The following is a 57,671-nucleotide window of genomic DNA, read 5'->3' as shown; positions in this document are numbered from 1 at the left end:
GGAGCATTGTTTCGCAGCATCTCCCCCCAGGCATCGTCGCCGACGATGTCGTCGTTCACGGCCTCGAACCGTACGTAGTCCTGCTCCGTGAAGTTCGTGCCGTGGCGCGCGTTGAAGCTGTCGATGATCTCGGAGAGCGCACGGGCCTCCTCTTCCGTGAACGGGTTGGCGCCGAACCGATCGATCGGGCTCAAGGGGGCGGCGTCGCCTGCACCGAGGCTTGCATCCTGACTCTCGCCATGCGCTTCGATCCGGTAGGCCTCGAGATCGAGCATGTCGTCGGTAATGTCGTCACCCTGCGGCGCCTCCCGCGTTGGCAAGAGGCGCTTCAGCCACGATCCGTAAATGGAGAGCTTTTCCAGCTCTGCGTCTCCGAGCCGGACGACCTGCGCGATGAACGCATAGAACCGCAGGAACGAGGTAAGGATCTGCCGGAACTCCTCCTGCCGGTCCTCATCCAGCCCTTCGCGGAACCGCTCGACGGCCTGCCGTACGATACCCTCGAGCACCGGCCGCTCCTCGACGCGCCGCCCGGCCGCGAGGAAACGCGTGACGAACCGGTCGATCTCATCCTCGTGCAGGATTCCGAACTCGAGGAGCCGGGCATGCAGGTTGTAGACTTGGTTCGGATCCGAGACGTCCTCGAGCGTCGTCGTGTTGTAGTACGGCCGGAACGCATCCTGGATCTCCTCCACGGTATTGCGAAAGTCGAGGATGTAGGTCCGCGTCTTGCCGGGATAGGTTCGGTTCAGGCGTGCGAGCGTCTGGACGGCCTGCAGGCCGGCGAGCTTCCGGTCGACATACATCGCGACGAGCTTCGGCTGGTCGAATCCGGTCTGGTATTTTTCGGCGACGACGAGGACGTTCCAGGGACCCTCGTCGAACCGCCGCGGAAGTTCGGTCTCGCCAAAGCCGTTCAGTCCGGGCTCGGTCACGGGCTGGCCGTCGATCGTGATCTCGCCCGAGAAGGCAACGAGGGCATGCACGTCGTCGTAGCCTTCGGCCTCGACATAGCGGCGGATGGCATCGCGCGTTCGGACGGCGTGCTCGCGGCTCGACGTGACCACCATCGCCTTTGCCTGGCCGTTCAACTCAGGCAGCGCGTGCCGCCGGAAATGCTCGACTATGATCTCGGCCTTCTGGGCCATCGCGACTTCATGGAAGTCGATGAAGCGCGCGACCTTGCGGGACGTACGCCGCTCGGACAAGCGTGGATCGTCCTCGATCGCCTTCTCGAGCTTCGCGTAGGAACTGTAGGTCTGGTAGTTGCCGAGGACGTCGAGGATGAAGCCCTCCTCGATCGCCTGCCGCATCGAATAGAGGTGGAAAGGCTGCGGTCCGTTCGGCCCGGGCTGCCCGAACCGCTCTATAGTCACGTTCTTCGGCGTTGCCGTGAAGGCGAGATAGGAAAGGTTCGCCTGTGGGCTGCGGAGGTTCTGCAGCGCGAGAAGCGCGGCCTCGGTGGCATCCAGCTCGGCCTCCGGGTCGGCGTCGCCCTCTGCCAGCACTCGCGCCATGCTGTCAGCGTGCTTTCCGGATTGCGACGAATGCGCTTCGTCGATGATGATGGCGAAGCGTCGGCTCTCCTCGTTCCGCAGAACCGAAAGCTGATCGGTCGAGAACTTATGGATCGTCGAGATGATGATCTTCGCGCCTTTCTCGAGCGCCTCCCGGAGCTGACGAGACGTTCCGTCGATCGGTTTGACGTAGTTCTTGGTCTGCGCGAACGAACTGACCGTCGACTGAAGCTGACGGTCGAGCACGACACGATCCGTGACGATGATGATCGTGTCAAATACGGGCCGGTCATTTTCGTCGTGCAGAGTGGCGAGGTGATGCGCGGCCCAGGCAATCGTATTCGACTTGCCGGAACCGGCAGAGTGCTGGAACAGGTAATTCTGCCCGGCGCCTGCACGCCTGGCATCATCGACCAAAGAAAGGACTGCATCGAGCTGCTGGTAGCGCGGCCAGATCGTCGTACGCTTCACCCGGCCGTTCGGCTGCTCGACCTCATCGACGAGAACGAAACGATGTAGGATGCCGAGGAGAACGGCTCGAGAGAAGACAGCGCGCCGAGCACCGATGTCCCGGTAGAGATAGGCGATCCGGAACTCGTCCTCGACGTCCGGATTGCCGGCACCTCCGTCCCTGCCCCGATTGAACGGCAAAAATCGGGTCCGGCCGTTGTCGAGATGCGTCGTCATCGACACGTTATCCTGGTCGAGCGCGAAGTGGACGAGCGCCCCGCGCTTGAACGTCAGGAGCGGCTCGCCCGCGGCCGGACGGTCGGTCCGGTACTGGCGTTCCGCCGTCTGGTAGGTCGAGCCCGTCAGGGTGTTCTTGAACTCCATCGTCGCCACAGGCAGGCCGTTGACGAAGAGGACGACGTCGATCGCGTTCTCGTTCCCCCGCGAGTAGCGGACCTGTCGCATGACTGTCAGAATGTTGCCCTCGTAGAGCCGGACCAGATCGGCGTTCAGCGCGGAGGGCGGCGGAAAGGCGCAGAGCGTGATCTTGATCCCCGGGACGACCGTGATGCCCTTCCGAAGGACTTCGAGCGTGCCGATGGCGCGAAGCCGGGCGTCCGTCTGACGGGCGAGCGTTTCGATCTCGGCGCCGGGGTAGTGGTCGCAGAGCCTCTGCCAGACGTTGGGCTGGGTCGTCCGGACGAACTCGGCAAGGATCTCGGTATCAAGTGCGCGAGCGCGGTCGTAGGTCTCGGGCCTGAAAGTCCGTTCACGCCATCCCTGGAGGCGGAAGAGTTGATCGACGAAGTAGGTTTCTACCGCGGCCTCGGTGTGGAGGCGGTCGCGGGAGATGGCGGAAACGTTCATCGGTTCAGATGCTCCAGGATATACCGGGCATCGTCTTTCCGCGTGATGCCAAGGCGCGTTATCTTCTTTGTCCGGAAGGTCTCGTAGGCACTCAGATTGCTGTTGGCGCCTTTGCCAGCGGCATCGGTCCATCCGCGGCCCTTTGGCAGCTTGTCCGTTCGATTGATCGAACCAGGGAGGTCAGGAGGGACATTCAGAGATACGAGCCAGAGGTTCACGGTTTCCTCGTGACCCATTTCCAGCCCAACAGTACGTCGCGCTCGGGATTCCCACACCTCGAGATGAACCTTCCCGCTGTCGGCACGCGCCGAGGGTACGGCGTGGAATCCATCGCGTAACATGGTTCGGATAGTCGCCTTAACTTCAGAGATCGCGTCTCTCATGCATCTGCCTCCGCCTCGATCTTGTCGAGTGCGCGGTCGGTAATGCCATGGCGGTCGTAAATGGTGACGTCGATCTGACCCGTGACAGCGGCGGTAATGAGTGCGGCGCGGTATTCGCGTAAGCGGCTGACGGATTGCGCGTTCTTCTTCCGTAGTTCGCGCTCCAATTTGATTGTCTTTCCGATCTGTTCCTGTAGTGTAGTTGGAGGAATAGGCAGTTTTTCTTTCCCGAGGCGCCAAGTATTAAGAGGACGATTTCGACCAGCAGAGCCTCTGGAAGCGTCATTTAGGACGAAATCGCCATGCTTACTGCGGAAGAGCGCTAGAAGATACTCCGTCTGGACCAGTCTACCTCGGTAGACCGGATATCTGTGGGATACAACGCAATCATCCTCATCCTCGGATGCCATAGCAACGGCGCCCTCCCAAGCAAATTGACCACTCAGGATCAGATCTCCGTTACGAACAAAAAAGAAATCGGAATCCCCCATTCCCTCTTCATCGGCCGCCGGCTTTTTGAAGATACCTCGACCCCGATTAAAGAGACCAAGACGGACAAGCTCTTGATGCTCAGATAATAACACCGGTCGCAAAACCCGCTCTGCGAGACGTTCGAACCTAACCCAATTTAGTGTGTCACACTTCAAGGCTTCGGCGACGAGCGCCTCAAGTCTTTCCGAAATGGTGAAAAGGAAGCCCTGCTTTCTCTCGATGAGCTGATCTATGCGGGCGGTCTCTTGATAGAGAAAATCCGCGATTACCTTCTGGGCTTCAAACTCCGGAAATGGAATTGAGATCTGACGCATTCCGGATTGCGTTAATCCATAGCGGGTAACTCCGTTTGCAGCCAGACTAAAGGCTTCACGGGCCGGTTTTGACAATAATGCATAGAATAGAAAGGGCCCATAAGTTAGCCCTGTTCGCGGTCGGAGGATCGTAAGGTGGTAACCGCATACGAGATCCGCAGCAGTTGAGCGAACCATGGCTGGAACGCCAATGTCCGTGCGATCTTCGGAATCTTTTGTGATTACGACATCGCCGACCTTTAAACCAAAAGTAGTGATTTCGGCTGCGTTTGCCGAACCTAAATCGAACTCCATGTCGGCGGTAATGTCGTAGTTTTTGTACACATGGACGTAGTTGCAGAGCCGAACAGCGTCCTCGTTCGCGTCAACCACTTTGTCGACATTGCTATTCCGGATTGTTGCAGCGTAACGAAGCTTCATTGGCATCACGCTACGACCTCCTTTAGAAGCCCTGCGATCTCAGACTCCAGCGTCTTCAACTCGGTGTCGATTTCGTTCAGCGGTCGGGGCGGTACATAGCGGTAGAAGTAGCGGTTGAAGTTGATTTCATAGCCCACGCGACCCACTTCGCCATCGGCAGCGTCCCGATGGCTTTCGTCCACCCAGGCGTCGGGCACGAACGGCATAACCTCGCGGGCGACGTAGTCCTTCCAATCCTGATCTAGCGGGACCAACTCATGGTCGCGCAGGCCTGTATCCGGTTCGGGATCGCCATCCTTGCCCCGACAAACCTCGGCTTCCTCGTCACGTTCGCCGATGCTTTCGACTACCGCCTTCACGACAAGCGCCGAAGGCGTGCCGCCCAGGATCGTCCGCATCTCGGCAACCAAGTCAGAAACGAACGCATCGCGTGACGTCCATGTCTGTCCTGTCATCCGGGACAGGGCTTGATCGACGCAGTCGCGAGGCTGACCGGCCTTCAAGCTCTTCAGGACCTTCGCCTGTACTTTGTCATCCTCGAAGAATGCGTCCGCCTTTGCCTTCGTGACCTCGAACCGCAGCCGAAGCGGCCGTTCTACCCGCACTTCTCGATACCCGAACTCCGTCGTCCGGAAGACCTTCGAGACATCCCCGTACCCAGCCTCACCGTTCAGGACGTCATGGTAGATGCGCACGATCTCCGCGCGAGCCTCGTCTCCGATTTCCCGGCGCTTGCTGCCCAGCGACTTCCGCATGCCCTTCCAGAACCGCTCGCCGCTCGCGTCGATGAGCTGCACCTTGCCGTGCCGCTCGGTGGCCTTCCGGTTCGTCAGGATCCAGACATAGGTTTGGATGCCGGTGTTGTAGAAAAGATCCGTCGGCAGGGCGATGATCGCCTCGACGAGGTCGTCTTCCATGAGCCAGCGCCGGATCTCGCTCTCGCCAGAGCCGGCGCCGCCAGTGAAAAGGGGCGAGCCGTTCATGACGATGCCGATCCGGGACCCCTTCTCGTCGTGCCGCATCTTCGAGAGCATATGCTGCAAGAAAAGGAACTGGCCGTCGGACACTCGCGGCAGACCGGCCGCGAAACGGCCCTCATCGCCGAACTCGTCGCGCTCCGCCTTGATCTCGGCCGCGTACTTCTTCCAGTCGACTCCGTAGGGCGGGTTCGACAGCATGTAGTGGAATGTCTCGGCTTCGTGCTGGTCCTGCGTCAGCGTGTTGCCGAATGCGATCCGCGACGCATCCTGGCCTTTGACGAGCATGTCAGACTTGCAGATTGCGAAGGATTCCCCGTTCAACTCCTGCCCGAAGAGGTCGACGTTCAGATCCGGGTTCAGCGTCCGCATCGCCTCTTCGGCGATCGAAAGCATGCCGCCCGTGCCGCAGGCCGGGTCGTAGACCCGTCGGATGATCCCGCGCCCCTGCAGGGCCTCCTCGTCGGGAGCGAGGAGCAAATCAACGAGAAGACGGACGACCTCGCGCGGCGTGAAGTGCTCCCCCGCCGTCTCGTTCGAGATCTCCGAGAACCGCCTGATCAGCTCCTCGAAGAGATAGCCCATCTCCAGGTTGGAAACCCGGTCGGGATGCAGGTCGATCGCCGCGAAGCGCTCGAAGACCGACCAGAGCGTGTCCGCGGCGTCGAGACGCTTCAGGACGTCGGTCATCTCGAACTTCTCGAGAAAGATGTCGCGCACCTCCGGATTGAAGCCCGCGATGTAGCTCACGAGGTTCGCGCGAAGTTGCCCGGCATCCTGGTTACGCAGTGTCTCGAAGGTGAACGGGCCCGCGTTGAAGACCTGGCCACCCGCCTGCGCGGCGTCGCCCAGGATCATGATCCGGGATTGCTCGTCGATGTCGTCGGGCAGGCTTTCAGCGACGGACAGGACCTCGGCCTTCGTCGGTTCGAGGAGACAGTCGAGGCGCCGCAGGATCGTGAACGGCAGGACCATCCGGCCGTATTCGGACTGCTTGAAGTCGCCGCGCAGGAGTTCCGCAATAGACCAGATGAAGGCCGCATGCGTCGCAATCGTGTCCTTGCTCATCGAACTATCACCATCATCCTTGTGTCCCTTCGTCTTCGAGTTGCGCTCGAAGCAGCCGTACAGCCCGACGGAAGCCCTCGACCTGGCTCATCCGGTGCTTGACGCAGAGTTCTTTGAACGCCCATCGTTCGTCCTCGGTGATCTTGATGTTCAGGTTGACCACCGGTCCCCCATCCGTCGCCATGGCATCGCTCCGCGTAACCTGCCGCCTTTCTTCCATTCATCCTAGCAAGAATGGAAGTAAAACTCGCGAATTCTGGGGATATGAAGTTTCAGCTCCGCAAAGCTTTGTTTGAATGACATCCGCAACGAGCGAAGAAACTTGCAAGGACACGGCAGCCGAACACATCTTGTTCTTCTTCGTCCGTCTGCGCGGTCGACGCGCTGCATCTCGTGATCGTCCAATGCTGCTGGCAGGGTCACCGGAAGTCGCGTCAGTCCGGTTTTTTAGACGACGCACGTCGGAGGTCCACTCCGAGCCTATTCTTCCGAACGTTTCGGGACATCCGTCTGGGCTTAGGGTTCGTCTCTTTTCCTGCGCCATATGATAAAAAGACCCGACAAGATAATGAAGGCCGAGCCGACAATCATGGGGGCACTCAGTCGTTCGCCGAAGAGAGCGATCCCGAGCACGATGCCAAAGATGAGCCGCGTGTAGCGGAGGGGCGTGACGGCGGATACATCACCGGTCCGCATCGCCCGCATGAGGAGGGCATAGGCACAGACGCCTACAGGTACGGCAGCTGCGAGGAAGAGCGCGGCGTCGCGACCGGGGGCGACGAACGGTACGCGCTGCCAGAGGCAGAAGAGCGCGCCCGCGACGAAAACGGCGAGAAACCCGTAGAGCCCGAGGATCGACGTGGCGAGCGACCGGGGCGCCGCACGGCTCGCAAGATCCCGTCCGGCGAACCCAATCATACCCAGAATTGCCAAGAGGGATAGGAGGGAGAACGCCTCCGTTCCCGGCTGCACGATCACCAGAACCCCGATCATGCCGAGCAGAACGGCCCCCCACCTGCGCCAGCCAACCCTTTCGCCGAAGACGACCGCCGCCCCGGCCACAACGACGAGCGGTGTGGCCTGCAGGATGACGGTCGCAGTCGAAAGGGGGATCAGCGCCAGGGCGAGCACGTAGAACAGCCGGCCCGCGATTTCGAACACGACACGGACCAGCATCGGGCTTGAAACCACGGCGGAACTGAACAGCGGCTGCCCATCGATCCTGGCGAGCACGGCGAAAAGAAGCGTACCGCCAAGGCCGAACCAGATCAGGATCTGGCCGGCCGGCAGTGTCTGAGAAGCTGCCTTGAGCAGCGCGTCTTCGGCGGCGAAGGCGGCCATGGCTCCGATCATGAAACTTCCACCAAGCAGGTTCTCGCGATGTTCGGCGGCAATCGAATTCAAGGCGGCGTCCTTCGGGTTGAGCAGATGGCACGTCGTTCTTGCCGGCAAGCGATGCCGCACGGAACGTCGACATGCAGCGAACGTGCTCGCGCACTGTCGCTCTCACCGAAGGTGCCGACTGGTACTTGGCAGCACCGGCGGCCATGCTCGCTATCCCCCGACGGTGCAAGCTGAACATCAAGACCTCCGAGCATGACTGTTCCAGCATTGCAGAGAGATGTCAGCTTCGTCCTGCAGACCGTGTGTTCGCGTCTTCCCGACTGAGCAGCTGCAGCGAGTGTCCGGTTCGGCGATGTGGCACTGCGGCTTGTAGACGAAGCTAAAGGGTCGCCGAGGGCCGGGATTGACGACCAGCCTTGGCGAGATCAGCTGGGGCACGCCGCGCCGCCGTATGTCTGCTCCGAGCCCTCTCCGCTCATTCAGAGGGCCTCACCGATCACCATTCATGACGCGTTAGATCGTCGTTCAGTTCAATCCCATGATAGAAGCCGGCGGTTGGCCCCAATGGCCCCAGCGTGGCGAGGGTGACGGCAACGCGCGCGGCCTCTTCCGGGGTGCGGTCTCCCATGCCGCCTGTCAGATCGGTTGCCGTCAGGCCGGGATCGGCGACGTTCACCTTGATCCCGTCCGGGGCGAGGTCCTTGGCGAACTTGGCCGCGTACATGTTGAGCGCCGCCTTCGAGGCGCAATAGCCCGCCATCGGCACCGTCCAGTTCTCACTGGTCATATCGAGCGTGGCGGAGATTGATCCGAGCCCGCTCGATATCATCACGATCCGGGCGGTCTCCGCCCGGCGCAGAAGAGGCAGACAGGCTTGGGTCACGCGGACCGCGCCCAGGGCATTGACCTCGAACATGGTGGCCATCTGGTCCAGCGGCTCCTCGGCCGTTGGTGGCGTGAAGCCGAAGTGCATCCCGGCATTGTTCACGAGTACGTCGAGCGCCCCGATGCGTGCGGAGAGCACCTCCGCGGCCACGTCCACGCTTTCATCGCTGGTGACATCGAGCACGATCGGCTGTGCCGTGATGCCGTTCGCCGTCAATTGCTCCGCTGCCTGGCGCCCCCGAGGCTCGTCGCGGCATCCGAGCCAGATTCTGTAGCCCCGCGCGCCGAGTTGCCGGGCAATGGCGAAACCGATCCCCTTGTTCGCCCCCGTGACGAGGGCATTCATCGTATCTGCCATGTTCCTTCTCCTTTGTATCTTGTGAGCGTGTCCGCGCGACGACGTCAGACACATGAGGCGACGACATCCCTCATCGATTTCGGGTCACGGCCGAGCAGTTCTCTGAGTGCCGGATCGGTGGCGGCGAAGTCGCCCTGCCGTGCGGCGCGAAAGACGCCGAGCAGCATTTTCGCATAGATCGCTGGCACGCCCGCCTCTATCGTCACCGTCACCCAGTCTTCGTCCGGCACGATCGTGTGACGCACCTCGCGGCCTAGAACGTCGGACGCCATCGCGGCGATGTCGGCCATCGTCACCGCCTCGGTCGCGGTCAGCGGTGGCGTAACGCCGTCCCACTCTCCCTCAGACGCGAGGATCGCCGCATCCGCCTCGGCCAGATCGGCGCGCGCGGTCCAACTCACCGGGCCGTCCTGCGGCACGCGCAACTCGCCGGTCTTCAATTGATCGCCGACCATCCGCAGGCAGCTTTCGGCGTAGAAGCCGTGGCGCAGAGCCGTGAAGGGAACGCTGCAGGTGTCCAGATCCTGTTCGGTATGCCAGTGTTGAGCGGCCGGAGCGAACGGGGAGTCTTCCCGGGCACCCATATGGCTCGTGTAGAGGATGCGCCTGGCGCCCGCCTTCCGGGCCGCGGCAATGGCGGCACGGTGGAGGGTCCGGGCTTCCTCGCCGAGCTTGTCGGCCGAGACGATCAGCACTTGCTCCGCGCCAGAAAACGCTTTCACGAGGCTTTCTGGCTCGGCGAAATCGCCGTGGCGGACCTGCACGCCGAGATCGGTCAATTCCGCGGCCTTGCCTGGATCACGTATGCTGCCACAGATGCGCGCCGTTGGAACACGGGTCGACAGGTGACGGACGATGCCGCGGCCAAGGTGTCCGGTGGCTCCGGTAACGATAAGCATTGGTGCCTCCTTTGGATGGGCCGGGCCCGTACGGCCGCGGTTGGCAGACACCTACTGTTCCCAAGGAGATTGATAAGCCGCTCTTTTGCGAATACCCCGTTCTCCGTGAAGAACAGTATCTCCCACGACGATCTGGCTGTCTTTCTCACGGTGGTTCGCGAGTGCGGGTTCCGCGCGGCATCCCGGCGCCTCGGCTTGGCGCCATCGAAAGTCAGCACCACGATCACCCGGATCGAAGCAAGTCTCGGCGTGCCACTCCTGATCCGGACCACACGCAGCGTGCGCACCACCGAGGCGGGTCAGGAGCTGGCGGAACGTATCGCGCCCCATCTCGCCAGGCTCGAGGAGGCCTGTTCCGAGACAGCCGATGCGGCGGGCCGCGTGCGAGGCCGACTGAAGCTGAACGTTCCGGGGGCGGTGATGCCCGACATCCTGCCGAAGCTCCTCGCCGCGCTCCACGCAAGACATCCCGAGGTCGAGACCGAGATCGTGGTGGAGAACCGCCTCGTCGATATCGTAGCGGCAGGATGCGATGCCGGCATCCGCTACGGCGATTTCGTCGAAAAGGACATGGTGTCGATTCCGATCGGCCCGCGGCGGCAGCAGGTGGCTCTTGCGGCGGCACCGGACTACTTGCGCGCCCGCGGGAGCCCGAACGGTCCCGCTGACCTCACGGAGCACGACGCCATTCGCTACCGTCTGCCGGACGGACCGCTCCTGCCCTGGACCCTGTGCGACGAACAGCGAACCATCACCGTGGAGCCGATCACGCGGCTGGTCCTGAGCGTGGATGCCCTCGACACGGGGCGCGCCTATGCTCGGGCCGGGATCGGCATCATTGGCGCTTTCCGCAACTGGTTGGAGCCGGACTTCGCCGCCGGAGCGCTCGTCCCCGTTCTGCCCGATCTCTGGTCCGGCATGGACGGCCCGCGGCTGTACTATCCTGGCCGCTTCAGTTCCGCTGCGCTAAGAGCGTTCATCGAGGTCTGCCGGGATTGCTAATTCCTAGCCAGTACGCTGGGGCGAACCGCGATGCGCCGGCCTGCAGCTTCCAGCCGGTTCCGAAGATCCGCCAGATCGTGCCGAGGCAAAGGGCTATAAATCTCAGGATCATCGCTACGCTGAGCCCGACCGCCACGTCCGCCTCCCCGAAGAAGGACCAACGGAAGCCGGACACCAGGTAGACGACCGGATTGAACAGAGTCACCGCGCCGACGATGATCTTCCTGATCGCCAACTACGTCTTCGGCGAACCGTTCGGAACAGCGCGAATGATCGCCTTTCCGACGATCTGGGTGACACTTGTGCTCTATACCGTTCCGTTGATCCGCCAGTCCCTCTGCAAACGCCCGCCCGAGATAGTCGCGCCCGATCCCGTATGACAGCACAGGCAATTCGAGTGCGCTCGATCCCGCATGCAAGTTCCGCGAAGGGTACGGCGGGGACAGCCGCGTCGTAGCGAAGGTCACGGTGACACATGGTCGAACCCGAACGGATACGTTGCGTGGCGAAGATATAGAAACGTCATACCCGTTGCTCACGGGAGGCCGTTTAGACCCCTCCCCGCAAGCCAAGCTCTGTCTGACGTCGAAGCGAAGCTCCCTTCGATCTTCGCAGATGCGCGCGCGTAGAGGGCCGCGGAGTCGTCTGATCTCATTTGCGCTCTCGAACGAATCTAGTGAGGTATCGTTCCTGAAACCATCAGGGAGCAACGTTGCGGTCACGGAGAAGGAATCCTCGAGGGGAGCGCGGACCCATTCGGCTCGGCTCAGCGTTGCTATACCGGAGGAGACGCCGCATGACCGATCGTGACAATTTCCGCCGGGCGCAGGCGGCGGAGCTGGGCTGGTTGGGTCGGGCGGACCTCGCAGTTGCGGAAGCGGCGTCCGACTACGAGGACTACCCCGCGGTCCGGACGATCGGTGCCTTTGCCGAACTCGCGGACCAGCCCCCGCTCGTGACGATCTGTATCGCGACGCTCGGCGCCGGTCTGTTGCGAAACGATCCGCGTCAGGCACGCGCAGGACTGCGGATGATCCTCGCGCATGCGCTCGCGACGGGCGTGAAGACGATCCTCAAGAACTCGGTGGACCGGAGCCGTCCGTTCAAGGTCGCCGAAGACGGCCGGCACGAGTTCGCGCCGGGGGAGAGCGATGACGGAGAGGACCGGTCGTTCCCGTCCGGTCACACGGCCGGCGCCCTCGCGGTGGCCCGGGCCGTCGCACGGCAATACCCCGCCGCCAGCCTTCCCCTGACCGTCGGCGTCCTGCTCGTGGGTGGCATCCAGATCCCCCGGCAATCGCATCACCCGAGCGACGTGCTGACCGGTGCGGTGATCGGCTACGTCTCGGAGCTTGTCGCCGATCGGCTGCTCCGGCGTGTCGGCAGCGAGCTTCGTCGTCATCAACAAACAGGGTCGTGACCAGGAAGTTGATACGTTCGGAAGGTCAGGCAGAGCGAGATCAGGCCGTGCCACAGTCTCCACATATCTGATGTTATTCCATCCTGAGGACAGAATTACGGGTCAGGGGTTCGGGAGGTCTCTGCGACGGTAAGTTTGATCCCGGCCTGCTCGAACCGGTCACGCTCGTCTGCAGAGAGGTTGTCGTCGGTGATGACCTGCGAAACCTGATCGATGGAGGCGATCCGGTAGAGCGCGCGTGCAGAAAGGCGACTACTATCCGCCAAGCATATGGTTTCGCGCGCGGCGGACATCATCTTGGCCCGCAACTGGGCGACTTCGAGCGTGGTGTCCGATATTACGGACAGATCGATCGCGTGGGGCGCCATGAAGTACCGATCGCAGTAAAGGCCTGATAGAAAGGCGGAACCCGGTTCGCCCGTCAATGTGTAGGAACCGAACCGCACCGATCCGCCAGGAACGATCAGCCGGATGCCCGGCTTGTAGGAAAGCGTCGAAGCAACGAACAGATCGTTGGTCACGACCGTCAGCGACAGGTCGGACTGAGCAATCTCGGTCGCCATCGCATGGGGCGTGGCACCGGTGTCGATCAGGATGCTGTCCTCGTTTGAGATGAGTGCCATCGCCGCTGAAACGATGGCAGCCCGCTCCTCGACCGCAGTACGCCGGGCAACGTCGGTACTCATCTCGTCGGTGGCGCGATTGCGCACGCGAACCGCGCCACCATGGGTACGCCGCACGATCCCTTCGGCGGCCAGCCGGTCGAGATCGCGCCGGATCGTCGAGATGGAGGTATTGAACCGCCGGGCCAGTTCCTGGCTGGAGGCGGCCGCGTTCTCCCGAAACCAGGCGATGAGATGATCGCGCCGTTCCGCCGGCAGCAGGTCGCTTTCGCGCTCGTCCGACAAAGACTTCCCCCTTCCGCGAGTGATCACAACAGACTGGGTAAGAACAACGCGATCGAGGGGAAGATTGCCAGTAGCACGGTGCCGATAAGAAGGAGGCCAAAGAACGGTGCGGCCTGCCGAACCGTCGTGCCCATACTCGCGCCGGTCAGCCCTTGCAGAATGTAGAGATTTAATCCGACGGGTGGGGTCAGGGCGCTCATCTCGATCATCACGACGAGGTAGACGCCGAACCAGAGAGGATCGTAGCCCGCCTGCACGATCAAGGGCACCGCGATCGGCACCGTCATTACCGTCATCGAGGTGCCATCGAGGAACATGCCGAGTACGATGTAGAGCACCGCGAGGATCACCAAAACGCCCCAAGGCGGCAGCGACAGCGCAGAGATACCGTCCGTAATCTGCGCCGGGATCTGCATGTAGGCGATGGCCGAAGACAGGAAGGCTGAAGCCGCGATCAGGATCAGGATCATTGCCGATACGCGGATCGAGGACATCAAGCTCTCCTGCATCATCGCCAGCGAGAATTGCCCGGTAATGACGGTGATGACGACCGCGCCGAGAACGCCGACCGCAGCCGCTTCGGACGGGGTCGCGAGACCGGAATAGATCGAGCCAAGCACGACGAACATCAGCGCGAAGATCGGGAACAGGTCGCGTAGCCCTTTCAGGATTTCCCGAAAACCGCTCTTCTCGGCTTGGCGCGGGGCTCGGGTCGGATCGATTGTCGCGCGCAGGGCAATATACCCTGAATAGAGCAAACCCATCATCAAGCCCGGCAAAATGCCTGCAGCGAACAGGTCTGCGATCGAGACGTTGGCGAGTACCCCGTAGACAATCATCGCGATCGAAGGCGGAATCAAAAGACCGAAGCTGCCCGCCCCGGCAAGCGAACCGGCGGCGAGGCCCATGTCGTAGCCGCGGGACTGGAGCTGGGGGATGGTGATGCGTCCGACCGTGGCGGTGGTCGCAGTGCTCGACCCGCTGATCGCCGCGAAGACAGTGCAGCCCAGGATATTGGTATGCAGCAGCCCTCCCGGCACGCGCGAGACAAGCGGCGACAGGCCGCGAAAAAGCCTCTGGCTGATATCGGTGCGGAAGATGATGTCGCCCATCCATATGAAGACGGGGATGGCGGCCAGCTCCCACGAGACCGCTGAGGACGAGATGACCCGCGTCGCGATGGAACCGATGCGAACCCATGGAAAATCCAGCGCGAACCAGAGCGAACTTGCGCCGACAAGTATGAGGCCGGCGAAGATCCAGGTGCCGAGGCCGAGGAACAGGACCATGAGCCCAAAAAGGACGAGGGAGGGAACGATCGCGGCCATAGGCGTTCTATCCTTACAAGCGGAGCGAGGAATCGTCGGGGCCGCCTTGACCTGACAGGCGCTTAAGGATGCGCGCGACGAGTTGCAGTGCGAGGAGCACCAGACCGGCGAGGAAGATAGCTTCGGGGATCCAGAGTGGTATCGGCAGGTAGTGCTGGCTTGTCGATCCGCGGGCCCAGAGCTTGGCGACGGATTGCCATTGATGACTGGCGAGGAACAACGTCAGCGTAAGGGTAGCGAGCGATGCAAAATGATCGGCTGCGAGGGCCGCTTGGGGCGGCAAGGTTTGCGTCAGGACACTGACGCGTATCATCGAACCCTCTTCCAGCGCCCAGGCGAGGGCGAGGAACGTGATTGCTGCGACTCCGTAGCCGACCAAGGCATCGGCCATGAAGGTCGAGCGGTCAAAGAAGCGCATCCCGATCTCGAGCAGGATGTGCAGGGTCATAAGTACCAGCAGGCAGGCCGCGATCCCGGCGGCGAGCCGGTTCAGCAGGGTCGAGGTCCGGGCGATCGTGTCGATCACCCGGACGGCTGCTCCCCGACGATCGGTCATCTGGGTGACCTCGCTCATCAATCGCTGCTTTCCGATCGCAGGTCTTCATAGCGCGAGAGAACCTGCTCCCCGGTTTCGCCGGTCGCAGCCAACCACTCTTCGCGCACAGGAGCGCCCGCTTCCTGAAGCATGTCGAAGACCTCTTGGGGAACGGCATCGTCGAGCGTGACGATCATGCCGTTCTCTTCCATGATGTCGTAGGATTCCTGGATCGATGCTTCCATAAGCTCCCAATTTGCTTCGTCGATTTCGGGAATCATTTCCGTGAGTGTGGTCTGCGCTTCATCCGACAGCTGATCCCAGGAATCCTGGTTCACATGCATGACAAACAGGCCCATCGCGTAGTTCAGTTCAGTGAAATCGGAGACGTAGTCCCACAGACTGAGTTGCCGGGCGCCGTCGGCCGAAGTCAAAACGGCGTCGATGCCGCCTGTCGAGAGTTGCGGGATCAGGTCCGACCATGCAACCTGCAGCGGCGCTGCGCCCGCGTTGATCATTGTCTGGGTGCCGTTGACATCGTAAGTTCGGATGCGCAGGCCGGCCAGAGCCTCGTCCGATGTGATCGGCTGGGGCGCGTTGATGCCCGAGGGCGGGTTCGGCATAGCCCAGAGCAGCTTCATGCCGTTCTGCTCAAACGCTTCCTCATATGCAGGGCGCGCGGCTTTCCAGAGCAGATAAGCGTCGTCCGGCGTCTGCGCGATGAATGGCAACGATGAGAGGTTGAAGATCGGGTCGATTCCGCCGAGCTGCGTCAGCAGTGTCACGGCCGATGGAACCGCGCCGTCCTGCACCGCATCGAAGTGGTCTGCCGAGTTGTAGCCGAGTGCGCCGCCGGCTTGGTAGGAGATCTCCAGCTCGTCTCCGAGACGCTCCTCGACAAGTGACACGAAATTCGTGACAGCTTTGCCCGTCAGGGCGTCTGCGCCGTACTCGTCGGCAAGATCCCAACGGACCTGCGCATTGGCTGCGCCTCCCATGATGGCGAAGATCGCTCCAATCGCGGTGATGCGGGTGAGAGATTGGCCAGAATGCATTTGCAACTCCCTGCTGCTTTTTGGTGTGTTGCCGCGATATGCAGTAACATGATGCGTCAATTGAGCCATCCTATGAGCGCCTCTGTCAAAGGATTTTTAATAAACTATCGTATTACGGCCATCCCACAACGAAAAAGGCGGTAGTTTGCATGTTTGTGCTCAATACTTAAGCATGATAGTTGTATAGGGACGAAATTCGGACAGAACCTCTTCCAATTTCTATCATTACACTTCAGTCTTGCTTACAGTGCAGCGATGGAGACCGACATGGGCAAGACGGAAGGACGGGTCGCAATGATCTCGGGGGCGAACCGTGGAATCGGCGCAGCGATCGCCCGGGAGATGTTGACGAACGGCTGGCGCGTCAGTCTGGGCGTGCGCGATCCCGGCGGGCTTGCCGATGCCGTCGCGCCAGAGAGCGACACCTGCCTGCATGCAACTTTCGACGCCGTTGTGCCGGAGACAGCTTCGACCTGGGTGCAGGCCACGGCAAGCCGGTTCGGGCGCATCGACGCCTTGGTAAACAACGCCGGGTCGGGCGAGTTCGTGCACCTTATGGATGACAACGACGAGGCGCTCGACCGGCTCTGGGCGATCAATTGCAAGGCCCCCCTGCGGCTGACGCGCTTGGCCGTCCCGCATCTCGAACAGGCCGGGGAGGGCCGCATCGTCAACATCGCGTCTTTATCGGGCAAGCGCGTGCGCAACGGGTTTGTCGGCTACAACATGACTAAGTTTGCGGTGATGGGCCTGACGCACACGACGCGGCATGAAACCTGGGACAAGGGAATCCGCTGTACCGCCGTCTGCCCTTCCTTCGTGCGCACCGAGATGTCGAGCTACACGTCCAAGGTCGCCCCCGAAGACATGATTCAGGCTGAAACCCTCGCGCGCATGATCCGCAACAACATCGAGCTTCCAAACAACGCCGCCGTCGCCGAGATCCTGGTAAATTGCCGGCTGGAGGACATGCTGTGACGTTGCCTCCAGGCTGCTCCCGGGGCATTCCTTATCTCGACAGCGTTCCGTCGGGCACGATCCTGCCAGCGACGGTCGACGTGGTCGTCATCGGCGGCGGGATCGTCGGATCTTGTGCTGCGCTCGACCTCGCGGCGTCGGGGCTGCGCGTGTTGCTCTGCGAGAAGGGGCGCATCGGCGGCGAGCAGTCGAGCCGCAACTGGGGCTGGGTGCGACAGATGGGGCGGGATGCGGCCGAGATGCCGCTTACCATGGCTGCACTCGATATCTGGCGCAGTTTCCAGGCGCGGGGAATCCAGACTGGATTCACGCAAACGGGCATCACCTATGTGGCCCGGACAAAACGTGATCGGGCCTCCTTCGATCGATGGGAGAACGAGGGGCGAACTCATGACGTTCTGATGCGCCGACTTTCGGGCGCGGCGCTGCAAGAATTGCTGCCAGGGCTCGATCCGAAGCAAGACGAAGCCCTGCATACCCCCGAGGACGGCCGCGCCGAGCCGGGCAGCGCCGCGCCGGCCATCGCTCGGGGCGCCGTAGAGGCTGGCGCGATGATTGCACAGGACTGCGCTGTGCGTGGCATCGAGACACAGGCCGGTCTGGTCAGTGGCGTCGTGACGGAACGCGGCACAGTACGTTGTCCGGTGGTTCTCGTCGCCGGCGGCGCCTGGAGCCGCCTGTTCCTACGTCGGCACGGCATCCGGTTTCCGCAGCTGCGTGTCGTCGGTACCGCCACCCGGATCGAAGGAGAGGGCCTGCCGGACATGCCCGTCGGCGGTGGCGACTTCGCCGTGCGGCGCAGGCAGGACGGCGGTTTTACTGTAGCGCGCCGCAACGCGAACGTCGCGCCGATCACGCCCGACAGCTTTGCGTTCTTCACTGATTTCTTTCCGACCTATCTGCAGACTTGGCGTGAGTTGAAACTGCGGGTCACATCGATGTCGGTGGACGAGCTACGACAGCCCTCCGACTGGGCGTTCGACGCGCCGTCTCCCTTCGAGCGGGCACGCATGCTCGATCCTGACCCGGATCCCGCCTACGTAAAGGGCGCACTGCGCGCGGTCGCACGGGCTTTTCCGGGCGCGAGCGGCTTGCGGGCGACGCATGCTTGGGGTGGCGTTATCGACGCGACTCCCGACGCAGTCCCCGCGATTGGACCAGTGCCGGGTCGGCCAGGCCTGTTCGTCGCCTCGGGCTTCTCGGGGCACGGCTTCGGCATTGGCCCGGGCGCGGGTCGCCTCGCGGCCGATCTAGTGCGCGGATCGAGCCCGGTGGTCGATCCGGCGCCATTCTCGCCGGCGCGGTTCATCCAGCCCCCGCGATCCGAACGCTCGACAGAAAGCAAACAGCAGCAGGAGGTACTCTGACCATGGGTTGGAGGATCGGCGTGGATTCGGGTGGCACCTTTACGGATGTCTGCCTGTTCAGCGAGGACACAGGCGAGATGCGGATCTGGAAGGTGCCATCGACCCCTGACGACCCATCTCGCGGTATTGCCGAAGGTGTCGAGCAAGGCTTGGCCCAGGTCGGTGCGATAGCGGCCGATCTGTCGTTCTTCGGGCACGGCACCACTGTTGCGACCAATGCGCTGATCGAGCTGCGAGGGGCACGCACCGGCTTGATCGTCACCGATGGTTTCCGCGACCTGTTGGAGATCGGGCGCCAGAAGCGTCCGAGTCTCTACGACATGATGGCCGACAAGCCCGAGCCATTAGTCTCGCGCGATCTGCGCCGTGAAGTGCCCGAGCGGTTGCGCTCGGACGGCTCGGTCGAGTTGCCTTTCGACGAGAGTGCTTTCCGCGAGGCGATCCGCAAGCTTAAGGACGACGGGGTACAGAGCCTCGCTATCAGCTTCCTCTACGGGTTCCTCAACACAACCCACGAAACTCGGGCCCGGGCCATTGCCAGCGAGGAAATGCCCGATGCCTTCATCTGCGCAAGCTATGAGGTCGCACCCGAGTTCCGCGAGTTCGAGCGGCTTTCGACCACGGTCGTCAACGCCTACCTGGGTCCCGTCATGCAGCGCTACATTCGGCGCCTTTCGGATCGGCTGACGGAGCTGGGTCTTACTGTGACACCGCAGCTCACGCAGTCGAATGGGGGTGTGATCGGCTTCGCTGCCGCCGCCGCCCTGCCGGTCCGCACGGTTCTCTCAGGTCCTTCTACCGGCGTGGTCGCGGCGCAGGCTATCGGCATGTCGGTCGGGATACCCGATGTCATCACCTTCGACGTCGGCGGCACCTCGTCCGACGTGGCGCTTCTGAAGGACGGTGTCTGCAGCCTGACCGGTGAGGCCGATGTACAAGGCTACCCGATCAAGGCGCCGATGCTCGACATCCATACCGTAGGGGCCGGCGGCGGCTCGATCGCAGCGGTAGATTCTGGGGGTCTGCTGAAGGTCGGTCCGCGCTCGGCCGGCGCCGACCCCGGTCCGGTCTGCTACGGTCTTGGCAACGAGGAGCCGACCGTGACCGACGCCAATGTCGTCCTCGGTACGTTGAACCCCGGGGAGATCCTGGGTGGACGCATGAAGCTGCGCCGTGACCTAGCCGAGGCCGCCATCGCTAGGCTGGCCGATCGGCTGGGACTGTCTACGATGGAGACGGCACAGGGCATCGTCAGCGTCCTGACTGCGAACATGGCCAAGGCGATCCGCGTGATCTCGGTACAACGAGGACACGATCCGCGCGATTACGCGCTGATGGCCTTCGGCGGGGCGGGGCCGCTCCATGCCGCACGCCTGGCACGCGAACTGGACATGGACAAGGTCATCGTGCCGCTTACTCCCGGCACGCTTTGCGCAACCGGGCTGCTGCTCACCGACCTGCGCGCCGACTTCGCCGTCAGCCGCCTACTGCGACTGGACGAGTCCGCACTACCTCTTCTCGCCGAAGGCTACGACGAACTTGCCCGGCAGGCTGCTGACTGGTCTGCCACGGAGAAGATCGCAACGGAGGCGCGAGCGCTGACCCGTACGGTCGACATGCGCTACCAAGGCCAGAACTACGAATTGCCCGTCACCCTGCCCGAGGGTCCGATGACCGTCGGCACGCTTGAGACCATGATATCTCGATTCGAGGACGAGCATGCGCAAAGGTTCGGCTTTACTGCACCCGAGGCGGCAATCCAGATCGTAACCCTACGAGTAGAAGCCTCCGGACACGTTCCCAAGGCGACCTTCGAGACCCAGGACGACGCCGGGCCCGACGCGTCGGTCGCCGTCACTGGCACGCGCGAGGTCTGGATGCCGGAAGCGAGCGGTTTCGTGACTGCCGAGACCTACGATCGGGGCATGCTGAAGCCCGGCAACGTCATCGAGGGTCCCGCCATCATTGATCAGATGGACACCACGACTGTCCTGCTGCCGGAGATGCGCGCGATCGTCCATCCCTCGCTCACTCTGATCCTGGAGGTGCGGACATGACCCCCATCGACCCCATCACCGTCGAGGTCATCGGCTCGGCGCTTAATTCCATTGTCGAGGAAATGGGCGAGGCGCTGGTCCGGGCCAGCCACTCGACCAACATCAAGGAGCGCCGCGACTGCTCGACGGCACTCTTCGATCACCGGGGCAATACGCTCTGTCAAGCCGAGCACATTCCCATGCACCTCGGCAGCTTCATCGGCATCATCCCGCATATCATGGCCCGCTTCTCGGCCGAGACGATTTGCCCCGGCGACGTCTTCATCGGTAACGACGCCTACGAGGGCGGCGCGACGCACTTGCCCGACATCGTTCTCGCCGAGCCGGTCTTTGTCGATGGTCGAATGGTCGCCTGGGCCGTGAATACCGCGCACCACTCGGATTTCGCCGATCGCGGTCACGCCCATATTTATCAGGAGGGTCTGCGCATCCCGCCCGTGCGCCTCTATCGGGCCGGCGAGTTGGCGGAGGACATCCAGTCCCTGATCCTGCTCAACTGCCAGGTGCCAGCCGAGCGCCTGTCGGATCTGCGTGCGCAGATGGCGGCCAACCGGCTCTGCGTGCGGCGGATGCAGGATCTCTGCGCGAAATACGGGACTGAGACGGTCCTGGGTGCCAGCGACGCCTTGCAGGATTACGCCGAGCGCAAGATGCGCGCGGGGATCGCGGCGATCCCGGACGGGGTCTACGCTTTTTCGGACACGTTCTGCTCGAACGAGTGGACCGGCGAGATGACCTTCGTGGTCGAGATCGCCGTTCGCGGGGACGAGATGGTGCTGGCCTTCGACGGGCCCCCGCAGGTTCGAGCGGGGCTGAACATGGTTTACACCTCTCTGCTCGCCGCGACCTACTACGCGGTGAAGGCGGTGGTCGATCCGTCCATATTGCCCAATGCAGGGCTGGCACGACCCCTGACTATTACCGCGCCCGAGGGCTCGATCTTGAATTGCACCCACCCGGCTGCTGTCGACGGCCGCATCGCGGCTTCGCAGCGTGTCTGCGACGTGATCATGGGCGCGCTCGCCCGCGCCGTTCCAGATCGCGTTGCCGCAGCTGGGAACGGCTGCTGCACCGGTGCGATCTTCTCTGGCACGGGTGAGAACGGCGCAATCTGGGTCTATCTCGAAACCATCGGCGGCGGCGGCGGCGCTCGGCCCGGCAAGGACGGGCTGTCCGGAATTCATGTTCACCTGACCAATACCTCGAACTTGCCGATCGAGGCCCTGGAACTCGAATACCCCCTGACTCTCCTGCGCTACGAGCTGATCGACGGCTCGGCCGGCATGGGGACCTACCGGGGCGGGCAAGGCCTTCGCCGGGTCTATCGTGCTGAGCGGGAGTGCCGCCTGTCAATACACGGGAGCCGCACTGGCTCAGTTCCCTGGGGACTCGAGGGTGGCGAGGCTGCACGCGGAACCCGGCTCGACCTCGGAGACGGGCGCACGCGCTTCGACGGTATGCTCGACCTTGTGCCTGGGCAAATCGTTACGATCGAGACGCCGGGCGGCGGCGGTCACGGCCCCGCGGCGAAGCGCGCTCCCGAGGCGCTGAACCGTGACCTTGCCGAGGGGCGCATCGACGCCGGGACCTACGCAGAATTCTCCCAGACGACCGAGCCAGTATGACCCATCCACTACCGAACCACCCGGGACGGCAGCACTGCTTGCCGTTTCTCCACTGACGCCTGAAAACTGGAAAGGACCCGAAAGATGGCAGAAAAGATTGTGAAGCTGAAATCCGGCTCGATCATGGAAGAGAAGGAAAGCTATTCCCGCGCCGTGTGCGTCGGCGACTGGATCTTTGTCTCGAACACGGCGGGACGAAACTACCGTACGCGCGAGATGTCCGACGACGCAGTCGAGCAGGCCAAGCAGTGCTTCGACAACATCGAGGGTGCGCTGAAAGCGGTCGATTCCTCACTTGAGGATGTCGTAATGTCCAAAATCTTCATTCCCTATCCGGATGATGCGCCGGATGTGATGGCGTACGTTGGTGAACGCCTCAAGGGGATCGACCCGCAACGCACCGTGACTTGCTCACCCCTCGGGTTGGCAGAATTCAAGGTCGAGATCGAACTGACAGCTTATCGTGGCGCCGGCATGGCCGATGTAGAGCGGCGTGAGATTTCTTTGGGATGACGAACAGTGAAAAGATGTTCCTGCTAAGTTAGGGACATCCTTCGTTCGTCCGGAATTTCTTGCTGGCAATTTCGAAGCGACGTAGAAACCTTGCTCGGTGGAATAAGGTAGGCAGTATCATCCATACGATGCTCGAGGAGCTGGTGTCTCCTCGTATGTTAGAATGCTCCTCGGCCGGCGACAGTTGTCATGGCAATCAGGCCGCTGCGGAGACGTAGATGATGTCGCGGCCAATCAAATTCAAACGTCGGCGGTCGATTAATTTCGTATCGTCTGCGGTAGAGGCCAAGGCTATCGAGGATTGCCTGACGCCACTTGCTCACGGCATCTATGTTTGACCGAAAAGCTGCGGTTGGGGAGCTGTTCCGGCTCGCCAACCGCGCATTCATTCTCACCTCAGGAAATGGATCAGCATACGCGGCGTCCGTGATCCGTTTGATTAGTAAGTCCACCGTCAGTAGCTATGTACTTTCTAGAGGCATCGAAATGCGTTCGTTCCCTGGGTAGTTATGACAATTGGAGTCAATCGTCATGCCGCTGCCATAGCAGGGTCGCGCTCTGGCCATTCGCATTGTCGAGGCGCCCGGTATGCTCGTGCGCCTGATTGCCTCCCACATGCGTTACCGCCGGATCGTCCGCGATGAGGCCATACGCCTGATCGAGGCTTACGGCCCGATGGACCGCGTCATCGCTTACAATCGAGCCCTTGATCTGGTTGACGCTCTCGCCTGTGACAGGGTTCAGCTGGTTTGGGACGTGCATCGCTTCGTCGAGCGCCGCGCGGATCGCATGGCCATCCGCCCGGACTACCGTCAATGGACGGCCAGGCAGACCGCAGAATGATTCGCCTTCTGCGCTTTCGCCGTACCCAGCCGCATCGCAGGCAGGCTCGTTCGGTTCTGAAGCTGGTCGTCACTCCGGCGATGCTCGGTTTTGCCGCCGTCGTCGGACTTTCGGCTGCGAACCGGGATGACATTCGTTCAGAAGCGTCCGCTGCCACGTCCGTCGTTGCCCGCAATCCGGCGACGCACGTCTTGACGGCGGCCGAAGATACCTCCGCGCCGCAGTCGAGCGATCCGGCGCGGCCCAATACACTCGTCGTCGCAGCATCGTCGTTGCGTCTGCGATCCGGACCCACTGTTGGGGACGCGATCCGAGGTAGCGCTGCGGAAGGGACGGTGGTGGCCTGGACCGGCGTCCGATCAGGTGCATGGCTCGAGGTCCGCCTGCCGGACGGCATGCAAGGCTGGATGCATGGGAACTATCTGCAAAAGTCCGCGGCTTCTGCTGGAAGCAATCGCGATCCCCTAGGCGCGATTGTGGAAGCGTCCGCCTCAGACAAGCCCCATCGCGATCTCAGTCCCTTCGTCAGGGCCGGCGCCATCGGCCGCGCGACGGTCACCGACGGCGACACCATCGTAATCGGCGGCACACGCATTCGACTCGAAGGCCTCGATGCCCCCGAAAGCGGGCAAAGCTGCCATGACGCTGGAGGGCGAAGCTATCCTTGCGGGGGACGCGCGGCGAACGCGTTGGACGCGCTGATCGCCCGCCGCACCGTGTCTTGCCGGTCGGAGGGAACCGACCGCTACGACCGTATGCTCGGGACCTGCTGGGTTGCAGCCGAGCTGCCGGGGAATACAGGGGCGAGCGGTGGCGTGCCTGCTGCGGGAGGCATCGGCAGCCTGAACGAGCGGATGGTCGCTGCGGGCTGGGCGCTGGCCTACAGGCGCTATTCGACGGCCTACGTCGGAGTGGAGAGGAGGGCACAGACGGACGGGCGTGGCATCTGGCAAGGCGCGCATACGCCTCCGTGGGACTACCGGCGCGGGCAACGCTTGATGTCGACTACTGCTCCAGCCGCGAGGGCTTCCGCCCCGTCGAGTGTCGCGAACAGCAGCAACTGCGCGATCAAGGGTAACATCTCCGGGTCAGGTCGCATCTACCACGTCCCCGGCTCGCGCTGGTACGACCGCACCCGGATCGACCCGGGCCGCGGCGAGCGATGGTTCTGCTCGGAAGCCGAGGCCCGGGCTGCAGGATGGCGAGCGCCGCGAGGATAGCGCGGCAGATCACGTGCGATATGGGGATGCCGCCAAGCGAAAACGTCTTGCCGTTTTGCCGCCAAAGATGAACCTGGCACCATGACGAAGCTCGTTCTCTTGCACAAGGCGGACTCGATCTACGAGGATGAGCCGGACAGGGTCTACGACTTTCCGAAGCAGTACCTGAGAGCAGCCCGAGAAGGCGTGGCCGACTGGATGGTCTACTACGAACCCCTGAAGGCTGGCGGCCGTGGCTACTTCGCCGTCGCGCGGATCGCGAACGTTGTCCCGAAGCTGGGCTACGAGGGACGATACCTTGCCCAGATCGAGCCCGGAAGTTACCTTGCCTTCGACCGCAACGTGCCCCGGCTGCTGGATGGCCGGCCCCTCGAAGCGGTCTTGGCCGACGCAAACGGTCGTCCCAAGTCAGGCGGCGCGCAGCAGCTTGCGGTGCGCCGACTGCCCGACGAAGAGTTCACCCGCATCGTCGACCTGGGCCTACCATCGACCCTCGAGATCGACGAGGCAGGACGCTACGGCGGAACAGTGCCTGAAGACACCGAAGCGATCGCGCTCGACAGGCCGACCCTTGAACGACTGACCCGCCGGCCGTTTCGTGACGTGGCGTTTCGCCGTCGGGTCCGGGAAGCGTACGGCTATCGGTGTGCGATGTCCGGGCTGCAGTTGCGCAACGGCGGCGGTCGCCCGGAGGTGCAGGCGGCCCATATTCGGCCCGTCGAGCAGCAGGGAAGCGACTCCGTGCGCAACGGTCTCGCCCTGTCAGGGACGCTGCACTGGATGTTCGATCGCGGTCTCGTCTCCGTCGCCGACGATTGCCAGACGATCCTCGTCTCCGACAACAAGGTACCCAGGGATATTGCTGCCCGCCTGATCTCGCCGGACAGAAAGCTTCATCTGCCGGACGACCCGCGGGACGTTCCGCACCCTGCGAACCTTGCCTGGCATCGCGAGCATGTCTTCGGACAGGTGCATCCAGACGAGATCCTGTAAGCCATGCTTTAGGCGATCTGCATCATATCGAGTGATCACGTATTCTCGCGGAGATCGCGGCATCCACGGCTCCATTGCCCGGATCAGCGCGGCAACGGAGCAGCAGGCGTCGGGTTTTGCCGAGACCGAGACCGCGATGGTCGACGTAAGCCGGGCGACGCAAGCGAACGTGGCGATGGCCGACCGGACCACCTGCGTGGTTGCCGATGTGCTTGAGGAGATCGAGCGTCTCGCCGCGCTCGTCGATCGCTTCCGCTTGGGCACGTCACCGCATGTCCATGCGGCCTGAGCGTACGGTCGGGAGCGAGCCGGCGTTTTGAAGGGTCCTATGTGACCCGCTGAACGGTCCTGATGGCGGCGCCGCGTTAATCGTCCTTCGGTCCGGCGCACGCCGGGGTCACGTCGCTCGATTGCTCTACGGCGCTTTCTCCGTCAACGGATTGGCGTTGCTGGACCGAGTGGTAAGCCTCCGCAATGACGGCGGGATTGACAGTCGCGGCCAGGGCCTCGGCTGATACCGACTCATATCTGCCGCGATAAGGCGGCACATAGTTTGTCCGAGCCGGTCTCGAACGTCTGCGCGTCGTGCCGAATGCCCTCCTTGCAAGCCTTCGCGAGTGAAGCCATTCGCGAATTGCGAGAACGAGGACAACTACCGAGGCGAACGGAACGGCACCGAGGATTACGATGTCCTTAAGCGTGTAGGGATCATCTTCCATCGACATCGCTCCTCTCTCCGAGGCCTGTCTGGGCACGTATGTCGCTCGTACAACTGTAACAGGGCTTCCGTCGATGGCTAGTCTTCGTAGCGATTGCGACCAGGGTTCGGATCTCGCCAGCGAGAAGGTTCTTCGATGCTGCCTTTTTGCACCCATTCGCGAATGAGCGCTGTACGTGCTCGCTTCGAATTCTGCCAAGCTGCGAGTCGGCTCGGGTTCCATCTGCGGAAGAGTTGTTGCACCATTTCTGCCTGGATGTCGAAGTGGCTTGGATCGTCATGGAGATCACGTAACTCGTCCGGGTCTTCTTCCAGGTCGAAGAGTTGCGGCCGCATTCCATCGTACCAGGACAGTTTCAGACTGCCCTGACGGATCATCCGATGGCGAACCGGCGGCAGCTCGATATTCATCAACCCGCCGTAGTAGGAACTGGAGATATGTCTGGTCGAGCTTTCGAGTTGACGCAAGTCGCGACCAGTATGGCTGGGCAGGACAGGGGCATTTGCCCATCCGAGAAGAGTTGCGGAAAGATCGATTAGGCTCGTAACACGGTGGTCGACCGTACCTTCCGAAAATCCCGGCGCACGAATGATCAAGGGTACCTTGGCGCTTTCGTCATAGAAAACGCTCTTCCACCATAGGCCGCGTTCACCCAGGCATTCGCCGTGGTCGGAGCAATAGATCGAGACCGTGTTCGCATCCTCCTTGATCGCGTCATCGATACGGCCGACCAACCGATCGATCATCGCGACGAGGCCGTAGTAGGCGATGCGGCTCTTTGCGGTAGCGTCGGGCGGAACATCCATGATCCCGCCTGCGCGCCGCCAGGCGGCAATGGCAGGGTGCTCGATCTCGGGCGGGGGAAGCCGAGGGGGCAGCACGATGTCGGCGAACCGATCGTAATCGTCGCGTCGCGCGATGTAGGGCGGATGCGGACAGAACAGGCTGATCAGGACGAAGAAAGGGCGACCTGTGTCGGCACGCTGTGTGCGCAGGTCCTGCAGGGTTCGAAGGGCCTGCTCCGTCACTGCGTGATCGTAAGCCTGATACGACGTCTCGCCCGCTCCGGAATGAAGGAGTTCGGGGCCCCGATTGCCACGTCCCTGCGTCAAAGGCCCGATGTCAGGCGGTCCCGCGCCAGGCCAGGTTGGCCCAACATCACCGATGGGCCGTTGGGCAAAGCCATGCAATTGATCCGGACCCGAGAAATGCATCCGCCCGACCAGCCGGCAATCGTAGCCCGACAGCGCCAGAGCGTGGGCGATCGTAGGAATGTCCGAGGGTAGAAAGTCGTCGTTGGTCAGAACTCCAGTCTCGTGTGGCTCGAGCCCTGTCAGGAACGCCATGCGGGACGGAACGCAAAGAGGCGACGGGCAATAACAATTCTCGAAGCGTGTGCCCTGAGCGGCAAGTCGGTCCAGCGCCGGCGTGCTCGCGGTTTCATCTCCAGCGCATCCCAGGACGCGCGCAGCATGCTGGTCGGTCATGACGAGGACGATATCGGGCCGGGTGTCTGATTGGGTCAACGCATACGCCTTTCAAATTGGTATGGACGATTTGTTAATGAACGTGTATTGTCAATACCAATGCCGGGCGAGGAGGATTGCTCGGATGGAGGGAGATACAAATGAATAGAGTCTGTTTGCGTTGTTCTACGCGTCTTCTGGCAGTTGGGGCCTTTGCGGTTGGAGGCTATTTGGCTGGACCAATTGTTGATGGTGCTGCGACAGCTCAGGAGTTTCCGGAGCGTCCGATCGAGGTGATCGTCCCCTTCAAGCCGGGAGGTCGGACCGACGTGATTGCCCGATTGGTCGCGGAGAAGATCCAGGAAGACGGTCTGCTGTCCCAGCCCCTCGTTGTCGTCAACGTCGATGGCGGCGCGGGCGCCAGTGCGGTTGCACGCATGCAGGGAAACGACGCCGACGGTCATACGATCATGCATTGGCAGCATCAGGCGCTGATCGCGATGGCAATGGATCTCGGAAACTTCACACTCGATGACTTCCGATCCATCGGTTACTCGGGCGGCGGCAGTCCGGTCTGGGCCGTTGCAGCCGATTCCGAGTATGACAAGCTCGAAGAGGTGATCGAGGCCCTGAAAGCCGAACCGCGTAGTCTGGTCGAGGCCGTCGGTATCGGCTCGATCCCGCATTTCGTCGGCGCGCAGCTGGCGAAGGAGGCCGGGTTCGAGACCCGCTACGTCACGGCCAACAGCGGTGCGGACCGGCTGCGAATGGTGCTGGGAGACAATGCGCAGATCGCGCTCTTCGCAGCCTCCGAATATCTTGCCCAAGCGGAGGAATTGAAGCCGCTTGTCTACTTCGGAGAAGAGCGGCTCGAGGCGCTGCCCGACGTTCCGACTGCGGTGGAACTGGGCTATGATGTGACCTGGGCCAATCCGAATTGGTGGCTTGCTCCCGCGGGAACGTCGGACGAGGCGGTCGAGGCCATCGGGGCCGCAATCGAGCAGGCAATACAGGATCCCGAGATCGTCGAATACTTCGAAAGCAATGCGCTTGAGGCCTATTGGGTGCCGGGTGACGAAGCGGATGCGGACGCTGCGGAGCAGCTCGAGCGCCTCGAAGGGATTGCGGCGACCATTCAATGACGTCTCCCGGAGGCCGCGGGATTGGATCAGTTCCGCGACCTCCGGCGTGATCGGAGAGCCGTGATGCCACATACCGTGAAATCGGCATGGATCGACCTGGCCTTGTCCGGCTTTGTCTTTGCCGGCGCAGCGATCCTTCTGATCGGTGCGCAGAGCCTTCCCGCACCCCGCTTCGAGCCACTGGGCTCGGCTGCGCTGCCGCGTATCCTGGCCGGGTTGATGATCTTCTTTGCCGTGATCGTCGGGGGTTCCGCGCTGATTAGGCTACGCCCAAGCCGGACCGTCGGTCAGACGAATTCCGAACCTCCGGACGAGCTGTACCCGCAACGAGCGGTGGCGATCTTCGTCGCCCTCGTTGCTTTCGTGTCGGCGTTGGACATTCTGGAAGCCCCCTTCGTCCCGACGGCGACAGCTTTCGTGGCATTCGCGGGCTTTGCGCTGTCGGGTTGGCGTCCGAAGGTGGCGCTGATTTGCGGGCTCGTCGGCCTGATCCTCGCCTTCGCGATTGACTACGTCTTGGCGACGTTCCTCTACATCACGCTTCGGTAGGACCGGTCATGGAAAGCGCGTTTCTCGAACTCCTGGGCTGGCACAACCTCCTTCTTCTTCTTGGCGGAACCGTGCTCGGTATCGTGGTCGGAGCCATTCCAGGCCTGACCACGACGATGCTCATCGCATTGACGCTGCCTTTGACCTTCCACATGGAACCAGTCGCGGCCATCACCTTGCTGATCGGGGAGTATGTAGGTGGCATCTCGGGTGGTCTGATCACCGCGATCCTGCTTCGGATGCCCGGCACGCCGGCGTCGATCGTGACTACGTTCGACGGCTACCCGATGGCCCAGAGCGGTCGGGCCGAACGCGCGATCGCCCTAGGGATCATGGCGTCGGTGGTCGGAGGGCTCATTTCGTGGGCGTTCCTGGCGGGCATGTCTCCGAGCCTTGCGCGCTTTGCCTTGCAATTCGGGCCTTGGGAATACTTCACGCTCGTGCTGATGGCATTGGTCATGCTGGCGGTTCTTGCGCAAGGGTCGTTGGTCAAGGGCCTTCTTGGCGCTGTTCTTGGTATGGCCTTCGCACTGCCGGGGATCGACAGTTCGATCGGTCAGACCCGTCTGACTTTCGGCTATGATCAGCTGATTTCGGGTTTCGGCCTGTTACCGGTACTGATTGGAGCGTTCGCCATCAGTCAGATCCTCCGGGACGCGATGGAGCCGGACCCCTCGAGCACGATGAAGGTCCCTCAGGGAAGATTGCCGATCTATTCGTCCGACTTGAGCACCCACGGGCCCAACATGGTGCGCTCGTCCCTGATCGGCACCTGGATCGGGCTTTTGCCCGGTATCGGCGGCAATATCGGGGCGCTCGTCTCCTACACCACGGCCAAGCAGTTCTCCCGCGAGCCCGAGAAGTTCGGCACCGGCCACGAACCCGGGGTCGTCTCGGGCGAAGCAGCCAATAATGCAGCTATCGGCGGTGCGCTGATCCCGCTCATCACGATGGGCATTCCCGGCAGCGTGACCGAAGCGATCCTGATCGGGGCTTTGACCATCCACAACCTGCAGCCCGGGCCCTTGCTGTTCCAGAATGCGCCCGAGATCGCTTACGGAATCATCGCGGCCTATCTGGTGGCCAACCTGTTCATGCTGATCGTCATGTGGGGCGCGGTGAAGTGGATCGCACAGATCGTCCGCATCCCGCGCGCCGGCCTTCTGGGCGTAATCCTTCTGTTCTGCGTCGTTGGATCCTACGCGGTGAACAACAGTTTCACCGATGCTTGGGTGATGATCGCTTTTGGCGTCATCGGGCTCGGCTTGGAAGCGGCGAAGGTTCCGCTCGGCCCATTCGTCATCGGTTTCGTCCTAAGCCCGATTGCCGAAGAACAGATGCGCGCCTCGCTCATGCTGTCGGATGGAGACGTGACCGGGATCCTCGAACGCCCGTGGGCCCTTTTGTTTCTGACCCTGTCGATCCTGACGGTGCTATGGCCCTTCGTCGCCGCGCGTATGGCGGCTCGCCGGAAGGCGGGTCCGGCATGAGTCACCTCGACCTGCCCAAACGGGGTCGTCTGTATCTCGGTGTTGCCGAGACTCTGGCCGCGCGCATAGAGGCCGGCGAATACCCTGCCGGACACCGGATGCCGCCCGAACGCGACCTGGCGCAGACGCTCGACGTCAGCCGTGCAGTCCTGCGCGAGGCCCTGCTGGCGCTGGAGATCATGCGCTATGTCGAGATTCGCCTCGGCTCGGGCGTATACGTGCTTCCGAAGCATCAGCGGGTCCGGACGCATGGCGCACTCGTCACGCTCGAGGAGGTCGGTCCTTACGAGGTGTTGGAAGTCCGTCGCGCCATCGAGGGACTTTCTGCATATCAGGCAGCCGAACGCGCGAATTCTGATCAGCTCGACGAGTTGACCCGGGTGCTGGACCGGATGGCGGAACGGCTGGACGACGTGCCTATGTTCGATCTGGCTGACGAAGAGTTTCACATGCTCATCGCCCGGGCGACCGGTAATTCCCTGATCGAGGAATACGTCGCTCATCTGTGGCGGATGCGGCGAAACGCGCTGTGGGATCGCTGGTACGACCAAACGCGGCACATCTCCAATCGGCGCCGCTCGGTCGAGGATCATCGCCAGATTCTTCATGCCATCAGGCGCCGACGTCCCGACGTCGCCCAGACCGCGATGCAATTGCATATCGACGTGTTGGTCGACCGTTTTCTCTCCCTTGACCTTTGATGCGACGCCAGGAAATCCGATGACAACCACGCCCCCCGACATTCTCATGATCATTACGGATCAGCAGCGTTGCGACACGATCCGTGCGCTTGGTGCGAGTCACATGGACACACCGAATATTGACCGGCTCGTCGATCAGGGGGTCACCTTCGACGAATGCCACGTCACCGCGCCCAGTTGCGTGCCGAGCCGCGCCAGCCTGTTCACCGGTTACTACCCTCATACGAACGGTGTAATCGCGAACGGTCAGCCCTGGAGCCGGACCTGGGTCTCCGATCTCCAGGCAGCGGGCTATCATACCGTCAATATCGGGAAGATGCACACCGTCCCCTACGATGCCAAGGCGGGCTTCGACGAGCGCTACATCGTCGAGAACAAGGACCGCTACATGGAGGGTCGCTGGTTCTTCGACGAATGGGACAAGGCGCTGATGTCACACGGACTCCGCAAGCAGCAGCGCGAGGATTATCGCAAGCGAGACGATTATCGCGATCGCCTGGGGGCCTTTACCTGGGATCTCGAACCGAAGCTGCAATCTGACAACTTCATTGGCGAGACCGTCAAATGGTGGCTCGAGACAAAGCCGATCGAGAAGCCTCTGTTCATGGTGGTCGGCTTTCCCGGCCCGCATCCGCCCTACGACCCGACGCCCGAGATGGCCGAGAAATATATGGCCCGGGACGTGCCCCTACCCGATATGGACGAGACGGAGTTGGCCGGTCTTGCCCCGCCGTGGAAGGAGAAGCGCGACCACGACGTCAAGGTCGACCACGACTCGGTTGCCTGGAAGCTCGACCCCACGCGGGAAGAGCTGCACCGCATGCGAGCGTACTATTACGCCAATGTCGAGATGATCGACCGGCAGGTGGGCGCAATCCTCGATACGCTCGAGCGGGCGCGGGGCAACATGGAGAATACGATCGTCGTGTTCACGTCCGACCACGGCGATTGCCTGGGCGATCACGGATTGAGCCAGAAATGGGCACCCTACGACGAGGTGACGCGCGTGCCGCTGATCGTCTCGGCTCCCGGGCGGTTCGAGGGTGGGCGTCACGTCCGGGAAATGGTGCAGTTCTTCGATCTGGGACCGACGATCCTTGAATGGGCCGGCGTCATGCCCGATCCGAGCTACGAGGCAATCTCGCTGAATCCGGCGCTCGAAGGCCAGCCCTTCGCGGGGCGTGAGCATGTCTTCTGCGAGCAGGGCGGCGACGTGAACATGACCGGCGCACGCTTCTTCACGATGGTCCGGTCCGAGACGCACAAGCTCGTTCACTTTCAGGGCCAGACGTACGGCCAGCTTTTCGATCTCGTCGCAGATCCCGGGGAGAAGCAAGATCTCTGGGACGATCCGTCGGCCAGAGAGGTCAAGCAGCACCTGTTGAACGTCATGCTGAATTGGCATGTCGACAGCACGCTCGCCACGAGGAACGCCCGTCGGCTGATCGTGTCGCCACCGGACGCGGTGGCGCTGCAGTAGGATGGCGGAGCGCGAGGCAGAACACGAAGCGAAGAGGCAGACCCTGTGAGTGGCCGGCCGCATGTCCTGCTCATCACCGTCGACCAATGGCCGGGGCACCTGTTGGCCTCGGCCGGTCATCCGGTGATAGAGACGCCGACCCTCGATCAGCTTGCCCGGATCGGAGTCCGCTACACGAACTGCTACTCCGAAGTGCCGATCTGCATTCCGGCGCGGCGGTCGTTGATGACCGGCACGACCGCGCGCCGCCACGGAGATCGCGATTTTCAGCCTGCTCTGCCGATGCCGGACCTGCCGACGCTGGCCGCGAGTTTCGCAGGGGCTGGCTACCAGTGTTACTCAACCGGAAAGCTGCATGTCTTCCCGCCGCGAGATCGTATCGGCTTCCATGATGCGATGCTCGCCGAAGAGGGTCGCGGCAATCTTGGTGGTCCCGACGATTACGAGATGTTTCTGACCGACCAAGGCCATGCGGGCACGCAGTTTCTGCATGGGATGAGTAACAACGAGTACGGGTGGACGACATGGCATCTTCCCAACCGCTGCCACGTGACGAATTGGACGACCGAGACGGCGGCGCGCGCGATCAAGCGCCGTGATCCGACCCGACCAGCGCTCTGGAACGTTTCCTATACCCACCCGCATCCGCCGCTGGTGCCGCTTCAAACCTACTTCGACCGCTATGCACGACGTGAGCTGCCCGATCCCGTGTCGCCGCCCACCCAGGACGAGGCATCGCCATATCTGCTGCGAGCCACGCGAGACCGCTATGCAACACTCTCTCCCGTGCAATTGGCCGATATGCGGCGGGCCTTCTATGCCCTCTGCACCCACATCGACCATCAGATCCGCGTCCTGATCGGCACCTTGCGTGAGGAAGGACTCCTCGATGACACGATCATCGCGTTCACGTCGGATCACGGTGACATGCTCGGCGATCATGGGCTCTACGGGAAACGGCTCATGTACGATGGATCGGCGCGTGTGCCGCTGATCGTGCTGGACCGTCGGGGCTCGGACCGGCTGGCGCAGGGCGACGCGACGGACGATCGACTCGTCGCGCTTCACGACCTGATGCCGACGCTCCTGGACCTCGCTGAAATCGAGGTACCGAAGACCTGCGATGGCGTCAGCCTCGTCACCGGGGCAGCCCGCGAGTATCTCTACGGTGAATGTTCCTCGGGCGTGCGAGCGACGCGCATGGTCCGTGACGCTCGGCACAAACTCATCTGGTACGCCGCCGGCAACCGCTTCGTGTTGTTCGACATGATCGATGACCCCGAGGAACGGCAGGATCTGTCCGATGCGCCCGAGATGTCTGAAAAGCTTCGGGAGCTGAGAGAAAGGCTTCGTTCGAATCTTTACGGCAGCGACCTCGAGCTTCTCGACGGCGAGCAATTTGTGGGATTGCCGGAACCAACGCTACCTGCACCTCAGAACCGCGGTCTGTCAGGTCAGCGCGGTGTGCACTTTCCCGAACCGCCACGTAGCGATGCCTCCGTAAACACAGGCGCTTGGGCGACGTGACGGAGGCTGGCTCGAGGTTGTCGTTGTGGGGGAATCGATGGGCATTGTTCGATCCTCTTTCGACGGCGTGTGATGGAATATGTAAAAAAGTGGATGGCTCGTCGCTGGAGGCACAAATCTGGCCGTCGGGTGCCTGACGACAGCATTACGAAGACGAACCAATGCTCAGGTGCCATGCGTGACTTTCAGACAGGGAGACGGCAGATGCAGGGTGGCTGCTGCAACACGGGACCGACTGTGCGAAGCGACGCGGACTGGCTCGCTGTGGCCCGTGCGGTGCCCGCGGCACCGGCGGAGGTGCGCGCGGAACTGGCCGAACGCCTCTTGCCGATTTCGGGCGGTTTCTTCGAGATGGGCGCGCGTAAGTCGCGCTTTAGGGAAGATTACGATGCGCCCCGCCGTCGGGTGAAGCTCTCGGACTTCCGCATTGCCGCGACTGCCTGCACCAATGCCGACTACGCGCGCTTCGTCGATGCAACAGGCTATCGGACTGTCGCCGAGGCCGAGGGCTGGTCCTACGTCTTCCACCTGCTGCTCGACGATCCCGCCCGCTGGCCGGTCTCGCCGCCCGGCGTGCCGTGGTGGCGCCGTGTCGACGGAGCCTGCTGGCATGCGCCCGAGGGGCCGGGCAGCGATGTCGCGGGACGCGCGGATCATCCAGTCGTCCATGTCGCCTGGTTCGACGCGCTGGCCTATTGCCACTGGGCGGGGCTGCGGATGCCCAGCGAGGCGCAATGGGAGTACGCCGCCCGGGGCGGGCTCGCGCGTAAGAAGTTCCCCTGGGGCAACGAGATGATGCCGGGCGGGGAACACGCGATGAACACGTGGCAAGGTCGGTTCCCGCACGAGAACGACGCTGCGGACGGCCATGTGGGCACCGCGCCCGTCGATGCCTATGCGCCGAACGGGTACGGGCTGTACAACACTTGCGGCAACGTGTGGGAATGGACTGGGGATTTCTACACGCCCGGCCCGCCGGAGGGACCGTTTCCGCTGCGCGACCCTACGGGTCCGACTGAGGGCACCGCCCGCATCCAGCGTGGTGGCTCCTACCTCTGCCATGTCAGCTACTGCGATCGCTACCACGTCCATTCCCGCACGCGGAATGACTCCGATAGCTCTACCGGAAATACGGGGTTCCGTGTGGCAAGCAACTGACTCCTAGAAAAGCGAATTGATAGAATTTTGCGATCCGTACGACTTACGTTCCATGCCTTTTATGCTGTAGAGTAAATCGTCGATATGCTGTAGCCGGTACGCTTATTCTTTATTTTGGAAAGGTTGGTTCGCATCGGTCGATGGTCGTCCAGCATGCGGATCGGTGGGAGCGAGATCCCTGCGTATGTCCAGAAGGCAGGCCCATGTCTCGGACAGATGCCGGGCCTGGCCGCCATCAGACAGCCCGCAAACCATCACATGCCCGTCCATGTAGCTGTCAACCGGATTTCGGAAGGTCTCGGCCATCCAGAGACGGATTTCGTGGGGTGTCACGCCGCAGTCGGGATCGAGGCGCAACCGGATATGGATCAGATAGGCTGCGGCGACATGTCGAGCGCGTTCTGCAACCGATCTCTGACCATATCTCGCCATGCCAGCCCCAAAACGTTCACTATATGTTCTCTTTTGTGGGCGAAGGCTTCATCACGGTCAAGCTGGAATTTCTACGGCCCTGATCGCAGCTCTTCTTCGGGTAGTGCTTTATCGGCGTAATCAGCGCCATCCTGTTTGAGTCGGGTTCGGAAGGCTTGATCGAAACAGAGTTGCCCAGAGCAGATAATTGCCAAGATTTCCGGCTGTGAGCCCTGAGATGCAGTGGATGGTATGGATTATTGTCACCCAACGATCACGTCGTGAAGAAATCGTAGGCGGCTTCCCGTTCAAGCTGATTTGCCGTCAAACCGACGAAACGGATGACATGATCATTCAGGGTAAGGTCGGCATAGACATTGCCTCCAACAGCGCCTTCGGAAAAGCGCATGGACTCGTAGCTGTCCTCGGTAAGGTATGCGAGCGCGATAACATCCTGATGCAACTCAAAATCGCGCACCACGTCCATCTCTTCAGCCCTTTGACCGTAGAATATGAAGGCGTCTCGTCCACCGCCACCGGCAAGCGTATCGTTACCTAGGCCATCGAACAGAAGGTCATCGCCGGCTCCGCCGAGGATGGTATCGTCGCCCGGCCCATCGAGGAGCGCGTCGTCGCCGTTTTCGCCAAGCATCCTGTCGTCGCCTGTACCGCCGAACAGCGTGTCGTCGCCAAAGCCCCCAAGCATCCGATCATTCCCGGACGCGCCGACGAGTTTGTCAGCTTCGCCCTTCCCGAACAGCCGGTCGTCGCCGACACCACCGTGGAGGGTATCGACCCCAGCTCTGCCGTCGAGCGTGTCGTCGCCTTCGCCACCTACGAGACGATCTCGCCATTCACCGCCTAACAGCCGGTCGTCCCCGGCAGCGCCTACGAGTTTGCCGCCGCCGTTGCCACCACTTAGCTTGTCGTTGCCGGTCCCGCCCGACAATCGGTCGTAGCCCGGTCCTCCAACGAGAGTGTCGTTTCCTCGGCCGCCGAAGAGGAAGTCATCGCCTGCGGCACCGGTGATCAGATCGTCACCATCATTACCGAACAGCTTGTTGACCAAGCGATGACCTTCAAGATGGTCGTCGCCGTGCCCGCCGAACGCCTGCGCGCCATCCACAAGGCGATCGTCGCCTCTGCCTCCGAACAGAGTGTCGTTTGCGCCTTCGGATATAACCAGGTCGGAACCCTTGCCGCCTCGCAAGATGTTCTGCACGCCCGTACCGATCAGCGTATCGTTTCCTGATCCACCAATAACGGTATCGCCCTTTTCCCCACCGTAGCCAGACGAGAGAGAATCGTGTCCGCGCCCTCCGGACAGATGATCGCTTCCGTCGTCCCCAATGATCGTATCCCGCCCCAAGCCCCCGCGTATTCTGTCGTCGCCCAAGCCGCCGTCCTAGAGATCGTTACCTGCCGAGCCCTCGATCCTGTCGTCTCCTTCGTCGCCGATGACCGTGTCGTGACCCGCATGCCCGTGCAACGTATCGTCACCGTAGTAACCACGAATGTGATCCGCTCCACGGGCGCCCAACAACAGGTCCTCGGCGCCGTCACCCTTTAGCCTGTCGTCGCCATTCGTGCCTCGGACGGTGATCGGATCGGGCTTGTAGACGACAATTTTTTCCGATCTCACCCTTTCTCAATGAAGTTGATTGTCCTCGAACGACGCGCGCATCTGGATCGTCTTGCCGACATGGCTGTCCCGCACGTCGAAGCCGTAGCCGGCCTCGACCGACTCCCCGTCGACATACCAGAGGATCCGAATTACCGGGGATCTTCCGTCCGGATCGGCGATATCGTTCACGTCAGCCCGTAATTTCTGCCCAGGGGTCGGGTTCCCGACGATGACCGGTTTGCCAGTGGCCGGCGAATTATCGAACCTGACGGGTTCCGTCGGCTCGCCGACGATCCGCCGGAGTCGTCCAGACTCATCCTCGTAGGTGACAGCCAAAGCGTAAGTGCTGTCGCGATCGTCAGCCCAAAGCTTTATCGGATCTGCGTGGGCCGTTTCACGCCCGGGGTCGCCGTTTTTAATCCAGACGTACGTCCGTGGGGCATCACCGATAAGATCGTTGATTGCCGCATGGTTGATCTTCAAGAATCCGCCCGTCACCGGATCGCCCTTGATCAAAAGTCCGACCGGCTGATGCGCGACATCCTTTACGGCAATCGGGATTTTCGCCCGATGGCCCCTTTCATATAACTCGATGCGTGCATTCGGCTCGATTTCCGCATCGATGCTCCAGACGATGAGGTTCCCACGCTCCGTGTCTTCGGCTAAGAAATCGAGCGATCCGTGGATGTCGACCGGTACAATCTGCCTGCGAGGATCGCCTTGATCTCGATGGAGCGCGCCATGGTACCATGGCGACGGAATATCATCGTCGATGAAGTGGATGTCTTCCCGTACGGAGCCGGAGAGATAAAGCCGCCAGTTTACCCAGCCGACGGGGAGGCCGGAGAAGATCAGTATGGCCCGGATCGTCTCGCCTTCGTGTATCGTCAGCTGATTGGGCAGAACGATCTCGACGTTGGGGTGCGTGGGCATACGACATCCTTCGCAGGCTGGCGCATCGTCCAAACCAGATAATCGTTAGAGAATACTGTAGATGCCTGTCATGCTCGTGGGGGCCTTGAAGCAATGCCATAAGAGGGCGGCGAGCAATCTCGGGACCAATCCGTATTGTGACCGGATTTGTCCTTACAGCCTTCTAAGAAAATCGCGATGGCTATCTATATCGACCGGGTATGGCATTCGACAATCCAGTCCCTCGTCCCGATATCATAGGGCCCGTCCTCGTGCTCGACGAGATCACCGGCGACGAGATGCGCCTGTCCGCGCTCTTCGTCGGGGCACGAAGCGAAGCACCTCCGCCCGTCGAGCTTGGCGGACAAGAGGTGTCAGCCGCGACCCTCCTGCGATGCGGCGCGCGTACCCTCTGGCGGGCGCGGTTCGCGGTGCCGGCGTACGGACCATCGGCCTATTCATGGAACGGCGACCGCTACGACTTGGCGGGGCTGGGCGACGACCTTCGCCTCGCCTTTGTGTCCTGCAACGGCGAGGAGATGGGCGACCTCGACCGCGAAGGAAGCGAGCGCAACGCCATGTGGGCGCGGCTGGCGGCGTGTCACGAAGCAGCGCCCTTCGCGCTCCTGCTGCACGGCGGCGATCAGATCTATGCCGACGAGGCGACGGAGGGCCACCCGCTCAGCGCGGACTGGCCGAACGACGTCCCGCAGGACCCGTCCGGCGCCAATCTCGAGGACTTGCGCCAGCACCTGCGCGCGGCGTTCTTCGCCCGCTACGCGGCGGTCTATTCGGCGCCCGAGATGGCGTGGATCTGCGCACGGGTTCCTTCGCTCATGCAGTGGGACGACCACGACATCTGTGATGGCTGGGGCTCGCTGCGCCGTTCGCGGACCGAGGGCCCCGTCGGCCGGGCGATCTTCGACGTCGCGCGCGAGATGGCGCTCGGCTTCCAGCATGCGGCACGGGACGGCGATCTGCCGGGCCGCTTTGCCGACCCGAAGGGCGCACATCTCGGCTGGCGGGTCGAGGCGCCCGGCCTGCGCCTCCTGGCGCCCGACCTGCGCTCGGAGCGCACGCGGCGACAGATCATGGGCGCCGGTGGCTGGTCGATAATGGATGCCGCAGGAGGTTTCGACGGTCGCACGCTGCTGATGTCGAGCGTGCCGCTCCTCGGACCGCGCCTGTCGCTGCTGGAAGGGGCGATGCGCCTGCATCCCCGGATGATGCGATACGAGGACGACCTGCGCGATCAGTGGCAGAGCCGCGCCCATCGGACCGAATGGCGACGGATGCTGTCGAGTCTGCGCGACGCTATGGCAGGCCGAGCCGATGACGCGTCCGGGATCACGGTCCTGTCGGGAGAGATCCATCTTGCGGCACGAGCCACGATGGCGCTCGGCGGCGGTAAGATCCTTCATCAGCTCACCGCCTCGGGGATCTCGCATCGCGCGCCGCCCCGGAACTGGGCACGGTTCCTAGGCCTGCTGTCGCGGCTCGGCGACGCCCCGCTCGCCGGACATCCCATCCGCATGCGGCGCCTCCCGGGGCAGCGCGCCCTGTTCGTGGCCGAGCGCAATTTCCTCGTCCTCACACGGCGATCGAAAGCGTGGACGGCGGAATGGGACCTCGAGCGTTCAGGCCGAGCCGGTACGCTGACGATCTAATCCGACGGCGCCCCGAGGGCCGGACGCGTGGGATCGGTCTGCCCGATCTGGCATGGAACTGCGCCAGCCATAGAGGTCGTCGACCGACGCTCGAAGGTGATCGAGCCTGAAATCACCTCGTTGACAGCGCCCATCCGGACCGCATTGTCGGACCAACGGGACCTGCCGTAACGGCAGGGACACCCGCGGCGAGATGGGGGGACACGAACGATGCGCAGTAACAGGAAACTTAGGACGACGAGCGTCATCATCGCGCTTTGCCTGATTGGAAGCGGGGCCGCGGCGCAGGACGGTCCCGTCGCCACGGTCGAAGGGGGCGAGGTCCGGGGCAGCGTGGCCGAGGGGGTCGAGAACTTCTTCGGCATTCCCTACGCTGCCCCGCCGGTGGACGACCTCCGCTGGGCGCCGCCCGCGCCCGTGTCCGGCTGGAACGGGGATCGCGATGCAACGGCGTACGGGCCTGCCTGTCCGCAGGGCGCGGGGCTCGACGCCGAGCGAACGACCGAAGAGGACTGCCTCTTCGTAAACGTGCAGCGGCCCGAGGGCGCGACAGAGGGCGATGCGTTGCCGGTTGTCGTCCTGATCCATGGCGGTGGCTGGGTCACGGGCAGCGGCAACAACGAGAACTTAAATGCCATGGTGCGCGAGAATGACATCGTCGGCGTGACCATGAATTACCGATTGGGCAATCTCGGTTTCCTGGCCCACCCGGCGCTGGCCGACGAAGAAGATGACGTCGGAAACTACGGGCTGTTGGATCAGGTCGCCGCACTCGAATGGGTGCGGGACAACATCGCGGCCTTCGGGGGTGATCCGGATCAGGTCACGATCGGCGGCGAGTCCGCCGGCGGCGGATCGACCTGTCAGATCCTCGCCGCGCCTGCGGCGGATGGCCTTTATAATCGGGCCTTTATGATGAGTACGCTGTGCCTCGCCATCCCGCAGGACGAGGCGGAAGCGGAGGGCGAGATGATCGCGGCCGGGTTGGGCTGCGAAGACGACACCGCGTCCTGTCTTCGGGACCTTTCCGTCGACGCGCTTATCGACGCCGAGGGTATCTTCAACAGGCCGGTCAAGGGAACGCCGTTTCTGCCTCGCTCGGGCTGGGAAGAGCTTCAGGACGGCACACTGACCGACGTGCCCGTTCTGATCGGGGCCAATCGCAACGAAGGGCGCAGCTTCCTGACGGATTGGCCGTCGCGCTCGGTCCCGACCTTCGACGGCCCGGCTTACGAGGCCTATGTCCGCGACACGTTCGATGCGGACGCGGATGCCGTTTTGGCGGTCTATCCCTATCCGGACGATCCGACACGCTACTCGGGAACGTATCTCGTGGCCGAGGTGATGATGAAGAACTTCACCGGGCCGGGCGGCCTAAGCGCCTGCAAGACCAACGAGATCACCGAGCTTCTGGCCCGGACGAGCGACGTCTGGGCCTACGAGTTCGCGCCGGAAGGCGGTCCTGGCTGGTTCGAGGTGCCGGGTTACGTCTGGGGCGCGGGGCATGCGGTGGAACTTCCCTACCTGATCCCGGACCGGGGCAACTTCGCCAACAACGCCTCCGCGCTAAGCGACGCCCATCTGGAGTTGGCGCAGACGATGCTTGCGCAATGGGGCGCGTTCGTGCGGGGCGGCGATCCGAACGTGGAGAGCACGCCGGACTGGCCGACCTACACAGCTGATGGGGGACCGGTCATGCAACTCAAGGAGGGCGGTCGGTCACGGGTCATCCCCACTGTCGCGCTGCGCGCCGCGCACAACTGCGATTTCTGGGAAAGCCTCGGTGACTAGGTCCCTCAGCTGCGCCTGCAATGCCGTTCTAAGCTTCAAACTGAAAGTTCAGTTAGTGGCAATGACGCGTTCGGACCATTTTGAAGATCAGAGCAGGTCAATTGCCTACCCACCCTGGTGACGGTCACGAATGCGGCGGCCTAAAAGGGCAGCCTTTGAATGCGTCTGCAGAAGACCGCTGCTCTCTGCCTGACAAGCGTCGTGCGACGACGCATGACACGAATACCTGACTAAAACGATCTTGCTTCTTTGAGGCATACAATTTAGGAGGCCATCTACACTGCGTATCGAGGAAGGCCACCGAAGCATGCGATCTCCCATCGTCCATCTGGCGAGCAGCTTTGCTATCGGCCTCTTTAGTCACGCGGTGCAGGCAGACTCGACGTCCTATCCCCTTGAGATAGAAAACTGTGGGCAGACCGTAACCTTTGATGAAGCGCCCCAGAACGCGGTCGCGCTTGGCCAGAACAGTGCCGAGATCATGCTGATGCTTGGCCTTGAGGACCGGATGGCGGCGACAGCCTTCTGGCCCAACGAGGTGCTGCCCGAACTTGCCGAGGCGAACGCCGAGGTGGAACTTTTGACCGTCGAGTTTCCGACGCTGGAAGCGGTGCTGTCAAAGCAGCCTGATTTCGTCGCCGCAATGCTGGTCACGCTTCTCGGCCCGGACAGCAAGGTCGCGAAGCGTGAGGACTTTCACGCGCTGGACATTCCGACCTATCTGTCGCCAAGCGCGTGCTCGGTCACGGAGGTCTCCAGCGATATCTACGGCGCTCGCGCCGATCTCTGGACCATGGAACAACTCTACAAGGAGATCGAGGATCTGTCGCGGATCTTCGACGTCGTTGATCGCGGTGAGGCCGTAATCGAGGATCTGAAAGCGCGCGAGGCTGCCCTGCGGGAACGGTTCAAGGACCGCGAGGACCTGACCTTCCTGTTCTGGTTCTCCAGCCCGTCGCCCGAAGACGATGCATATCTGGCCGGTGGAAACGGTCCGTCGACCTACATTGCCGACCTTCTCGGCGGTTCGAACGCCATCAAAGCCGAATCCGAATGGCCGACCCTTGGATGGGAAGGCATCATGGCCTCTGACCCGACGGTGATCGTGGCGGCGCAGGTTGACCGCGAGCGCTGGAACCTCGACGAAGCCGAGAACAAGATCGCGTTCCTCGAGTCCGATCCCATCGTCAGTCAGATGGATGCGGTCGAGAAGGGCCGCATCGTCGTGATGGCCGGTGCCGCGACGAATGCCAGCATCCAGACGCTCTATGGAGCCGAGGAGGTTGCCGAGCAGATCGAGGCCCTCGACCTGCCGGAATGACCGCAAGCGTTCCGGATGGCAGCATGTTGCGGCTTGCGCTTCTGACGCTCGTCTCGGCGGTGGTACTGGCTTTCGCCATCGCAGTGGCGACCGCCATCGGCGATTATACGATTGGTCTGGGAACCGTCTCTCTGGCGATTACCAACGGCTTGGGCCTGACCGGCGCCGAGCTTCCGCCCATCGAGGAAAGCGTGGTCTGGGACCTTCGGCTCAGCCGCGCGCTGGTCGCGGCGCTTGCGGGGGCGGGCCTGGCGCTTTCCGGAGCGATCCTGCAGGCTCTACTGCGCAACCCACTGGCCGAGCCGTTCGTGCTGGGCATTTCGGCCGGCGCTTCGACCGGGGCGGTCTGCGTGATCATCCTCGGGATTGGCGCGGGCAGTCTGTCACTGTCGGCGGGGGCCTTCGCGGGGGCCTTTGCCGCTTTCGGCGTGGTGGCGTTGCTGTCGAACGGTGCCACGAGTGGCCCGAACCATACGATCCTGGCCGGTGTTGCGGCCGCTCAACTCTTTAATGCGCTGACCTCCTATATCGTGACGACCTCGGGAAATGCCGAACAGGCCCGCAACGTCATGTTCTGGCTTCTGGGCAGCTTCGGCGGCGTGCGCTGGCCCGACTTCCAGCTTCTTCTGGTGACGGTGCCGCTAGGGTTGGCCGTCTGCATCTACATGGCGCGTGCCCTCGATGCGTTTACGTTCGGCGACGAGGACGCGGCTGCGCTCGGAGTGCCGGTGGGGCGTATCAGGCTGATCCTGTTCGCGGTGACGGCCGTGATGACGGCGATGATCGTCAGCATGGTCGGTGCCATCGGGTTCGTGGGCCTCGTCGTTCCGCATGCCGCAAGGTTCGTCGTCGGCCCGATGCACATGCGGCTTCTGCCTGCCTGTGCTGTCATCGGCGCGATCTTCATGGTGGCTGCCGACATCGTGTCCCGGGTGATCGTGGCACAACAGACAATTCCCATCGGGGTCGTCACCGCACTTGTGGGCGTGCCGTTCTTCGCGCTCATCCTCTACCGGGCGAGGCCGCAGACATGAGCGTCCTTGCCGAAAAGCTTGATTGGGGCGTCGGCCGGAAGACGATCCTGCGCGACGTCTCGATCACGGTTGCACCGGGCGAGACGCTGGGGCTGGTCGGTCCGAACGGGTCCGGTAAGTCGTCGCTTCTACGCTTGCTGGCCGGTTTGAAGCGGCCGCATGCAGGACGGGTCACGATCAACGGGCAGAATATCGCGCATGTGCCGCGCAAGGCGTTGTCGCGCGAGGTCGCGTTCGTGCAGCAGAGCGCGTCGACGGAGACCAGTGTCAGCGTCCTCGACGTGGTGCGCTTGGGGCGCACACCCCACCGCTCGGCTCTTTCGGGCTGGTCGGCCGAGGACGAGGCCGCCGTCGCCCACGCGCTGACGCGCGTGGACATGCTGGGACACAAGGCGCAGTCCTGGCAGACCCTGTCAGGAGGCGAGCGCCAACGTGTCCACATCGCCCGTGCCCTTGCGCAGTCACCGCGCGTGATGTTTCTCGACGAGCCGACGAACCACCTCGATATTCACCACCAAATCGAGATTCTGCGCATGGTCCGCAATCTCGACCTCACCAGCATCATCGCGCTTCACGACCTCAATCTGGCGGCCATGTTCTGTGACAGGATCGTGGTTATGCAAGCGGGATCCGTCTTCGCCGCGGGCACTCCGAAGGTGGTTCTGACGGAGAAGCTTCTCCGGGAGGTCTTCCGGGTGTCGGCGGACGTCACCTGCGTGAATGCCGGCGCTGGTCCTCACATCCGCTTCGCGCCGTGAACGGCAAGATGTCCGCCGTTCCCGCCATACCACAGGACCATACGGGCAGGAGCGCTGCCGTGCCGAGCAACATTCACGAGCCGGCGCCATTCCGATGACGTCGATCGTTCCGGAGGCGAATGAGCGTCTCGGCATCGCCCTGCGCATCCTTTCCACTCTCGCCTTCGCGATCATGGCCGCCTGCATCAAGGCCCTGGGCGACACAGTACCGTTGGGACAGGTCGTGTTCTTCCGGTCGGCCGTCGCGCTGCTGCCGCTCATTGGCTTCCTGTGGTGGTGCGGCGAGTGGCCCCAAGGGCTTTCGACCCGACGGCCCGTTGGCCACGTGATCCGATGCTCCTTGGGAGCCGCAGCAATGTTCACGTCCTTTGCGACGATCCGGCTTCTGCCGTTGGCGGAGGCGACGATGCTCTCCTATCTCGCACCCGTCATTCTGGCACTGTTGGGATGGGCGATGCTCAAGGAACGCTTCGATGCCCGCCGCGCCCTTGGCGTGGCTCTCGGTGTCTCCGGCGGGATCGCGTTCACTGCGCCGGCACTCACCGGCGCTCTGCCCGATATCGGCTTGATCGGCGTGCTGCTGGGAATTGCGACAGCCGTTCTGACCGCGTTCGCTCTGGTGCAGGTCCGCAAACTCACGCTCGCAGGCGAGAGCGCGGGAGCAATCGCTTTCTGGTTCGCGATCGTCTCTGCCCTGGGTGGATTGGCGACAGTACCTTGGGGCTGGGCCTTGCCAGACACCACGGCGGCCTTACTCCTGATCGCCACCGGGGTGGCCGGCGGGTTGGCCCATATCTTCATGACCCTTTCCTTTCGCCACGCGGGCGCAGCCGCGTTGGTGCCATTCGAGTATCTCTCCGTCCTCTGGGCTGCGGCTCTCGGGTTCGTGCTCTTTACGGAGGTTCCTGGCTTGGCGTTCCTTCTGGCGGCCCCGCTGATCCTCGCCGGAGCCTACAGTGCGAAGCCCGCGCGGCTCAAATGAGCAGGACGACGTCGCGGGTGGTTTTCCCATGACCAGACGTTCGCGCGTAAGGGTTTCAACTGCGGGGGCGTGGGCATTCCGCTAAGGACACGACCCGCTCGAATATGACACGTCCGCGGGGGCTCGGACCGGCATCCGACTATGCCCATGTCACGTTCGAATGCAGATAGGTCGCAACGATCAGCCTCGCGGTCCCATACGACCTATGAGCTTGGGGCACGACTGCGCGCCGCAAGGAAGGATGGACGCATGCAAGATGAGCCCCTAAGCGAAGTCCATGACCAGCATCACCCCCGCCACTCCGTCAACTGACCGTATCCTTGCTGGTGTCGCCCTGATGCTGGGGTTCTGCGTCACGGCTCCCCTGTTGGATGTCTCGGCCAAGCTGGCATCGAACAGCATACCTGTAGGACAGATCACTGCGGCGCGCTTTGTCGTACAATGCGCTCTGATGGCGCCGTTCGTCTGGCTCATGGGATTGTCGTTGCGGGTGGCGCGGGGCCAATGGACAGCGCTGCTGGTTCGCGCCGTGCTTCTGCTTGTCTCCACCTTCTGCTTCATCGCCGCGATCCGCGTCATGCCGCTGGCTGACGCTTTGGCGATCGCCTTCGTCGCCCCGTTCATCGTCCTCTTAGTGGGCAAATTCTATCTCGGCGAAGATGTTGGCCTACGCCGCGTTGGGGCATCGATCGCGGGCTTCGTAGGGGTATTATGCGTGATTCAGCCCAGCTTCGCAGCCTTCGGTACGGTCGCGCTGTTTCCGCTCGGCACCGCAGCGGGATTCGCGTTCTATATCCTTGTGACACGCGGGCTGTCCCGGAAGTTGCATCCCGTAGCGTTGCAATTTCACACCGGCCTGATCGCCAGCCTCTTGTGTATACCCGTCCTGATGTTCGCCCACGACACGGCGTCCGAGCTGTTTGATGCAGTACTACCGGAAGAGATCGCATGGGTATGGCTACTAGGCGTAGGCTTTTTCGCCACGCTCAGCCATATGATGATGACGTATGCTCTGTCGTTGGCGCCCTCCGCCACGCTGGCGCCACTTCAGTATTTCGAACTTCCGGTCGCGACTTTGCTTGGCTACCTGGTGTTTCGCGATTTCCCGAATACTCTGACGTTGGTCGGCATCGCCATCATCGTTGGCGCAGGCCTCTATATGATCCACCGCGAACGGGTGACCGCCCGCCAGTTGATCACGGAGCGTGCTGCTCCGCCGATCTAAGGTGAAAATTCGTACTTCTCGCTAGATCACCCGGATAGTAGGCACTTCGCCTCCTGCCTCGGACGGGTTCATATCTAAGGCGTTGGATAGAAACAAGTTTCGTAATCAGTAGTCGTACTAGACGACATCCGCTGAAGAATGGTTGTCAGGCATTGGGCGAGCAGCACTGCTCGTCGTCGATGATCCCGAGGTTGCGTCTTGGCATTGCATAAGCGGTAGCTGATCGGAAGCAAACGGTGACCGGAATATGCGAGGCGCGGGACTATGGTGCGGAACGCGACATACGGAACCGCCTTGACCACGCTGATCGGTTGGCTCTTGTGGATAGGCAAGCCGGTGCTCTTGCCCTTACTGGCCGCAATCATCTCGGTCTACGTCCTGTCCACAGCTGCAGCGAGCTTGGGGCGCGTTCCCGTCGTCGGCCAGCTTCCGCCTTGGGCACGGCGCGGGTTGATCATCGTCGCGTTCGTGGTGGCAGTGATCCTTCTCTTCGTACTCGTCATTAACAACGTAGCTCAGGTCGCTGCCACCCTGCCGCGTTATGAGTCCAACCTCGACCTCCTGATCACGCGCATCGCCAACCTGATTGGTATCGAGAACGAGCCGACATGGGAGAACCTTCGCCGCGCCACGTTCGACCAATTCGACGCCCGGTCCTTGGTCGCACCAGTTCTGCTGTCCCTTCGGGGCTTCGGAGCGACCCTGTTTCTCGTGGTACTCTACTCGACGTTTTTCATGGCGGAACGTGGCGTCCTGGTTCGCAAGGTCGTCATCGCCGCGGGCGGGGAGGAGCCGGGCAAGCGCGCACTATCCATCTTGGCGCGGGTCAACGAGCGCATCGGGCAATACCTGTTCGTCAAAACGACGGTCAACGTTATCCTCGGGGGTGCTTCCTACGCGATCATGCTGCTTCTCGGGATCGAGTTTGCCCTGTTCTGGGCGGTACTGATCGCCTTCCTCAACTACATTCCCTATATCGGGTCTCTGCTCGGTGTTCTGTTTCCGGTCCTTCTCAGCCTCGCCCAGTTCGGAACCCTTTGGATGGCGGGATTGGTTCTGATCACGTTGTCGGTGGCACAGATCCTTGTTGGTGGATACCTCGAACCAAGGATGATGGGACGAGCGTTCAATCTTAGTCCGCTTGCCGTCCTGCTTGCCCTTGCCTTCTGGAGCGCTCTTTGGGGCCTGCCCGGCGCGTTTCTCGCTGTGCCGATGACGGCAAGCCTCGTTCTGATCTTCGCTGAGATCGAGGTCACGCGGCCGATCGCGGTGATGCTCTCATCAAGTGGACACGTATGATCAGCCCGAAGACTTCCGTCGCTGAGGCTTCCAAAATCTGGAACGGATAGGATCTTTCGACCTGTCAGCGTGCCGATCTTCGGAGTTCCATGCAGCCGAAGAGACCGCTGTGCCGATACGCGGGCGCGATGTTCCGAACCAGCTCAGCGCGACCGAACTGCCGTCCGCCGCTATGAGTCCATCGAGCGGTAACTACTTCTGGGATAATTCCTGCGCGGAGGGTTGTATGATGCCCGTGAGAAGGACGTCACAGACGGCGATGAGGAACGTTCGGATCATATCTACCTCCTGACGGAAGCTCGGGGCTGCGACGAACGTTACCCTATTCGATTTTGTTTTGGTCCAATCCTGTACCTGCTAGTTGCAGGCCGGAACGATAACGGAAGAGGTGGCCGGGGAGCGTTCGTCAGAACTGAAAACGTTTGTGCTCTTTCAGGAAATGCTGGGTAAGCGGACGCCTTGGGTGCTTCAGGACTTCGTCCGGCGTTCCACTCTCGTAGATGCCACCTTCTGCCAGGAACAGTATGCGGTTCGCGACATGGTAGGCGAAGCCGATCTCGTGCGTGACGAGAAGCATGGTCCGGCCCTCCTCGGCGAGTTGCTCGATGACGCCCAGGACTTCTCCGACGAGCGCGGGATCGAGGGCCGAGGTCGGCTCGTCGAAGAGCAGAATCTCCGGGTCCATCGCGAGGGCGCGGGCAATCGCGACGCGCTGCTTCTGCCCACCGGATAGTCGCGCCGGATAGGCGTCGGCCTTGTCGGCCAGACCGACACGGGCCAGTTCCATGATTGCGCGGGTGCGGGCATCCGGCCTCGACATGCGGCGGACCGTTGAGAGCCCCTCTGCAACATTCCCAGCGACCGTCATGTGCGGAAACAGATTGAACTGCTGAAACACCATGCCGGCCCGCAGACGCAGCGCCTGCAAGTCGCGCTCCGAGATGCGCAGCCCCGATCGTCCCGCCGACCCGACCTTCGTGCCACCGATCTCGATCGAGCCGGCATCGGGTGTCTCGAGTAGGTTGATGCAGCGCAGGAGCGTGCTCTTTCCCGACCCGGACGCGCCGAGGATTGCGATACGGTCGCCTTTCTCCACGTCAAGATCGACGTTCTCGAAGACGCGCGTGCCGCCAAAGGACTTCGAGATACCAACTAGTTTGAGGACGCTCATGCATCGCTCCGCGCGAGACGGCGTTCCAACGCGTAGGTCAAACGCACGATGGGATAAAGTAGCAGGAAGAAGAGCGCCGCGATGATCGTATAGACCTCGAGAGGGTTGAAGTAGATCGAAGCGATGAGCTTGCCCTGGTTCAGCAATTCCACGTAGGCCACCACTGAGGCGAGCGTCGACATCTTGAAGATCTCCACGCCGCGGTTCGTGAGCGCCGGCACGATACGTCTGACCGCTTGCGGAAGGATCACCCGGCGCATCACCTGCGCCGGTGTCATAGCGATGGCGCGCGCGGCCTCCCACTGGCCCGGCTCAATGGACTGGATGCCACCGCGGAAGATCTCCGCCGAATAGGCCGCCGAGTTCAGCGAGATTCCGAGAATGGCTGCTGTGAAGGGCCCGATCTCGACAGGCGCAAGGATTGGCAGCGCGTAGTAGAACCAGAGGATCTGGACGAGTACCGGCGTGTTCCGGAAGACCTCAACGAAGGCCCGCGAAAGCCAGCGAAGCGGGCGGGCTTCGGCGCGCCGGCCGAGCGCCACGACGAGGCCGAGGCCCATGCCGATCACGAGACAGATCACGAAGAGCCGCAGCGTCCCGACGGCGCCGATGGCCAAGACCTGCCAGTTCTCGAAGATGGGAGCGAAAGACCAGTTGTAGTTCACGCGGCGAATTCTCCGCTGCGCGCGAAGCGCCGTTCTAGGAGGGAGCCGAGCCCACTCAAACAGGTGATCGCGACGAAATAGACGAGCGCGACTAGCGTGAAGACCTCCAAGGGCCGAAAGGTCTTCTGCGCCAGCTCGTTCGCTTGGAACAGGAGGTCGGCATAGGACACCGTCGCTACAAGCGTCGTCGTCTTCATCAGTTCGATGGACCGTTCCATCATCGAGGGAAACATCCGCTTGACCGCCTGCGGGAGAATGACCCTGCGCATCGTCTGATGCGGCCGCATGCCGATCGCGCTTGCAGCCTCCCATTGGCCGCGTTCGATGGAAACGATCCCGGCCCGCAAAATCTCGGCAAAGAAGGCACCGGACTGGATTGTGAAGGTCAGCGCGGCGGCGAGGAACGGGGTCATCTCGACGGATACCACAATGGGCAGGCCGAAGTAGAACCAGAAAAGCTGCACGAGCGGCGGTGTCGTGCGAAAGACCTCGATCACGACCCCGGCGGGCCACCGCAGCCTCCGGCGCGGCGAAAGGCGCGCGAGCGCTAGAAGAAGCCCCACAACAAGGCCGCCGGCTAGCGCGGTCGCGGTCAGTTCGAGAGTGTTACGGAAGCCGGCCAAGAGAACACCGGACTCTGCCAGCACCGGCCCGAAATCCCATTCATACACGGCGGGACCCGCCGGTGGTCAGAGGCGTTCCCTGATGATGGGCGGGGCGTCATCGGGTTCGAGACCGAAGCCGGTCAGGAACTCCTCATACCAATCCTGGATCTGGCCGGACTCGTACCAGCCCCGCAGCTGTTCGTCGACGAAGGCAACGAAGTCCGGGTCGCCCTGCCGAACCGCTGCACTCGTCTCGTTCGACTGCACCGGGGTCGGTACCACGATCTTGCCGGACCCTAGCCTTTGGCGGGCGGCTATCAGGGGCGGGTGAAACAGGACCACGGCGTCCACGCGGCCTGACTGGAAGGCCGCGATCGCCTCGGTGTTGCCGGGGAACCGTTGGATGTCGGCGTCGGGGACGTTTTCGGTCAGGAATGCGTCCATCGACGTAGCCTGTGGCACCGCGAGTGAAACGGAAGGATCGGCGAGGTCCTGCCACGTCGCGACCTCTAGATCGTCGCGCGCGAGGAGGGCTAGGGAGTAGTAAAGAAGCGGCGCCTCCGGAAAGGCGGCGGCCTCCTTGCGCTCGTCCGTTGCGTCGAGAACGAACATGATGTCGATCTTGCCGCTCTGCAGCGCGGCCACCGCGGTGCCCCACGTCACCTCGACGGGCTCGAAGTCGACATCCAGCGCTTCCGCCATCGCCTGCCCGGCGGACACACCGACGCCGGAAGTCCAGTCGCCGCTCATCAAGTCCTTCGAATACCACGGCGGGGCCTGCGTGACGCCGACCCGAAGCGCGCCGCGTTCCCGGATCGCATCAAGTTCACCGGCGGCGAGGGACGGTGTTGCCGTCAGACCGAGGGTAGTAGCCGCGCCAAGCAGGCGCACGAAAGTTCTGCGGTCGAACGTCATCTCGAATTCCTCGTCAATATGGATCGGGGCGAACCAACGAAACTGTTGCAGCCGAAAGCGAAGGGGATGCAGCGCAAGTTGTCAACAGCATCACTTCTGAAGCGTATTGGTCTAACAAGCTCGGAGTACACGCCGGATACAGTTCCCGACGAATTTCACCCCTTCCACTCCGCAATTTGCGTGTCCGTCCGGATCATGAGCCGCTTGGCCTGCAGACCGCGGAAGACCTCGCCGATGTCCGGCGGGTCTGCCCGGGCGAGCGGCAACGACGTCGCCGCCTCCGCATAGAAGCGGTCGGCCGAGACCGTTCCGGGTTGGACGTAGCCCACCTGCCACCACGACTGAATCGCATCCGCGCGCGCGACGAGCAGCCCGGCCGAAGGCAGGCGGTCGCGCTTGCGGCTGCGGTTCACCCGGGCGTCGCAGGGCATCAGGTTCCACAGGTCGTTGCAGGCCCAGGCCGACCAGGGCAGGCAATGGTCGATGTCGAGCCGGTCCGGTGTCAGTCTTCGTCCGCTCCAGACGCAATGTACGGGACCTGCTGCAAACGCGCTGAGTACGATCTCGCGAACCAGCCGGGTGTCGCGGTCAGGGTCGTCCCAGACCATGGCCCGGGACAGCCGGGCGGGGTCGAGCGTCCGGGATGACCGGCAGGCATACCCATCCATCAGGCGTTGCCATTCGGCAACGAGGGCGGGCTCGATCCATGCCGCGAAGCGCGACAGCGCGCGCCACAGATGCAGCGGCATCTCGAGCGTACCGAAGCCCTGCAGGGTGGCGGCGTCGAGAGACAGTCGCGCACCCGCGGCCCGCATTCGAGCCAGCCGCGCCGGCATGATCGGCGTGTCCGAGCCGGGCCAGGTCATGAACGTGGCCGGCATCCGCGCGATGGTGCGGGACGCGTCCCGCAGCGCCGCGTGGAGGGCGCGGGCCCGGGGCCCGGTGAACGTCATGCCGGGCCTGAGTTCGAACGGGGCCAAGTCGTCCAGTCTGGCCCAAGCGGGACTGACAAAGCCGAGCCCCTCCGGTCCGGCATTGCCCGGCCGCTGCGGCAGCTGCTCGCGCACGAGCGGGAGGTAGAGGCGCACCCAGTTCAGCGCGACGAGCCCGAGGGGGATCCGGACGCGGTCGTCGCCGACCGTCTGCACTGTCCCTTGCGCCCCGTCGGCGGCGCGCAGCACGGCGCGCAGGAGGCCGAGCTTGTAGGTCGAGGACTTGGTGTCGTTCAGGATGACGTGGCGCAGCAGCGGCAGGGCGCCCGTGCCGTCGTCGGGCAGCCGCAGCGCGATCCGGTGCCAAATGACGTCGGCGCGTCCCATCGCGTCCGGCGCTCCCTCCGCGTCTTCCAGCACGACGGCGGCGCCGTGCCGGTGCGCGAGCTGCGCGACCTCCGCGGTCGAGACCGGATGCATGGCGCGTCCCGCGGGCGACGGCCCGCTACGCAGTACCATCGCGATCACGCCTCCGGGCTTCAGGAGCGTCACCAGCTTGCGGAAGGCGCGGGCGCGATCCTCGGGCGGCACATGCATCCAGATCGCCGACACGAGGATCAGGTCGAAGGCGCAGCCCAGACGCAGGACGCGGTCGAGGGCCGGCAGGTGATCGTCGACCCAGACGATCCGGTCCTCTTCGTGCCGGGCCTGAGCCTCCGCGCGCATGGTGGCCGAAGGCTCGACTGCCACGACTTCGTGCCCAAGGCAGGCGAGCCAGGCTGCGTCCCGCCCCGAGCCGGCGCCGACGTCGAGCACGGCGCCCGGCGGAGCGGGCAGCAGGTCGCGTAGCCATGCGTTCAGCCGGTCGGGATCGAGGGCTTCGTAGGTCCGCGCCAGATCGCGTCCGCTGTCGCCTTCGTATGCAGCCCAAGACTGTTTCATGTCGCGCAGCATGCCAGCCTATGACGGAAGCGTCTTGCTCTTATAGAAGTCGAGAGGCCGTAGCGTTACCTAACGATTCCCATCTATTTATTGGCTCAACTCTCGGCAGTGCAACGATCGAGGATAACGGCATGTCGCTCGGTGGCTTTTATGCGTCTGCCCGCACGGTGTTTAGTCACGATCGGCAGGCGCGCATACCCGACGGGTTTGGGCGAGCGTCGAGGCTCGGAGGCGTGTAGATCGCAAGATACCCACTTCGATCGAGATCGTGCGTACTCACAAGCTCGTAGCCTACCTGTCCCAGTTCGCATTCCAGAAGCGCCTGCGGTGTTCCATGACGTTCCGTCGGGCGATCGAGATCGACGATGCCGACGCGCGCGCCTTCGACAAGGTCCGGGACCAAGTTGTAGAAGAACGCGTAGGGCTGACCGATCTCGTGATACATATGGACGAGGATCGCACCGTCCAAGCTACCATCGGCGATCCGGGGGTCGTGGTAGTCTCCTAATACAAGATCGACGTTGTCGATGCCTTCCGCTTCCAGACGCTGCTGCAGATCGGCGAGGTATTCCGGGACGACATCCTCGGCGACCACTCGGCCGCCAGGCTCGAGGGCTGGTGCTAGCCGGACGGTATGATAACCGGTTCCGGCACCTATGTCGGCCACGACGTCGCCCGGCCCGAACCCCATCAGCTCGCGGACCCGGGTCGCTTCGCCGATCCCGTCGCGGTCGGTCTCATTCCAGAATTCGGGAGCGACGATCTCGGCCACCGGTCGGTCCGGCGCCGGGAATGCCTCGGGGGCGGCGCCTGGCTCTCCTTGGGGTGCGGCCACGGCGACTTGCGCGGAAGACGTCTGCGTGGACAGGGCGACAGCGAGGCAAACGAAAAGGATACGAGTCATTCGAGGCTCTCTGATAAGGGAATATCCAGGCGCGATCCTTTCGATAATAGGCCGCGGCTTCCGTTGGTCGCCCTGTCGATCCTGTGGCGTCTAGCCGCAACTCAGTAAGCTGAAGGAGGACGACGATGGACGATGGACGACGGCGCATAGCCCTGCTGCGCAAAGCTATGTTTGAATAACATCCGAAACGACCGAAGAAACTTTCAAGAACACAGCAGCCGAACACATCTTGTTCTTCTTCGTCCGTCTACGCGGCCGACTCACTGGATCTCGTGCTCGTCCAATGCTGCTGGCAGGGTCACCGGGAGTCGCGTCAACAGCCGCAGACGTCGGTCCTGATAATGCAGCAAACCTGCGAGTTTAATTTCCTTGCCAAATCTACGATGTCTCGATACTGAGCAAAGTCAGACAGGAGACACACCCATGATACGCACGGATTACCAGACACCGCCCCTCGGCGCCTGATCCCCGTATCTCGGTCGGCGCCGCTTCACTTGATGGAGCCTGCCGTGAGCCCTGATCTCGATTTCCTCCCCTTCATGATTTGCGCCATGCAGAGCGAATTCATACGGCATTGCGCTTCGCTGCGGTGGTGTGCTTGACGTCGTTTTCGCTCGTCCCGTGATTACCCTCTCGACCGTTAAGCGTTAAGCACAAACGGTCCACTGGCTGATCGCATCGGACCACGCCGGCGAAGCGCCCGCCCGACTTCCTCCTTCGGTTCCGGACGTCCGTCATGTCGATCCTCATCAACAAATGCTTTTCGATTGCCAGCGCCGGCCTGCGCTTTGTCGTCGTCTCGGATAGAGAAGGCGGCGTCCAGATTGTGGTCGTTCGCGAAAAGCGCAGTCATCCCGCGAGTACCGAAACTCGATTCGAGAGCAGGCATTCCGATTCCTGCACTGTCATCCGTGTCGAGGGTGGAGAGGCAAAGTCTCCGTTCAGTCGCCAAATGCATTCCGAATCCTCGCACGAGGGTCTGCTTATGATCTGCACCAACATGTCGGCCTTCGCCGCCGCGGCCTTACCTGAAATTGTGATTGTATCTTGCGAATACAAAACGACGCAGAATTTTCAAGTAAGGTGTTGTTTGGAATCGATTTTCTTCCGGATCCGACGCTTCTCTGCTATTGTGGCAATCGGCTTCACAGCCGCCGCGTCAGGTCGCTGCTGCAAGCTGCTTCCTGTCCTCAATCGGGAGAAGCCGCCATGACCTAGCCAAAATTAAAAGCACCCCAATCCGCGCCAACGGAGGGGTGCTCTTCCAAGACGATCCTAGAACCGCCTGATCACTGAAACCGGTACCGGACTTCGTCCTGCGTTTCAAGGTTCAACGGTCGTCGTTCTCAACGATCCCCGCCTGTCCGGCAACGTGCTGCGTCGCCGATCGGCGAAGTGCGCCCGTCGCATGGCCGCCATTCGTCCCGTCGCTTCGGGACGGCATGGTTGCCCGATGGGATCGCACCGGATCGCTGCGACGGCCCGATGACCGGGCCGCGATTGATCGCCCCATTCCATGGAGGACATGTCGATGTCTTTCCCATTTCAGCGGACACCCCAGACGTTTCCGCAACCAAGCCTCGGCCATCGCCGCGGGGCCTACGCCAGTCCGAAGAACTTCAACGGGGACCTTGTCCTGGGCGACGGGCGCGGACGGGTCGTTACGGCAGACAGTCACACCGAGCTGGTATGCATCCTGTGCCTCGCCGCTCATCCCGATACGGCCGAGATCGTCGAGCAGCAGCGCTTCGTATGGCGAGACCGGCATGACGTTTCTCATGAGCACTACTTCGACGTGCTTGTTCAGGAACGGTCGGGCCGCCTTATGGCCTATGCCGTGCGGCCCGAGGCAAGGATTACCAGGGAGTATGAAGACCGGATGTCGCTGATCCGGATGCAGGCCATCGAGACGGGTTTCGCCTCGGACGTTCGCTTCCTTACCGAGCTATCGTTCGATTCGATCGCGAAGCACAACGCGATGCTCCTGCACGGATCGCGACGTCCCGATGTCGAAGTCGACGAGGTTGCGCGAACGGTTGTCCGTACGATGTCCGGTATCGTCGAGATCGAGACGCTCTGCGATCGGATCGGTCTGAGCGGTTCGGGTTTCCGGGCGGTCGTCCGGCTCCTGCGGTCGCGGCACCTGCAACTTTTGAGCCACGAACGCATCTCGCGCACGTCCCGCGTCTTCAAGCCAATGGGGGACTGGGCATGACTGGTCGAAAAATCACCAAGCCGGATGCGGATGCGACGCCCGTCGAGATCCTTCGGTTCGACAGGGTCATCCTCGACGGCCTGCCCTTCACGTACGGGCAACGGACGGAAGTTGGCTACGTATTGAACCGTGACGACTCGACCGGTCGCTCCCTGTTGAAGACGCATGCGGGGTAGTGTCCCGGGGCGTGGTGTAGGAACTGGCGTCCACCTGCTTCTTCATAGCTGGTGTCGCTCGTTCATTGAGCG

At 62.5% G+C, this 57,671-nt stretch carries 52 protein-coding genes and 2 pseudogenes (1 of these 54 running past the window's edge); 30 read left to right on the top strand and 24 right to left on the bottom strand.

Going from position 1 to position 57,671, the window contains the following annotated elements; translation table 11 throughout:
* From Q1A87_RS11130 to Q1A87_RS11095, 8 genes are all read right to left on the bottom strand, one after another.
* Positions 1 to 2,834 carry the 5' portion of a type I restriction endonuclease gene (locus tag Q1A87_RS11130; RefSeq protein ID WP_299651191.1) on the bottom strand. Its footprint begins 169 nt before the window's first position, so the window shows 2,834 of its 3,003 coding nt (coding positions 1-2,834); its start codon is at positions 2,832 to 2,834; its stop codon lies off the left edge, out of view.
* The gene (locus tag Q1A87_RS11125; RefSeq protein WP_299651188.1) at positions 2,831 to 3,217 is read right to left on the bottom strand and encodes a hypothetical protein; all 387 of its coding nucleotides are present in this window, start codon (positions 3,215 to 3,217) and stop codon (positions 2,831 to 2,833) included. The genes Q1A87_RS11130 and Q1A87_RS11125 overlap by 4 nt, the downstream gene beginning before the upstream one ends.
* On the bottom strand, positions 3,214 to 4,449 hold the full coding sequence (locus Q1A87_RS11120) for a restriction endonuclease subunit S (protein WP_299651381.1): 1,236 nt from the start codon (positions 4,447 to 4,449) through the stop codon (positions 3,214 to 3,216). Before Q1A87_RS11120 ends, Q1A87_RS11125 begins: the two co-directional genes overlap by 4 nt.
* A complete protein-coding gene (locus Q1A87_RS11115) occupies positions 4,449 to 6,488 on the bottom strand; it encodes a class I SAM-dependent DNA methyltransferase (protein WP_299651185.1) in 2,040 nt (679 codons plus the stop codon). The genes Q1A87_RS11120 and Q1A87_RS11115 overlap by 1 nt, the downstream gene beginning before the upstream one ends.
* 13 nt (positions 6,489 to 6,501) lie before the next feature.
* On the bottom strand, positions 6,502 to 6,672 hold the full coding sequence (locus Q1A87_RS11110; protein WP_299651182.1) for a hypothetical protein: 171 nt from the start codon (positions 6,670 to 6,672) through the stop codon (positions 6,502 to 6,504).
* A 332-nt stretch (positions 6,673 to 7,004) separates the two neighbouring features.
* Positions 7,005 to 7,841, bottom strand: a complete 837-nt coding sequence (locus tag Q1A87_RS11105) for a DMT family transporter (RefSeq protein WP_299651378.1) — start codon at positions 7,839 to 7,841, stop codon at positions 7,005 to 7,007.
* A gap of 487 nt (positions 7,842 to 8,328) precedes the next feature.
* Complete coding sequence (locus tag Q1A87_RS11100) at positions 8,329 to 9,075, bottom strand: SDR family NAD(P)-dependent oxidoreductase (protein WP_299651179.1); 747 nt, start codon at positions 9,073 to 9,075, stop codon at positions 8,329 to 8,331.
* Positions 9,076 to 9,119: 44 nt separating this feature from the next.
* Positions 9,120 to 9,974, bottom strand: a complete 855-nt coding sequence (locus Q1A87_RS11095) for an NmrA family NAD(P)-binding protein (RefSeq protein ID WP_299651176.1) — start codon at positions 9,972 to 9,974, stop codon at positions 9,120 to 9,122.
* A 105-nt stretch (positions 9,975 to 10,079) separates the two neighbouring features.
* Here Q1A87_RS11095 and Q1A87_RS11090 point away from each other — a divergent pair, with 105 nt between their 5' ends.
* Positions 10,080 to 10,976 carry a LysR family transcriptional regulator gene (locus Q1A87_RS11090; protein ID WP_299651173.1) on the top strand — a complete coding sequence of 299 codons (897 nt, stop codon included), beginning with the start codon at positions 10,080 to 10,082 and terminating at the stop codon, positions 10,974 to 10,976.
* Between the two features lie 37 nt (positions 10,977 to 11,013).
* Here Q1A87_RS11090 and Q1A87_RS11085 read toward each other — a convergent pair.
* Positions 11,014 to 11,181: pseudogene (locus tag Q1A87_RS11085) on the bottom strand (sugar ABC transporter permease); the annotation flags it as partial.
* A gap of 1 nt (position 11,182) precedes the next feature.
* Between Q1A87_RS11085 and Q1A87_RS11080 the strand changes: the two are divergent.
* Both Q1A87_RS11080 and Q1A87_RS11075 read left to right on the top strand, forming a co-directional pair.
* Positions 11,183 to 11,356 (top strand): annotated as a pseudogene (locus tag Q1A87_RS11080) (EamA family transporter RarD); the annotation flags it as partial.
* A gap of 416 nt (positions 11,357 to 11,772) precedes the next feature.
* A complete protein-coding gene (locus Q1A87_RS11075; protein WP_299651171.1) occupies positions 11,773 to 12,396 on the top strand; it encodes a phosphatase PAP2 family protein in 624 nt (207 codons plus the stop codon).
* Positions 12,397 to 12,491: 95 nt separating this feature from the next.
* Here Q1A87_RS11075 and Q1A87_RS11070 read toward each other — a convergent pair whose 3' ends face one another.
* The 4 genes from Q1A87_RS11070 to Q1A87_RS11055 are packed head-to-tail and all read right to left on the bottom strand — an operon-like array spanning position 12,492 to position 16,291.
* Positions 12,492 to 13,304 (bottom strand): DeoR/GlpR family DNA-binding transcription regulator, encoded by an 813-nt coding sequence (locus Q1A87_RS11070; protein WP_299651169.1) that lies wholly within the window; start codon positions 13,302 to 13,304, stop codon positions 12,492 to 12,494.
* A 23-nt stretch (positions 13,305 to 13,327) separates the two neighbouring features.
* Positions 13,328 to 14,632: a TRAP transporter large permease subunit gene (locus Q1A87_RS11065; RefSeq protein ID WP_299651167.1), complete on the bottom strand. Its 1,305-nt coding sequence runs from the start codon at positions 14,630 to 14,632 to the stop codon at positions 13,328 to 13,330.
* 13 nt (positions 14,633 to 14,645) lie between these two features.
* Positions 14,646 to 15,206, bottom strand: coding sequence for a TRAP transporter small permease subunit (locus Q1A87_RS11060; RefSeq protein WP_299651165.1), 561 nt, complete (start codon positions 15,204 to 15,206; stop codon positions 14,646 to 14,648).
* On the bottom strand, positions 15,206 to 16,291 hold the full coding sequence (locus Q1A87_RS11055) for a TRAP transporter substrate-binding protein (protein WP_299651162.1): 1,086 nt from the start codon (positions 16,289 to 16,291) through the stop codon (positions 15,206 to 15,208). The genes Q1A87_RS11060 and Q1A87_RS11055 overlap by 1 nt, the downstream gene beginning before the upstream one ends.
* 198 nt (positions 16,292 to 16,489) lie before the next feature.
* On the opposite strand from Q1A87_RS11055, the gene Q1A87_RS11050 reads away from it, so the two are divergent.
* From Q1A87_RS11050 to Q1A87_RS11010, 9 genes are all read left to right on the top strand, one after another.
* Positions 16,490 to 17,200 (top strand): SDR family NAD(P)-dependent oxidoreductase, encoded by a 711-nt coding sequence (locus tag Q1A87_RS11050; protein ID WP_299651159.1) that lies wholly within the window; start codon positions 16,490 to 16,492, stop codon positions 17,198 to 17,200.
* Positions 17,197 to 18,567 (top strand): FAD-binding oxidoreductase, encoded by a 1,371-nt coding sequence (locus Q1A87_RS11045; protein ID WP_299651156.1) that lies wholly within the window; start codon positions 17,197 to 17,199, stop codon positions 18,565 to 18,567. Before Q1A87_RS11050 ends, Q1A87_RS11045 begins: the two co-directional genes overlap by 4 nt.
* A gap of 20 nt (positions 18,568 to 18,587) precedes the next feature.
* Positions 18,588 to 20,624 carry a hydantoinase/oxoprolinase family protein gene (locus Q1A87_RS11040; protein ID WP_299651153.1) on the top strand — a complete coding sequence of 679 codons (2,037 nt, stop codon included), beginning with the start codon at positions 18,588 to 18,590 and terminating at the stop codon, positions 20,622 to 20,624.
* The gene (locus Q1A87_RS11035) at positions 20,621 to 22,249 is read left to right on the top strand and encodes a hydantoinase B/oxoprolinase family protein (protein WP_299651150.1); all 1,629 of its coding nucleotides are present in this window, start codon (positions 20,621 to 20,623) and stop codon (positions 22,247 to 22,249) included. Before Q1A87_RS11040 ends, Q1A87_RS11035 begins: the two co-directional genes overlap by 4 nt.
* Positions 22,250 to 22,333: 84 nt before the next feature.
* Positions 22,334 to 22,762 carry a RidA family protein gene (locus tag Q1A87_RS11030; protein ID WP_299651148.1) on the top strand — a complete coding sequence of 143 codons (429 nt, stop codon included), beginning with the start codon at positions 22,334 to 22,336 and terminating at the stop codon, positions 22,760 to 22,762.
* A 588-nt stretch (positions 22,763 to 23,350) separates the two neighbouring features.
* Positions 23,351 to 23,605, top strand: coding sequence for a hypothetical protein (locus Q1A87_RS11025; RefSeq protein WP_299651145.1), 255 nt, complete (start codon positions 23,351 to 23,353; stop codon positions 23,603 to 23,605).
* Positions 23,602 to 24,825 (top strand): thermonuclease family protein, encoded by a 1,224-nt coding sequence (locus Q1A87_RS11020; RefSeq protein WP_299651142.1) that lies wholly within the window; start codon positions 23,602 to 23,604, stop codon positions 24,823 to 24,825. Before Q1A87_RS11025 ends, Q1A87_RS11020 begins: the two co-directional genes overlap by 4 nt.
* Before the next feature lie 99 nt (positions 24,826 to 24,924).
* Positions 24,925 to 25,818 (top strand): HNH endonuclease, encoded by an 894-nt coding sequence (locus tag Q1A87_RS11015; protein WP_299651140.1) that lies wholly within the window; start codon positions 24,925 to 24,927, stop codon positions 25,816 to 25,818.
* A gap of 31 nt (positions 25,819 to 25,849) precedes the next feature.
* Positions 25,850 to 26,107: a hypothetical protein gene (locus Q1A87_RS11010; protein WP_299651137.1), complete on the top strand. Its 258-nt coding sequence runs from the start codon at positions 25,850 to 25,852 to the stop codon at positions 26,105 to 26,107.
* A 507-nt stretch (positions 26,108 to 26,614) separates the two neighbouring features.
* Here Q1A87_RS11010 and Q1A87_RS11005 read toward each other — a convergent pair.
* Positions 26,615 to 28,063, bottom strand: a complete 1,449-nt coding sequence (locus Q1A87_RS11005; protein WP_299651134.1) for a sulfatase-like hydrolase/transferase — start codon at positions 28,061 to 28,063, stop codon at positions 26,615 to 26,617.
* Between the two features lie 170 nt (positions 28,064 to 28,233).
* Between Q1A87_RS11005 and Q1A87_RS11000 the strand changes: the two genes are divergently transcribed.
* The 7 genes from Q1A87_RS11000 (at position 28,234) to Q1A87_RS10970 (ending at position 36,050) form a co-directional block, all read left to right on the top strand.
* Positions 28,234 to 29,145 carry a tripartite tricarboxylate transporter substrate binding protein gene (locus Q1A87_RS11000; protein WP_299651131.1) on the top strand — a complete coding sequence of 304 codons (912 nt, stop codon included), beginning with the start codon at positions 28,234 to 28,236 and terminating at the stop codon, positions 29,143 to 29,145.
* A 21-nt stretch (positions 29,146 to 29,166) separates the two neighbouring features.
* The gene (locus Q1A87_RS10995; RefSeq protein WP_299651128.1) at positions 29,167 to 29,694 is read left to right on the top strand and encodes a tripartite tricarboxylate transporter TctB family protein; all 528 of its coding nucleotides are present in this window, start codon (positions 29,167 to 29,169) and stop codon (positions 29,692 to 29,694) included.
* Between the two features lie 8 nt (positions 29,695 to 29,702).
* The gene (locus Q1A87_RS10990; protein ID WP_299651125.1) at positions 29,703 to 31,184 is read left to right on the top strand and encodes a tripartite tricarboxylate transporter permease; all 1,482 of its coding nucleotides are present in this window, start codon (positions 29,703 to 29,705) and stop codon (positions 31,182 to 31,184) included.
* Positions 31,181 to 31,885: a FadR/GntR family transcriptional regulator gene (locus Q1A87_RS10985; RefSeq protein ID WP_299651123.1), complete on the top strand. Its 705-nt coding sequence runs from the start codon at positions 31,181 to 31,183 to the stop codon at positions 31,883 to 31,885. Before Q1A87_RS10990 ends, Q1A87_RS10985 begins: the two co-directional genes overlap by 4 nt.
* A 19-nt stretch (positions 31,886 to 31,904) precedes the next feature.
* Positions 31,905 to 33,365 carry a sulfatase-like hydrolase/transferase gene (locus tag Q1A87_RS10980; RefSeq protein WP_299651120.1) on the top strand — a complete coding sequence of 487 codons (1,461 nt, stop codon included), beginning with the start codon at positions 31,905 to 31,907 and terminating at the stop codon, positions 33,363 to 33,365.
* Between the two features lie 45 nt (positions 33,366 to 33,410).
* Positions 33,411 to 34,892, top strand: coding sequence for a sulfatase-like hydrolase/transferase (locus Q1A87_RS10975; RefSeq protein ID WP_299651118.1), 1,482 nt, complete (start codon positions 33,411 to 33,413; stop codon positions 34,890 to 34,892).
* Between the two features lie 237 nt (positions 34,893 to 35,129).
* Positions 35,130 to 36,050 (top strand): formylglycine-generating enzyme family protein, encoded by a 921-nt coding sequence (locus Q1A87_RS10970; RefSeq protein WP_299651115.1) that lies wholly within the window; start codon positions 35,130 to 35,132, stop codon positions 36,048 to 36,050.
* A 102-nt stretch (positions 36,051 to 36,152) separates the two neighbouring features.
* On the opposite strand, the gene Q1A87_RS10965 is transcribed toward Q1A87_RS10970, so the two are convergent.
* The 4 genes from Q1A87_RS10965 to Q1A87_RS10950 form a co-directional block, all read right to left on the bottom strand.
* A complete protein-coding gene (locus tag Q1A87_RS10965) occupies positions 36,153 to 36,482 on the bottom strand; it encodes a hypothetical protein (RefSeq protein ID WP_299651112.1) in 330 nt (109 codons plus the stop codon).
* 253 nt (positions 36,483 to 36,735) lie between these two features.
* Entirely contained in the window at positions 36,736 to 37,857 is a 1,122-nt protein-coding gene (locus Q1A87_RS10960) for a calcium-binding protein (protein ID WP_299651109.1), read from the bottom strand.
* A gap of 9 nt (positions 37,858 to 37,866) precedes the next feature.
* A complete protein-coding gene (locus tag Q1A87_RS10955) occupies positions 37,867 to 38,103 on the bottom strand; it encodes a hypothetical protein (protein WP_299651106.1) in 237 nt (78 codons plus the stop codon).
* A 6-nt stretch (positions 38,104 to 38,109) separates the two neighbouring features.
* Positions 38,110 to 39,018, bottom strand: a complete 909-nt coding sequence (locus Q1A87_RS10950; protein WP_299651103.1) for a hypothetical protein — start codon at positions 39,016 to 39,018, stop codon at positions 38,110 to 38,112.
* 251 nt (positions 39,019 to 39,269) lie between these two features.
* On the opposite strand from Q1A87_RS10950, the gene Q1A87_RS10945 reads away from it, so the two are divergent.
* The 8 genes from Q1A87_RS10945 (at position 39,270) to Q1A87_RS10910 (ending at position 49,074) form a co-directional block, all read left to right on the top strand.
* Complete coding sequence (locus Q1A87_RS10945; RefSeq protein WP_363322985.1) at positions 39,270 to 40,664, top strand: alkaline phosphatase D family protein; 1,395 nt, start codon at positions 39,270 to 39,272, stop codon at positions 40,662 to 40,664.
* A gap of 210 nt (positions 40,665 to 40,874) precedes the next feature.
* Positions 40,875 to 42,455, top strand: coding sequence for a carboxylesterase family protein (locus tag Q1A87_RS10940; protein WP_299651097.1), 1,581 nt, complete (start codon positions 40,875 to 40,877; stop codon positions 42,453 to 42,455).
* Positions 42,456 to 42,762: 307 nt separating this feature from the next.
* Complete coding sequence (locus Q1A87_RS10935) at positions 42,763 to 43,776, top strand: ABC transporter substrate-binding protein (RefSeq protein WP_299651094.1); 1,014 nt, start codon at positions 42,763 to 42,765, stop codon at positions 43,774 to 43,776.
* Between the two features lie 23 nt (positions 43,777 to 43,799).
* Positions 43,800 to 44,810 carry an iron chelate uptake ABC transporter family permease subunit gene (locus Q1A87_RS10930; protein ID WP_299651091.1) on the top strand — a complete coding sequence of 337 codons (1,011 nt, stop codon included), beginning with the start codon at positions 43,800 to 43,802 and terminating at the stop codon, positions 44,808 to 44,810.
* Positions 44,807 to 45,568 (top strand): ABC transporter ATP-binding protein, encoded by a 762-nt coding sequence (locus Q1A87_RS10925; protein WP_299651088.1) that lies wholly within the window; start codon positions 44,807 to 44,809, stop codon positions 45,566 to 45,568. The genes Q1A87_RS10930 and Q1A87_RS10925 overlap by 4 nt, the downstream gene beginning before the upstream one ends.
* Before the next feature lie 94 nt (positions 45,569 to 45,662).
* The gene (locus Q1A87_RS10920; protein ID WP_299651085.1) at positions 45,663 to 46,550 is read left to right on the top strand and encodes a DMT family transporter; all 888 of its coding nucleotides are present in this window, start codon (positions 45,663 to 45,665) and stop codon (positions 46,548 to 46,550) included.
* A gap of 277 nt (positions 46,551 to 46,827) precedes the next feature.
* Positions 46,828 to 47,775, top strand: coding sequence for a DMT family transporter (locus tag Q1A87_RS10915; RefSeq protein ID WP_299651082.1), 948 nt, complete (start codon positions 46,828 to 46,830; stop codon positions 47,773 to 47,775).
* Between the two features lie 294 nt (positions 47,776 to 48,069).
* On the top strand, positions 48,070 to 49,074 hold the full coding sequence (locus Q1A87_RS10910) for an AI-2E family transporter (RefSeq protein ID WP_299651079.1): 1,005 nt from the start codon (positions 48,070 to 48,072) through the stop codon (positions 49,072 to 49,074).
* A gap of 406 nt (positions 49,075 to 49,480) precedes the next feature.
* Here the strand turns inward: Q1A87_RS10910 and Q1A87_RS10905 are convergent, their stop codons facing one another.
* The 6 genes from Q1A87_RS10905 to Q1A87_RS10880 form a co-directional block, all read right to left on the bottom strand.
* Positions 49,481 to 50,245, bottom strand: coding sequence for an amino acid ABC transporter ATP-binding protein (locus tag Q1A87_RS10905; RefSeq protein ID WP_299651076.1), 765 nt, complete (start codon positions 50,243 to 50,245; stop codon positions 49,481 to 49,483).
* Positions 50,242 to 50,910, bottom strand: coding sequence for an amino acid ABC transporter permease (locus Q1A87_RS10900; RefSeq protein ID WP_299651074.1), 669 nt, complete (start codon positions 50,908 to 50,910; stop codon positions 50,242 to 50,244). Before Q1A87_RS10900 ends, Q1A87_RS10905 begins: the two co-directional genes overlap by 4 nt.
* Positions 50,907 to 51,557, bottom strand: coding sequence for an amino acid ABC transporter permease (locus Q1A87_RS10895; protein WP_299651071.1), 651 nt, complete (start codon positions 51,555 to 51,557; stop codon positions 50,907 to 50,909). The genes Q1A87_RS10900 and Q1A87_RS10895 overlap by 4 nt, the downstream gene beginning before the upstream one ends.
* Before the next feature lie 42 nt (positions 51,558 to 51,599).
* Positions 51,600 to 52,430 carry a transporter substrate-binding domain-containing protein gene (locus Q1A87_RS10890; RefSeq protein ID WP_299651066.1) on the bottom strand — a complete coding sequence of 277 codons (831 nt, stop codon included), beginning with the start codon at positions 52,428 to 52,430 and terminating at the stop codon, positions 51,600 to 51,602.
* Between the two features lie 155 nt (positions 52,431 to 52,585).
* Positions 52,586 to 54,304 (bottom strand): class I SAM-dependent methyltransferase, encoded by a 1,719-nt coding sequence (locus Q1A87_RS10885; RefSeq protein ID WP_299651063.1) that lies wholly within the window; start codon positions 54,302 to 54,304, stop codon positions 52,586 to 52,588.
* 175 nt (positions 54,305 to 54,479) lie between these two features.
* Positions 54,480 to 55,076 (bottom strand): class I SAM-dependent methyltransferase, encoded by a 597-nt coding sequence (locus tag Q1A87_RS10880; protein ID WP_299651060.1) that lies wholly within the window; start codon positions 55,074 to 55,076, stop codon positions 54,480 to 54,482.
* Between the two features lie 868 nt (positions 55,077 to 55,944).
* On the opposite strand from Q1A87_RS10880, the gene Q1A87_RS10875 reads away from it, so the two are divergent.
* The 3 genes from Q1A87_RS10875 to Q1A87_RS10865 all read left to right on the top strand — a co-directional run bounded on the left by Q1A87_RS10875 (position 55,945) and on the right by Q1A87_RS10865 (position 57,599).
* Complete coding sequence (locus Q1A87_RS10875) at positions 55,945 to 56,421, top strand: hypothetical protein (protein ID WP_299651057.1); 477 nt, start codon at positions 55,945 to 55,947, stop codon at positions 56,419 to 56,421.
* A gap of 318 nt (positions 56,422 to 56,739) precedes the next feature.
* The gene (locus Q1A87_RS10870; protein ID WP_299651054.1) at positions 56,740 to 57,423 is read left to right on the top strand and encodes a hypothetical protein; all 684 of its coding nucleotides are present in this window, start codon (positions 56,740 to 56,742) and stop codon (positions 57,421 to 57,423) included.
* Positions 57,420 to 57,599 carry a hypothetical protein gene (locus tag Q1A87_RS10865; RefSeq protein ID WP_299651051.1) on the top strand — a complete coding sequence of 60 codons (180 nt, stop codon included), beginning with the start codon at positions 57,420 to 57,422 and terminating at the stop codon, positions 57,597 to 57,599. Before Q1A87_RS10870 ends, Q1A87_RS10865 begins: the two co-directional genes overlap by 4 nt.
* Positions 57,600 to 57,671: the final 72 nt, after the last annotated feature.

Source organism: uncultured Jannaschia sp. (assembly GCF_947494055.1).
Classification (GTDB): domain Bacteria; phylum Pseudomonadota; class Alphaproteobacteria; order Rhodobacterales; family Rhodobacteraceae; genus Jannaschia.
Note: the sequence above shows the minus strand (reverse complement) of the source record. Positions and strands in the feature narration are given on the sequence as shown.

Excerpts from the sequence above, each read along its gene's own strand:
- Q1A87_RS11125 (WP_299651188.1), bottom strand. The coding sequence starts at position 3,217 with ATGAGAGACGCGATCTCTGAAGTTAAGGCGACTATCCGAACCATGTTA.
- Q1A87_RS11120 (WP_299651381.1), bottom strand. The coding sequence starts at position 4,449 with ATGCCAATGAAGCTTCGTTACGCTGCAACAATCCGGAATAGCAATGTC.
- Q1A87_RS11115 (WP_299651185.1), bottom strand. The coding sequence starts at position 6,488 with ATGAGCAAGGACACGATTGCGACGCATGCGGCCTTCATCTGGTCTATT.
- Q1A87_RS11110 (WP_299651182.1), bottom strand. The coding sequence starts at position 6,672 with ATGGCGACGGATGGGGGACCGGTGGTCAACCTGAACATCAAGATCACC.
- Q1A87_RS11105 (WP_299651378.1), bottom strand. The coding sequence starts at position 7,841 with ATGATCGGAGCCATGGCCGCCTTCGCCGCCGAAGACGCGCTGCTCAAG.
- Q1A87_RS11100 (WP_299651179.1), bottom strand. The coding sequence starts at position 9,075 with ATGGCAGATACGATGAATGCCCTCGTCACGGGGGCGAACAAGGGGATC.
- Q1A87_RS11095 (WP_299651176.1), bottom strand. The coding sequence starts at position 9,974 with ATGCTTATCGTTACCGGAGCCACCGGACACCTTGGCCGCGGCATCGTC.
- Q1A87_RS11075 (WP_299651171.1), top strand. The coding sequence starts at position 11,773 with ATGACCGATCGTGACAATTTCCGCCGGGCGCAGGCGGCGGAGCTGGGC.
- Q1A87_RS11065 (WP_299651167.1), bottom strand. The coding sequence starts at position 14,632 with ATGGCCGCGATCGTTCCCTCCCTCGTCCTTTTTGGGCTCATGGTCCTG.
- Q1A87_RS11060 (WP_299651165.1), bottom strand. The coding sequence starts at position 15,206 with ATGAGCGAGGTCACCCAGATGACCGATCGTCGGGGAGCAGCCGTCCGG.
- Q1A87_RS11055 (WP_299651162.1), bottom strand. The coding sequence starts at position 16,291 with ATGGCTCAATTGACGCATCATGTTACTGCATATCGCGGCAACACACCA.
- Q1A87_RS11050 (WP_299651159.1), top strand. The coding sequence starts at position 16,490 with ATGGGCAAGACGGAAGGACGGGTCGCAATGATCTCGGGGGCGAACCGT.
- Q1A87_RS11035 (WP_299651150.1), top strand. The coding sequence starts at position 20,621 with ATGACCCCCATCGACCCCATCACCGTCGAGGTCATCGGCTCGGCGCTT.
- Q1A87_RS11030 (WP_299651148.1), top strand. The coding sequence starts at position 22,334 with ATGGCAGAAAAGATTGTGAAGCTGAAATCCGGCTCGATCATGGAAGAG.
- Q1A87_RS11025 (WP_299651145.1), top strand. The coding sequence starts at position 23,351 with ATGCTCGTGCGCCTGATTGCCTCCCACATGCGTTACCGCCGGATCGTC.
- Q1A87_RS11020 (WP_299651142.1), top strand. The coding sequence starts at position 23,602 with ATGATTCGCCTTCTGCGCTTTCGCCGTACCCAGCCGCATCGCAGGCAG.
- Q1A87_RS10990 (WP_299651125.1), top strand. The coding sequence starts at position 29,703 with ATGGAAAGCGCGTTTCTCGAACTCCTGGGCTGGCACAACCTCCTTCTT.
- Q1A87_RS10985 (WP_299651123.1), top strand. The coding sequence starts at position 31,181 with ATGAGTCACCTCGACCTGCCCAAACGGGGTCGTCTGTATCTCGGTGTT.
- Q1A87_RS10980 (WP_299651120.1), top strand. The coding sequence starts at position 31,905 with ATGACAACCACGCCCCCCGACATTCTCATGATCATTACGGATCAGCAG.
- Q1A87_RS10965 (WP_299651112.1), bottom strand. The coding sequence starts at position 36,482 with ATGGCGAGATATGGTCAGAGATCGGTTGCAGAACGCGCTCGACATGTC.
- Q1A87_RS10950 (WP_299651103.1), bottom strand. The coding sequence starts at position 39,018 with ATGCCCACGCACCCCAACGTCGAGATCGTTCTGCCCAATCAGCTGACG.
- Q1A87_RS10940 (WP_299651097.1), top strand. The coding sequence starts at position 40,875 with ATGCGCAGTAACAGGAAACTTAGGACGACGAGCGTCATCATCGCGCTT.
- Q1A87_RS10935 (WP_299651094.1), top strand. The coding sequence starts at position 42,763 with ATGCGATCTCCCATCGTCCATCTGGCGAGCAGCTTTGCTATCGGCCTC.
- Q1A87_RS10930 (WP_299651091.1), top strand. The coding sequence starts at position 43,800 with ATGTTGCGGCTTGCGCTTCTGACGCTCGTCTCGGCGGTGGTACTGGCT.
- Q1A87_RS10925 (WP_299651088.1), top strand. The coding sequence starts at position 44,807 with ATGAGCGTCCTTGCCGAAAAGCTTGATTGGGGCGTCGGCCGGAAGACG.
- Q1A87_RS10920 (WP_299651085.1), top strand. The coding sequence starts at position 45,663 with ATGACGTCGATCGTTCCGGAGGCGAATGAGCGTCTCGGCATCGCCCTG.
- Q1A87_RS10915 (WP_299651082.1), top strand. The coding sequence starts at position 46,828 with ATGACCAGCATCACCCCCGCCACTCCGTCAACTGACCGTATCCTTGCT.
- Q1A87_RS10905 (WP_299651076.1), bottom strand. The coding sequence starts at position 50,245 with ATGAGCGTCCTCAAACTAGTTGGTATCTCGAAGTCCTTTGGCGGCACG.
- Q1A87_RS10890 (WP_299651066.1), bottom strand. The coding sequence starts at position 52,430 with ATGACGTTCGACCGCAGAACTTTCGTGCGCCTGCTTGGCGCGGCTACT.
- Q1A87_RS10885 (WP_299651063.1), bottom strand. The coding sequence starts at position 54,304 with ATGAAACAGTCTTGGGCTGCATACGAAGGCGACAGCGGACGCGATCTG.
- Q1A87_RS10875 (WP_299651057.1), top strand. The coding sequence starts at position 55,945 with ATGTCGATCCTCATCAACAAATGCTTTTCGATTGCCAGCGCCGGCCTG.
- Q1A87_RS10870 (WP_299651054.1), top strand. The coding sequence starts at position 56,740 with ATGTCTTTCCCATTTCAGCGGACACCCCAGACGTTTCCGCAACCAAGC.
- Q1A87_RS10865 (WP_299651051.1), top strand. The coding sequence starts at position 57,420 with ATGACTGGTCGAAAAATCACCAAGCCGGATGCGGATGCGACGCCCGTC.